The following is a 57,671-nucleotide window of genomic DNA, read 5'->3' as shown; positions in this document are numbered from 1 at the left end:
CTGCGCCAAATCCGTGCTCTTGAAAACAGGCACGCCAGGCGCAAAGTGCATGGTCGTTGTGACCATGTAATAAGCATCGTCGACGCGGACAATCGAGGGGTCCGGGCTATCGACGTACATAATCGGGTTATTGACCGATACTGCAAAGCTATTCACCACGGCAAAGCCAGCGACAACGGCTGCAGCTTTTGCCATCTTACTAAACAATCCCATAATCACTCCTTTTCCAACCTAACTGGATATGATCTACAAGTATAATCTACCCCTTTTACATGGTTTTTACCCGCAATCGTACGCCCTTTTTATGGATTTTTTGTCAATAACACCCCATTACAACCCCGAAAACGTGTCGAAAACCGCGCCTCTTTTGTAAAAATTCCTTTTCGCAATTTTCACAACGCTTTATAATTTTTCACAACACCATTTCGCAACACCTAGGAAACATCCATCTATATTTTGTACAGGTCTAGCGAAGATCGTGGGGGATTTGGTTGGACCGGGTGGATGAATAGAGTTTGGAATGTTTAACTATAAAAAGGAGTCGCTATGACCATGTTTAAATCCATGGCATTCGCAGGAACAGTAGCAGCACTCAGCTCACTGTCTTTCGCTTGGAGTATCGATGGCGTCGTATCATCGAAGGCCGGACAACCTCTTTCCGGTGTAAAAATTTCATCTTTCAACTATGCTGGCTTAGAAGCCGTTTCGGCAGCTGATGGCAAATTCGCCCTCTCCTATGACGACGGTGTCGGTTTGCAGATGCTCAAGTCTGTTCAGGCTCACGTCGGTTTCAACCACAATGTTATTACCATTTCGGGCATCAAGGCCCAGACGCTTACCGTTTCTGTCATGGACGCTCTTGGCAAGGTCGCTTTCTCCAGAACGCTCCACAACGTTTTTGGTCTCGCCACGTTCGACTTGAACAAAACAAATGCTAGAGGCGCCAAATACATCCGCATCAATGCCGATGGTAACCGCAACACTTATCAGCTCGGCAAGAACGTGACCCTCATGAAGGATGGCGACCCGCTGCCGACCCTCATGTTCGCGAAGGAAGGCTACAACAACTTCACCTACACGATGAAAAGCTTTACCGAAAGCAACGTCCAGATTACGATGGATGTCGCTTCCGCTCAGCAGTCCAGCTCCAGCCAGGCAATCGCATCGAGTTCTTCTGCCAAGCCGGAATCTAGCGCAGCCTCTTCCAGCAGCGCGAAAATTGAAGAAGTCATCAACTGCACTGGCAAGACTTACCAGGCTGGCGACCACAAGATGTCCGTGAACGTCGACGGCAAGAATCGTACGTTCATCATGCACGTGCCGAGCGCCTACAAGGGCGACAAGCCGGTACCTCTCGTTGTGGACTACCATCCGGTTATGGGTAGCGGCCAGGGCCAGCTCAGCGGTACCACTTACAAGGCTCAGACAGACCCCGAAGGCGTTATCTCTCTGTACCCCGATGGCACGAAGTCTGCTGACTCCAGAAAGATGGGTCCGGGTTGGAACGTTGGTCCTTGCTGCTCCGACGATGACGACGTGAAGTTCTCTCGCGAAATGATCAAGTCTGTCGAAGAAAAGGTTTGCATCGACAAGAAGCGCGTTTACGCAACCGGTTTCTCGATGGGTGGCGGTATGAGTAACCATGTGGCATGCTTCATGTCTGATGTGTACGCCGCAGTTGCTCCTGCAGGTATGGACTTGAACAAGACCAACAGCGCAACCTGTAATCCGGAACGTCCGATTTCCATCATCATGTTCCGCGGCACAAACGACAACGTCTGCCGTTACCAGGGTGGCGATAGCGGATTTAACGACGGCTTGAACTTCTTGGGTGCCGAAGGCAACTTCCAGTTCTGGGCACAAAAGAACGGTTGCACAGGCTCTCCGTCCAAGAACTCCAACGGCTGTAACGAATACTCCAACTGCAAGGACGGCACGAAGGTTGTGCTCTGCACCAAGCAGGGTGGTGGTCATGAACAGGGCGATGGCAAGGTCGGTTGGCCGTTCCTGAAGTCCTTCACGTTGCCGTAATGAATTTGATTTCATAATTCATCCTATATACACCAAAATCGCTCCGGGCAACCGGAGCGATTCTTTTTTGCTTTGAATGCGCCGGGCAGCCGCCCCTGCACACTGCACAGAAAAAAGCCCCAGCTTTCGCCGGAGCCCTTGTAGGAGTCACACTAATTTTTCCCGTGTATTATTCTCTCATTTTATTTTATTAGCCGTACACAAGCCCAAGAGCAACTGCGACGACAAAGAAGAAAGCTATTTGCTTTACAACTACCAACTCGCTTTTATTCATGAATTACCACCTTTTTCGTAAGAGACTTGCTTCCGCTTTGACGAACAAAGAACACGCCCTTTGCCTGCTTGCGGAGATTTGCGTTGGTCTTCACAAGTTCAATGGCGGCATCCATGCCCTTAGCGGTAAATGAACCAAGTTTAATGCCCTGCATGTCGAACACGTTATAGTTGCTTTCGGCTTCGGTCATGCTATAGCGGATATCCTTGAGTCCGATTTCCGGCTGAGAGCTCACTTCCTTGAATTCAACGTAGTCGATATCAATCCAGTCATTGGTGATTTCGAGCTTGAGTTCGTGTTCGCCCTTGGTGAGCGTTACCTTGCCACCTTCCACTTCGGTAAATGTATCAAAGCCCTTGCCTTCGTTTGCAATTTCCGTACCGACCTTCTTGTCATCGATGTAGAGGACAAAGCTACCGGTTCCGTTTTCGCCAGCGACATTGGCTGTAATTCCGTAGTCGCCATCGGCTTCAACATTCACGGTGTACTTGAGCCATTCAGACTTTTGGCAGTGACCGACGACAATGCCCATGTTCGGCTGGTAAATATCGACATCGTTCTTACGGAGCTTACCGCCTTCGTTGCCCTTGCTCAAATCGTAATAGGCCTTGTCGGCGCCGCCCTTGTTGTAGTTTTCAGCTTCGACCTTGCCAGGGATTTCAATCGGGTCCGTGTACGGGCCATATTCCTCGGGCGGTTCATCCGGAACCGTAGACTGGCTCGGGTCCACAAGGTTTACCGGCGGAGCATCCGGATCAATCGTCTTGTCGATAAGCTTGAGCATTTCGGAGCAGTAGCGCTTGCCAAGTTCAATCACGCCTGCACGGCCAAAGTGGTACGGATCCTTGCCGTTACCCTGCAAGCCCTTGGAAGAGGCAAGTCCGAACTTCTTGAAATTTTGCTTGAGCTGGGCAATGCCGCCGTTTTTGCTAGAGCAGCAGTTCTGGCCTTCCTGGAGGAGTTCGCCCGCCACAAACGGCACTTCGTTTTCGTCCAAGCCAAGCGCATCAATCACATCCTTGTAGGTCTTGTAAACCGTCTTACGCCAGTTGGCATCAGTTCCGTCACTTTCACCCTGATGGAAGATGAAGCCCTTGATGACGCCCACTTCCTTTGCCTTCTTGGCAAGTTCCAGAATGCGTCCCGGAGGGTTGTTGTCGTAATCCTTGGGCCAGCCCCAGTTCATGATGTCCTTGCCATCGCCCCTGAAATAAGCTTCGTACTGGTCCTTGTCGAAGGCGCGGATGCTCACAGCACCGATGGCAACCGGGATAATGCCCACGGTTACGCCCGGCAAGGAATCGGCCATAGCGCGGCCAAAGTAGTCCGCCGGGGAGAGGTTTTCGAACGGATGGAACATCGGAGGAATTGCCGGGTACCATTCGCCCGTCTTGATAGACTGATTCGTCTTGCCACTGCGTTGGCTTGCATTTGCATTGTGCGAGGCAAGCATGATAAAGTTCTTGGGCGGATTTGCCTGGTCCTCGGACGGTACGATATCGCCGTTGCCCGCCATGTTGGACTGCCCGTAAGCAATGTAAATATGGAAGTTCGGGTTCGGAGCCGCATTCGCCCCCACCGCAAACATAGAAAGCCCAGCAGCAACACCTGCATAGGCCAGGATTTTTTTCAATTTTCTTTCCACGCTCATTTTTATATCCCTTAATCCAAAATTTCTATAAAGAATCTACCCAAAAAAAGCCGTTTTGTAGCACAGCAGGGCTCCATATAATATGGACGTTTTGTCAATGAATTGCGAAATTCGCTCAAAAGCACCAATTTCACCGTACAAAAAGAGCCCCAACTTTCGCCAGGACCCTTCATGGAGTCTAGAATTATTCGAAAACGACAACCTTCTTGCTCATGAGCTTTGCGCCTTCCTTGCGCACAAAGAACACGCCCTTTGCCTGCTTGCGGAGCTTGGCATCCGTCTTGACGAGGTTCATCGCGTCGGCCATTCCCTTCGCGGTAAACGTCCCGAGCTTTTGGCCCTGCATGCTGTACACGCTAAAGTTGCTTTCGGCTTCAGTCATGTCAAAACGGACCTTTGCAATCGCGCTCGGCGGGTCTTCCTTCTTGGGCTCGCTGAACTGGATCCAGTCTATATTCACGTAGTTGGCGGTAATTTCGAGCTTGAGCACGTGCTTACCGGCCGTGAGCTTGACACCTTCCTTGACTGTAATCGTCTTATAGGTATCCCAGGAATTGTCAGCAGTCTGCGGCACAGAGACTTCATCGCCAATAGCCTTGTCGTCCATGTAGAGCTTGAATGCAGAGGTGGAATTGCCTGCGGCCACGCTAGCTTCGACGTTGTATTCGCCATCGGTCTTGACTTCGACCGTGTATTCGAGCCATTCGCCGGTCTGCGTGTAGCCAAGAGCAACGCCATCGCCCGCCTTGTACAAGTCTACGCCCGTATCCTTGCGGTAATCGGTATCACCGTGGTTTTCGGAATCTTCGTCACTGTAAGAGGCGTTACTCGTACCGTCTTCGTTCTTGCCGATACCCGGCTTGTCAAAATCTTCGACTTCGACCTTGCCCGGAATAGCAATCGGAGCACCCTTGAACGGTTCCTGCGGGACAGGGTCAACAGGCGCCACGTTGATGAGCTTGAGCATTTGCTGGGCATAACGCTCACCCATGCCGCGGTAGCCTTCTACGGTAAAGTGGAGGCCGTCACCTTTACTGCCGTAGCCCTTGGAGCTTGCCACGCCAAAATTCGCAATGTACTTGGAAAGCCCACGCACACGACTGCTAAAGCCAGCACACGAACCGCCATCCACCATTTCGCCCGCGACAAACGGAGTTTCTTCGGCATTCAGGCCAAGCTGCTTGAGCATGTATTCGTAAGTCTTCTTGACAATCTGTTCCCAGTTGCTCATGCCGCCATCAGTTTCGCCCTGGTGGAAGATGATGCCCTTGATGACGCCCTTTTCCTGAGCCTTCTTGGCAACTTCGATGATACGACCCATAGCATTGCCGTCGTCACCATAAGCCTTGGCTCCGTTTTTCAGCCAGCTTTCTGCAGAGTTGAGGTAATTCTTGTAATCGTCCGGGTCAAACAAGCGGATACTCGTACCGCCCTGTGCGACCGGAATAATGCCAATCGTCACGTCCGGGAGGGAATCCGCCATGTGGCGGCCAAACCAGTCCGCCACAGAAAGCCCCTGATTACACTTGAACATCGGAGGCACCGCAGGGTACATCTCACCTACCGTCGGGCGACCGAGATTCGAACAAGACGTCGTCGCAAACATCTTGACACGGGGATGTTCCTTGCCGTCGATATTCTTGTCGAAGTTCGTAGCGTTACCTTCCATGTTCGACTGCCCATAGGCAATGTAAATATGGAAGTTCGGATCCGGAGCGGCATTAGCACCCGTTACCGCAAACATGGAGAGGCCTGCAGCAACACCTGCAATGCCCATCAGCTTTTTGAAGCTCATTTCCACACTCATATCTATCTCCCTTTTAACAAACTCTTAAAAAAACAGGAGCCAATTGCTCGGCTCCCGTTTTTAGGAATATGAAATTATTTAGCCACAGAAATGCGGTAGGATTTGCCACCCAGCGACTTCACAAAGTAAATGCCGTTCTGACGCACCACGCTCTTGGTCATGCGCTGGACATCGGCCTTGGTCGTAGCGAGGAACTTGCCCACGAGCACGCCGTTCACGTCGAAGACACTGTAATTTTCGGCTTCGGTCGGCAAGCGGAAATTAGCACCGCGCAAACCAATCGTCTTATCGTCCGGATCGGCGGCGTCCTTGCCCTTTGCAAAGTTGAAGTAGTCGATATCGAACCAGGAACCCGTCACCGTCATGCGGAGAATATGTTCGCCAGCCGGGAGCGTTACGTTGGCCTTGACCTTCACAAAGTCATCGAAGCTCGTTCCCGAAAGTGCGACATTTTCTACAAGAGTTTTTCCATCCAAGGAGAGCGAGAAACCAGACGTCGAATTACTCGTAGCGACAGAAGCAAACATCGTGTAGTCGCCAGCTTCCTTCACATTCACGGAGTATTCGAGCCATTCGCCTTCTTCGTTATAGCCGACCACATAGCCAGTAGCCTTCTTGTAAATATCGACACCCGTGCCTTCGCGGTAGTTCGTTTCGCCACGGTCTTCGGAATCGTTTTCGCTATAAGACTTGTTGCCCTTGCCCGTACCCGGAACGTCAAAGTTTTCGGCTTCGATTTTGCCCGGGATTTCAGCGACCTTGCCACCAAACGGTTCGCGAGGTACAGGATCTGCCGGAGTGCCACTGCCCACGAGTGTCACAATGCAGTCCTTGTTGCTTGAATTGCCGGCATCCATGGTAATCGTCACGGAGCCATTCTTGACTTCGACTTCACCTTCGTACTTTGCATTTTTCGCTTCACTTGTCGTGTACACATGGAATGTCTGGACATCGGCACCCTTCACATTGACGGTCACAGTCTTGCTATTCTTGTAGTCGCGGTTCACGAGCACCACGATAACGCTATCGCCATCTTTGCTCTTGTATGCACTTGCAAAGACTTCCTTTTCGGGGTTTGCTGTAGCGCCCACGCGGACAGCACCCGGGCGGACAAAGCGCGCAAACTGGCTCATCACGTAACCGCGCTTAGAAATCTTGCCGATTTCGTTCTGCGGAATCTGGAGCTTGTTGCCAAAGTCCTTTTCCATGATGAGGCCGTAGCAACGACGGATGTACCACCAAGTGTACTGATTGAAATTGCCCACGACCATGGCGCGGTGGATTTCGTAAGCTACGTCCATGGCGTTCACGGTATCGCGCTTGTTGGCGTTCGCCTGGTCACCCGTATTCGTAATCGTGCGCCAGTAGTTACCGCTTCCCTGGCTTTCGGTATAGTGTTCCGTCATCCAGCGTTCGACTTTTTTCTGGTCAGCAAGGCTGTACTGGAAGAAGTTGTCCCCAGTCCTTCGGTCACTCGCGTAAAAATGCGCGCCGAGAATGTCCCAGTTCTTGAGGGCATTGGCATCGTTCAAGACCTTGTTGTAGAGGTTCTTGTCATAACGGAAGGATTCCGTCGAAATCACCTTCGCGCCATTCTTGCGCATCTTGTCGGCATAGCCCTTGGTGAAGTTGTAGATTTCGTCTGCACTCCAGCAGGCCCATTCACCGCACCAGTCCGGTTCGTTACTGATGGAGATGGCGTACAGGGGAACGCCCTGGTTCTTCATGTAATCGTTAAAGTTATTCAGGTGGTCCACATACTTCTGGTAATTCGAAGAAGCCATGTGCTGGTTCGCCCCTGCGTACGGCGATGTCCACGGAGTCGCATAAAGGATAAAGTCATCGCCGGCGTACTTTTTGGCATACTTTGCAGCCTGAACTTCCTTGTTGAAGTCATTGGAATTGGCGTAAACCGGAATACGGAGCGTGTTGAGGCCGATTGTGCCATCGCCCGTACCAAAAGCAAGCTTGGCATCGGCTTCGGAAAGGCCGCCACCGCCCTGCCACTGGTTGTGCACCATGCCACCAAAACCGCGAATCACCTGGTGTTCTTCGGTCACGTCAACGTTGACCGTCGAGGCAAAAGCAGGTATAGCAAAAACCAAACCGTAAGCGGCAGCCTTCAAGACTTCACCCATGCGCTTCATAGTAAATCTCCTAAAAAAGTAATCCCATATTTCTTCGTAATTTAAATTTATACCCCTCGCGCAAACATTTTACACCCCCAGAATAATTTTCCATTGTCAATTTGGTAATGAGGTTTACAATGCCGCAGCCGCAAAATAAACAAATGCGTAGGCCGAGCGTCGCGGATGCACACAGTTGCGTAAGGCGAGTGATGCAGGATTGCTCGCAAGCCTATATCCGAGCCTAGCAACTGGCATTTGCACATAGTGCAAATGCAAACACCTCGGAACGTTCGTCCCGAGGCGTAATGGCACCATTCAGCGCCATTAGGGTGTGTGGTTTAGGAGGACCTTTTGGGGAATCTTGAAAATTACGCTAAAGCAAACCGCTTTAGTCTCTCATTCAACATCCCATAAACTCCCTTGCAAGATTGCAAGACTTTCCACCTTAAAATTTAGGTTTCCCACCACCGAAAAACACATTTTCCCAAATTTTTATCATTGACATTTTGGTAACGAATCGCAACGAAAAAAGAGAAGCACGCGAGCTTCTCTTTTTGTAATGTTTGGATCCTATCGCTACGCTCCAGGATGACAGTGTGTTTAGGCATCAGGATGACAGAGCGTCACGTTCCTAGGTGACAGAGGTTGAATTATCTAGCGACAGAGGTCATGAAGGTCTTGTGACCGTCAACGCTCTTGAGCATGTAAACGCCCTTAGTGAATCCTGCACTCTGGAGGGCTTCGCCAGCCTTCTTTCCGGCGAGATCCACAGTGCCGAGCATTTTGCCGCTCACGCTATACACGCGGTAGACGCGAGAAGCATTAGCCTGGAACTTCACAGCAGGCTTGAGGCCCACTTCGCTCACTTCGCCGAGAGAGAACCAATCGACATTTACGTTGTCGCCCGTAATCACGAGACGAATCACGTGCGTGCCCTTGGTAAGTTTCGCCTTGCCACCTTCGAATTCCTTATAGACGCTCCAGTCCTCGCCAGTCTGCGGAACCGTAATGGTATCGCCAATAGCCTTGCCATCGGCCAAGAAGCAGAAGCTTGCGCTTTCCATACCAGTAGAAGCCGAGGCCTTAATCGCATAATCACCGTCTTCCGGAACTTCGACCGTATATTCGAGCCATTCGCCAGAAGCGGTATAGCCAATCGCCATGCCCGTACCACCTTCGACAATGTCAACGCCCTGGTCTTCGCGGAACTTGGCATCGCCCTGGTTTGCCTTTTCGTTATCGCTGTAAGAATCCACATCGCCACCGCGGCCAACGCCCGGGATGTCGTACTTTTCAGCTTCAATCTTTGCCGGGAGCGTCACAGCCTTTTCGCCATACGGTTTCTGCGGTTCCGGAGGAGTCGTGCCGCTACCTTCAAAGCCCCATGCCTTAATTGCCATGGTGGAGTCCTGAGAGCCCTTGAACACGAGGAAAATTTCATCTACGATGCCCTTGAGACCGGTCACTTCGCAGGAATTTTCTGCAAAAGTGTTCTTGTTGCCGGTATTCTTGAGCGTACAAGTGCCAGCGAGCGTACCTGTAGCAGAGCCCGAATGAATTTCAATCTTGTTGCCATCAGCAGCGCTTGCAGCCTGAACCACAAAGCCCGTTGCCGCCGTACCAAAGTCCACGCCACTCACGCGAATCCAGGATTCCTTCGTGGAAAGCGGGAGCAAGAGGTGTTCTGCGACCTTGCCCGGAGTCCAGTTCGAACGGCTGCGGATGCCTTTCTGCTTGGAACTCGTCAAAGCTGGATACCAGTCATACGGATCGAAGTTTTCAATCTGCTTCGGGCCTTCCTTCGTGAAGGTCAGTTCCTTCATGGTACCGTCACCGTTGTAGAAAAACTCGTCAACACTCACGCTGCGGTGGAATGCCGGCACCGGATTCGGGCGACCATCATCGGCCGGGATTTTTTCCAAGCCTTCGTAACCATTTGCAATGCGGCGGTCATGGTAAGCCACGTACCAGTGGCCCTTGAATTCGGCAATGCCATGGTGGTTATTGTTGTTGGCGTTGATGTTCTGACCGCCAATGTTCGGGTTCCCCATGAAGATACCCTTATATTCGTAAGGGCCCATCGGGTTCTTGGACATACCGTAGGCAATGCGCAAATCCGCCGTACTGTAAGAGAGATAGTAATTACCCTTATACTTGTGGATGTAAGAGGCTTCCATCGCCTTCGGGCCACCAATCTTCAATTGGGTCTTGGAGCCGACATCGAAGCCCTTCATATCCTTGTTCAACTTGTAGATATTGAAGATATTGTTGTTATTGTTGGCTGCCGGGCGGCTATTGCTTTCACCACCGCCAAACGTGAAATAGCCTTGGCCATCGTCATCGAAGAAGATTGCCGGGTCAAAACACCAGCCAATGCCGTCGCAGTCGGCAAGACCGCCACCCCAGTTGTTGATGAGTTTCTTGTTGCCAGAGACCGGGTTTGTCCACGGGCCTGCAATGCTATCGGCACCGATAAGGCCGATACCGCCGCCACCGCCATCCGGGAACACAATGTAAAGTCTGTGGTCATTCGGGTTCACCGCAATGCCAGACGCCCAGATATCGCCAATGCCATCGACCTTGCGGGCATCGTAAATGATACCGAAGTCGGTCCAGTTCTTCATATCCTTCGTGCGGAAACCGTAAAGGGCCTTGATATTATAGCCATTGGCATTCGATGCAGCAGGGTCATCCGAGTCGGTTATGACATAGAAATAAGTATCATCGGCAGCGGCACCCGGGTCGGCCAAGTAATGGTAAGCCGAAATCGGGTTATCGGCAAGTGCGCCAACACCAAAACCGGCGAGCAAGCCTGCCATCGTTAAACGTTTCAGTAATCTCATTGTTCACTCCTTGGGATCGACCAAACACACCGCCATCCCGTTTTTTATAAAACTACCCTCAGAAACGCCAAAAGACCCACGAAAAATCGTAGGTCTCATGGATAAAAAATCCAAAACTGTCATTCCCGCCTCCGAGCGGGAATCACCCTCTTGAAAGGAGATGCCCGATCAAGTCGGGCATGACATCCTTAGCGAGTGGTGCGGACTCTTGCCACCGCGCCGTTTTGACGGTTACGGATGATGCAAACGCCCTGCACATTCCTGGACTGCGGATTTTCGCGCCAGAGCTTCTTGGCTTCGTGAATATTGCGGGCCGTGAAGCTAGAAACCTTCTTGCCGGTCAAATCGAACACGTCGAAGTTTGCGACTGCATCGGCACCAAGCACCCTGAAGCCCTTGAGAGCAATCGTTTCTTCGTCCGGGTCCTTGGCATCCTTCCCTTTAGCAAACGTCATATAGTCGATATCGAACCAGTCACCCGTAATGGCAAAACGGAGGATATGTTCACCGGCCGGGAGCGTCACGTTAGCCTTGACCTTGATAAAGTCATCCCAGCTATCGCCAGCAACCGGAACTTCAGCAACAGACTTGCCATCAATGGAAAGCGTAAAGCTAGCCGTAGAATTATCCGTTGCCACAGAAGCAAACATCGTGTAGTCGCCATCATCCTTGACATTCACGGTATATTCGAGCCATTCACCAGACTGGTTATAGCCCACGACGTAGCCCGTAGCCTTCTTGTAGATATCGACGCCAGTGTCTTCGCGGTAGCTCTTGCCACCATTTTCAACGCCATGGTCTTCGGAATCGTTTTCGCTGTAAGACTTGATTTCGCTACCGCGGCCAGAGCCCGGAATGTCGAAGTCTTCCATTTCAATCTTGCCCGGAATATCCCAAGCCTTGCCGCTAAACGGCTTCTGCGGTTCCGGCGGAGTCGTGCCACTGCCTTCGAAACCCCAAGCCTTGATAGCCATGGTAGAGTCCCTGTCGCCCTTGAACACGAGGAACAACTGCTTTACAATGCCCTTGAGGCCTTCAACTTCGCACTTGTTTTCGGCATAGGTATTCTTGTTGCCAGTATTCTTGAGCGTGCAAGTACCAGCGAGCGTACCCGTTGCAGAACCAGTGCGGATTTCAATCTTGTTGTTATCGGCAGCGCTTGCAGCTTCGACTGTGAAGCCCGTTGCAGCCGTACCAAAATCAACACCCGAAACGCGGAGCCAGGATTCCTTAGAGGAAAGCGGGAGCAACACGTGTTCGGCAGCCTTGCCCTGCACAAAGTTAGAGCGGCTGCGGATGCCCTTCTGCTTGGAGCTCGTGAGTGCCGGATACCAATCGTACGGGTCAAAGTTTTCAATCTGTGCCGGACCTTCATCCGTCACCTTCACCGTCTGAATGGTGCCGTCAGCATTGTAGAACATTTCGTCTACGGAAACGCTACGGTGATAGCCTTCGTTCGGTTTCGGCTGACCGTCATCGGCCGGAATAATTTCCAGGCCGTTATGGCCCTTGGCAATACGGCGGTCATGATAGACAACATAAGAGTGGCCCTTGAATTCGGCAATACCATGGTGGTTATTGTTGCCGTTGATGCTACGACCGTTCATGCTCGGGTCACCGAGAATCGTGCCCTTCCAGGTGTAAGGACCCATTACGTTGTTAGATGTGCCATAGTCAATCGTCGGAGCGCCCTGCTGCCAGCCAGTACTGTAAGAGAAGTAGTAAGTACCCTTGTGCTTGTGGATGTAAGAAGCTTCGAGCATTTTGCGGGTCGGCAAGTTGTTCACCTTCACATGGGAACCGTTGCCCACCGGGGCGTTCTTGGCATCGTTCAACTTGACAATGTCGAAGTTATCAGTGTTTGGACGGCTAGTGCTTTCGCCGCCGCCCCATGTCACGTAGGTGGTTCCGTCGTCATCGATAAAGATACCCGGGTCAAAGCACCAGGAAACGCCATCGCAACCGATAATGCCACGGCCACCAACAAGCTTATCCTTGCCCTGGCCCACAGCATTTGTCCAAGGACCTTCAATAGCAGGCGCCTTGATGTAGCCAATGCCGCCGCCACCGCCATCCGGGAACACGATGTAGAATGTACCGTTGTGGACTGCAATGCCAGAAGCCCAGATGTCGTTAATGCCACTTACCTTGCGGGCATCGTAAATAATGCCGTAGTCGGTCCAGTTCTGCATATCCCTACTGCGGAATGCATAAAGGGCGTAAATCTTGTAACCGTTAGAATTGTACGGAGCCGGGTCATCGGAGTCCGTGATGATGTAGAAGTAATCATCGTCAGCAGCAGCACCCGGGTCAGCCAGGTAATGGTAAGTAGAAATTGGGTTATCGGCAAGCGCGCTTACTCCAAAGCCCGCCAGCAAACCAAACATCGTTGCTTTCTTAAGTAGTTTCATAACACTCCTTAGGATCGACCATACACCGTCAATCCATCCAATCTAAAAGTACCTCCAAAAAAACAAAACAGCCCTGAACACGCTAAAAGATTTATGGACAAAACGTCAACGAGTCCGTAAAAATTTGGATGCAAAAAAGGCCCCTCTTGCGAGAAGCCCTTTTATACGGATGTATGTTTCTTAAAGATTCTAGCGCGTCATGCGGACCTTAGCCATCATGCCGGTACCACGGTTGCGGATGAGGCACACGCCCTGCACCTTAGTCTGGGAACCATCACGCAGAATGTTCTTCGCTTCGGTCATGTTGCGAGCCGTAAAGCTTGCCACCTTCTTGCCCGTCAAGTCGAACACGTCGTAAGTTGCAGCAGCAATCGCATTCATACGAACCATCTGACGGATACCCACTTCGCCACCTTCATCCGGGTCCTTGGCATCCTTGCCAGACGCAAACTGAATGTAGTCGATGTCCATCCAGTCGCCCGTCACCGTAAAGCGGAGGATATGCTTCCCTGCCGGGAGCTTCACATTCGCCTTCACCTTGCTGTAGTCGTCATAGTTTTCTTCGCCATCATTCTTCGGCACGGCAATCGATTCCGTAATATCGTCGCCATCGATGGAGAGCTTGAAGCTAGAAGTTGCATTGGCAGAAGCCACAGCAGCAAACATCGTGTAGTCGCCTTCAGCAGCCACATCCACGGTGTATTCCAGCCATTCATCGGCCTGGTTGTAACCGACGACATAGCCCGTAGCCTTCTTGTAGATATCTACGCCAGTGCCTTCGCGGTAGCTCTTGCCACCATTGCTTTCGGCACCGTGATCATCAGAATCGTTATCAGCGTAAGAATCGTTACCTGCGCCATAACCCGGTTCATCGAAGTTTTCCATTTCAATCTTGCCCGGGATTGCCCAAGCCTTGCCGCCAAACGGCTGCTGCGGCTCCGGTTCGCGCTTCGTGCCCTGAAATTCCCATTCGAGAACGCCCATGGTAGAGTCCTTGCCATTGTTCTTGAACACGAAGAACACCTGGTCAACAACGCCGGTGAGGCCCTTCATTGCGCAATCGTTATCCACGAAGGTCTTGTTATTAGCGGTCTTAGCAAGTTCGCAAGTACCGGCGAGCGTACCGCTTGCGCTACCCGTATGGATTTCAATCTTGTTGCCTTCGCCCACGTTTGCGGCCTTGATGCGGAGGTTTTCAGCACCCTTACCGAAGTCCACGCCAGAAACACGAATCCAAGATTCGCTACGGCTCGTGAGTGGCAAGAGCACATGCACAACGGGCTTGCCCTGAGTCCAGTCCGTACGGCTACGGATGTTCATCTGCTTGGAGCTCGTCGTTGCCTTGTAGGTCTTGTACGGGTCAAAGTTCTTGATCTGCTTCGGTCCTTCACGGGTGAAGGTGAGCTTGTTCATCTTGTCGCCATTCCAGGTGAGTTCGTCGATAGACACGCTTCTGTGGTTTTCATAGTTCGGATTTTCGGAACGCACGCCAGCCTGAGTCGTTGCAGCCGGGTGGTTGTCAGAAGTCACCAAGCGACGGTCGTGGTAAACGGCATACCACTTGTCCTTGAACGGAGCAAAGCCCTGGTGGTTGTTGCCGCCTTCGCCGTGAGCGTCGGGCACAGAGCCAATGCCCGGAATAACCGTACCCACAAAGGTATACGGGCCCCAAATATTGTTGGACATACCATAGTCAATCACCTGGCTACGGTTGTTGAAGCTCAAGTAATAGGTGCTACCCTTCTTATGCAAGTAAGGAGCTTCGAAGGAGTTTGGCAAAGAAACCTTCTTCAAGGAGTTCTTGTCGAAAGTAATCTTGCCGTTGCTTTCGGTAAAACTGATAATGTCGAAGTTGTTGCCGTAGGGGCGCTGGCCGCTTTCGCCACCACCGAAAATCACGTAACCCTTGCCGTCGTCATCAATCAAGATGCCCGGGTCAAAGCAATGCGCGATGCCATCGCAGCCACCGATAAGGCTACCGCCACCTGCAATTCTATTGACGCCATGAGTTTCCTTAACAGGGTCGGTATAGGGGCCGTCGATAGCCGGGGCCGTAATCATGCCCACGCCGCTTGCACCATCAGGGTAAACAATGTAAACCTTGCCGTTTTTCACGGCAATGCCCGAAGCCCAGGTGTTGTTCGGATAGTTCCCGAATTCACGCCTGGAACGGAAAATCATGCCGTGATCAGTCCAGTTCTTCATGTCTTCAGACGTGAAGGCGTAAAGGCCGACAATATCGTAGTTCCAGTTCGTCTGGTTGTTATAGTCATCCACATCGGTCAAGATGTAGAACGTATCACCGTCAGAGGCGCAGGAAGGGTCCGCCAGATAGTGATAGCTAGAAATAGGGTTGTCAGCAAGCGCACTTACACCAAAGCCAGCAAATAAGCCCAGTGCAGCCAAACGTTTCATGTTCATACACACTCCTTCGGACCAGCCATACACCGCCAATCCATCCATTATTAATCTACCTCCAAACAACAAAAAAAGACCTGCAAAGCAATGCAGGTCCATTGATAAAATGTCAATAGTGGATAAATCTACTCTTCTTTCCGGACAACGCTCTTCTTCACAACCGGGGCGTACGGGTCAAAGATACCGTAGCCAAAGACTTCGACATCGTCCACCCAGACTTCCGTATCCATAGCGCCGAAGATGCCAATCTTTGTGACACTGTCCTTCACCGCTTCCCAACCGTAGTTACCGCCATTGCTGTCAGCCGTATCCAGTTCCGCCGGAATCACGGTAAACTGCGTCCAGACCGTATCCGCATCGAAATGGCGCCAAGACTTGATATTATCGGAACTCGTCACGGAATCGTCATTCACGAACCTGTCGAACGAGAACGAAATTCTCGACGGAGTCGAGACGCGGACCCAGAAGCGGATAGAATCCAAATCGCTCATGTTGACATAGCCACCCAGTTCACGACCGATAAGAGCCCAGTCCCACTGAGCCGCAGAATCGCGTTTGCAGATAAAGTGTGCCGCCTTGCCTTCGCGACCAAGACCTGCCGATTCAATATTAAAGGTGACCTCCGCATTGAGCGATGCCGCAGCTTCCCACGCACCGGCGCCATTTTCAAAGTCTTCGAATACAAAGTACGTCTTGACGTAAGCGGAGTCGCCGAGGTAAAGGGCGTTTTCACTGGAGTCAGAACCGACGTCCGCTTCAATTCGGCCATATTCCGTAACCGAGTCAACGCCAGCTTCGTTCACGAATGCGACGATCTCGACATTGCCGTTCGGGAGCGATTCAAATTCAAAGTAGCCCGTGGAATCCATCGAGACCTGGTAGTCCAAGCCCTGCACAGAGACCGTAGCGGAACTGCGCACCAGCTGCGGAAGACCGACTCGACCGGAGACCTTGGTCGGTTCCGAAACTTCGACCGTCAACGGAGTCGTCGAATCCGATTCAACGTATGCAATCTTTTCAAAGCCCTTCAAGTTCAGGGAATCGCTACGAGCTTCAATCACGTAAGAGCCCGACGGAACGCTAGACAGGACAACGCGTCCCTGTTCGTCGGTTTCAAAGTGCAACTGGTAGAGGGAGTCCGATCCAAGTTCGGATGCACCGGACAAATAAGATTCAGGGCGGACAATAACGTCCATACGTGCAGCAGGCGTGCCATCGGCCAATTGAACAAGCACCGCGATGGAATTCTCAGTTTCCATCGACGATCCCGCGGTACGACCGCTATCGCAGGCGACATTGAACAGAGCCAACGTCGCCAACCCATATGTCCACGCCCGTTTAATCATTTTTTATCTCCTGCACCTTCCCCTACTATTATAGTATTTTCCGACGCCCCTCCTTTACGGGCAACCGGGTAAAATGCCATAGAAAGCTGCATAACACGATCAGGATTCTTGGCTCCGTCTACTCTTTTCTGAACCAGACGGCGGAATTCCCTCAACATGTCGCCCAAATCCTCGAAGCAGGACTGGTCCACAGAAAGGGTCAGTGTAGAAATATTGCGTTCATTGACGGGGACGTTTTCGAGCGCGTCGCTCGCAAGGCTCAACACCTGGCGCTGGAAATTGCGCACAGCCTTTGCCTTTTCGGGGCCCCCTACTGTCAAATGAGCTTCGGTAAGTGCGAGCTTGCCCGATGCAAGCTTCTTCACGAGACCGACGCTCTTCAAAGTTTCAATGGCTTCGAGAGCCTGTTCCTCAGTGATCGGCGGGCAGATGTCCTTAGCAATCTGCTTGACGTTTACAACGCCACCGTTCAATTCCAGGTAGGCGCGTACCGCAGGAATCCACCAGTTTTCGAGGAGTTTAAGTTCAGCAGCCTGCAAAGAATGGCGTTCCACGTCGCGGAGCGAGAGTGCCTTCGCCATGAGTTCTTCGCGCTTAGTCTTATCCTTGCTGACAGCAGCAGAATAAAGGAGGTCGAAGTATTCGGCCTCGCGACCACTCAGCGCAAGGATTTCCTTTGCCGCAGGTAATGCATGAGCAGGCAAGTGCTGCTTCTTTTGCAATACGCGATAGAGATAGCTGGAGTCTAGCCCGAGCTTATCACCCATCATGCGGTAGCTGTAGAAGGGCATCTCGACCTTGCGCCTGTCGTAGAATTCCTTCAAGAAGTCGCGGTAATCCGCTATGTCAGAAAAAGTAACCATCAATATCTAAAATATTTAAAACTTACCGCCGATGCCCTACTCTGTAAACATTTGGTATGGATATTTTGTCAATGGGGAACAGGTAGTAGGTTTTAAGGGTTAGGGAACGTGTCATCCTGAACGGAGTCCGTAAGGGCGATGTCGAAGGATCTAGTCATTGGTTAATAGTTATTAGTGGATAATTAAAGATAATAAATGCGCAGAAAGGATGTAGAATGGCGTTTTTGGGGAAAACGGCGAAATTTACGTGAATTAAACCTCCCTCAAAACTAAAACCCTAGCCCATCCTCCCCACATCCATGTTTCTCAGCTTCTTTCGCAGCATCGTACAGAGCGAGTTCATCGAGCGTGGCGTAAATGAGATTTTCATCCGCGCTGTCAATTAAAAAATCCGCCTGAATCGAGATGGCATCGCTATCTAGGTTGCAAATGACATCGCAGACTCGCCGTCTCTGCTCAAGAGAAAGGCAATTAAAGGAAACCCCAATAGATGACGAAGTATCACCGCTAAAGCGGGTAAAATTCACCCCCATGCTGTTGCAAATTGCAGTGCGTAGTTCTTCGCGCATCTCCGCCAGCCGTTTCAGGGTTGTTGTCCAGCTCATCTTGGGAAACTGCGATACATATCGATCCAAGTGTTCCCTGACGTAAGGCACGCTCCATTCTGCAAGACCATCCTTCCCTACATAAAATGTTTCTACGGGGTACCCCTCCCGCATGTAATCGATATCCACACTGACGACATCTCGCCGATAAGGGTCCACAAACATCTTGCCCTCGTTATCGCGGAACGGGAAATCCACCGTTCTATCATTGACTTTGATTTTGACACGAATGTCGTACGCCGGGTGGAGCGCCAAAAACATTTGTTCCACCTCTTCGCATATCCAGCGTTTTTTTCCGAAAAGCATAGGTTCTCCTTTTTACCGATACAAGTTACGGCAATGGCCTCATATTACTGTAATACGTAGTCATATTCGTCGCCATCGCGCGAATTCACAAAGGTCTCGAGTTTCTGAAAATGGTAGTCATCGACATTTAAGAGTTTCACAGGAACCTCTGCAAGAATGAACATTTATGTATCGGTTGCGAAAATTCGCAATGTAAACTCGACTGAAATTTTTTTTAATGAAGAACATAAGCTCTTTTTAAATCTACAGCCGACAGCTGACGATTTTTTTCTTTTTCCGTTTTACATTCACAAGTTTCAATAACGATATAATAGTGAACACTTTTTTAAGGAGGTCCCTATGGGATACGCAGTTATCAAAAACAAGCAGACATCCACCCCTACGCCAAAGCAGATCCAATACGCCACAGTCGAGCGTTTTGTAGAGTTCGCAGAAACATTGGTCAGCGACGATTATAAGAACCTTGAAGAATTCCTAGCCGATGCCAAGAAACAGTGGGCAGAATTTGTCGAATTCGAAGAAGGCAAACTGACCGATGAAATCGTAGCGGCAGCGGCATCCCAGCTGGAACATTTTTTCAAGAATGAGAACGTTTAATTTTTAAAGGAGACAACCATGTCACAACCCAAAGTCTACACAACAAAAAACGGCACAAAAATTGTCAGCTACACCAAAGAAAAGAAGGTTATCCACGACAAAAATAACCGAACCTGGGCAACCAAGGGCTGTAAGTAAAAAGCTCTTTAGTAACCTCCTGGTTGAAGAAAAGCCCGGTGACCTTTAGGTCATCGGGTTTAGTGTTTTCAGCAAAAAGAAAACGCAAAAAAAAGGGAACGCTTTTGCGTTCCCTTTCTTTTCACCAACATCAAAACCACTTAGGCAAATGTTGTCTGAGCGGACTTTTCACAAAAATTCCACAAACATCCGTCATTTTTGAGACTCGCCACTGATTGACATCTCCATTGAACTTGGAATCACGAAACATATAGCACATATAGTTTACAGAAGATACATCCCACAAGCTAATATTCCCCGTGAACTCAGAACCGCTAAACATTTCAGACATGTTCGTCACATTAGACACATCCCATCGACTAATATCGCCATTAAATTCAGACATCATAAACAACCCACTCATATTTTTCACATTTGACACATCCCATTGGCTGATATCACCTGTAAAGACGGACTCAGCAAACATTTGAGACATACTTGTCACGTTAGAAACGTCCCATTGACTGATATCGCCATTAAATTCAGATGCAAAAAACATTAGATCCATCGAAAACACATTCGACACGTTCCAGCGACTGATATCGCCATTGAACGCAGACAAAGCAAACATTCCGCTCATGTCAGCCACATTCGACACATTCCAATGGCTGATATCGCCATCAAAAGCAGAATTATAAAACATCTTGCGCATATCAACCACGTTCGACACATTCCAGCAACTGATATCGCCAGCAAAGCTCGAACTAAAAAACATTTCATGCATATCTGTTACGCTGGATACGTCCCAATGGCTAAGATCACCATTAAAGGCTGCGCCATAAAACATTCGGCTCATGTCAGCCACATTCGACACATTCCATTGACTCACGTCACCATTAAAGGCCGACTCAAAGAACATTTCGCTCATATCAGTTACGCTTGAAACATCCCAGCGACTGATATCACCGTTAAATGCAGAACTTAGGAACATATACCTCATATCAGTCACATGCGACACATTCCATTGACTGATATCGCCCACAAACCGGGTATTGGCAAACAACCCCTTCATCATGGTCACTTTCGACACATCAATAAAATTGAGGTCGCAATCCGGACCATATTCCTTAATCGCCTCGTTCACCAAATCTCTAATGGTTTCATTCGTGGCAACAACCTTTTCTTGCATACTACGCCTCCTTCTCGGCACTGAAAGAAAAATTTTCCAACTCATCAATCGTCTCCCTTGTCAGACGATCGTACATCAGGTCACACATCGGAGCGATGACATTCGCAATCTCTTTGATTCGGAGTTTTTTGTCCTTACTCTCATCGCAAGCATTTTTCAATATATGCGAAGCACGGTTCATAGCCATTATAACAATGGCCGCTTTACCAATATCGGAATGATTTTGTAAAACTTCGCAGAACGACAAATACTCCTCTTCCGTTATCCGATAAAAATCGACAAGAGCCCTTTTCAAAGCTTCAGGTTTATCTTTGTAGTATTTGTAACGGGCATCAATATTGTCTCTCATAAAGACCTCCAGAAGAACGATTACATATTCATTTCGTTCTGAAGATGAGACATTGTCAAATATATTTTTAAAGGCTCCTTAAAAAAGGAGCCCTGTCGCAATAAGCGATAGAAGTTTTTTATTTCGAAAAAGGAAAAATATAATCCTGCGGAGGCGTAAACATATTTGCCACAGATGGATGGTCAACTTTAAATTTTTATTCATTAGATTCTTGTTCAGTCATTAGATTACCTTGAAAAACACGAATAATACAAAAAGTTATTTCTATTCAATACTTCCGTTTATTAGATTCTATGGAATTAAGTTTTTATCACACAAGGGATACCATTTGGGAGGATTATTCTCAAGCGGAGAATAATTAAACATACATTTCATATTTTCCACATTAGATACATTCCAGCAGCTTATATCTCCATCGAATTTAGAGTCTTTAAACATTTCAGACATATCCGTTACGTTAGACACATCCCAGTGACTTATATCCCCATTGAATTTCGAGCCCCAAAACATACTTGACATATTTTTTACATTCGAAACATCCCAATGGCTTATATCTCCATTGAATTTTGAGCAAGAAAACATACCTTGCATATTCATCACATTTGAGACATTCCAATCACTGATATCACCAGTAAATTCTGAACCAAAAAACATATCTTGCATATCCATTACATTGGATACATCCCAGTGACTAAGATTTCCAGTAAACTTCGAGCAATAAAACATGCCCGACATATCTTTTACATTCGAAACGTTCCATTGATCAATATCACCGGTAAAATTTGAATTACCAAACATATTTGACATATCCATTACATTGGATACATTCCAATAGCTAAGAGAACCATCGAATTTCGTCGCCCAAAACATAAAAGACATATTTTTTACGTTTGAAACGTTCCATCGACCAACATCACCAGTAAAATTTGAATTACTAAACATACTTGACATATCAACCACATTCGAAACATTCCATTGACTAATATCGCCATTGAATTGGGAATCATAAAACATTTCATTCATATTTTCTACATTGGACACATTCCACGCACTGATATCTCCGGTAAATTTTGATTTCGCAAACATTTCCCGCATATTCGTCACTTTTGAAACATTCCAGCGACTTATATCACCGGTAAATTCCGAATACGAGAACATTCCTCGCATATTCATCACATTTGAGACATTCCAATCACTTATATCACCGGTAAATCTTGATTTCGCAAACATTTCCCGCATATTCGTCACTTTTGAAACATTCCAGCGACTTATATCACCGGTAAATTCTGAATACGAGAACATTCCTCGCATATTCATCACATTTGAGACATTCCAATCACTTATATCACCGGTAAATCTTGATTTCGCAAACATTCTTTTCATATTTTTTACTTTTGAAACATTCCAACGACTAATGTCACCATTAAATTCAGATTCCGCAAACAACTCATACATATCTGTAATTTCAGAGACATCTATAAAATTCAAATCACAACAAGGCCCATTTCGATAAATAGCAATATCAATTAAAGCCTTGAGATGTTCACGCCCTCTAGCTACGATTCTTTTATTTTCACCATTCATCCTATCTAATTGATTTTGACATTTTTTTTCTAACCACAATTTCGACTTCCCGTTTTTTTCAAATAAAGACCACTTAAACATATCAGCTATATCACACGAATCCGAAACATTCCATTCATCTATATTTTCATTAAATCTCGATCCTTGAAACATTCGCTGCATATAGGCCACATTTGAAACATTCCATCGATCTATATCACCAGTAAATTTCGAACGTCGAAACATTGCGTACATATTAAACACATTTGAAACATTCCATTGACTAATATTCCCCTTAAACATAGAACAACAAAACATTCTTGACATACTTTCTACATTAGACACATTCCATTGACTGATATCGCCAATAAAACGAGTCCTTTCGAACATTCCGTTCATACATTTCACATTTGACACATCCCATTGGCTAACATCGCCATCGAATTGCGAACCACAAAACAATCTTTCCATATTTTTTACGTTTGATACATTCCAGTTGCTGATATCACCATTAAACAGCGATTTCTCAAACATATTTCCCATATTCACTACATTGGATACATTCCATCTGCTGATATCGTCATTAAAATGCGAATTCATGAACATTGAAGACATGTCTATCACGCTAGACACATCCCACGCACTTATGTCACCATTGAATCGCGAGTACTCAAACATGCTACACATTTGTTTTACTTTGGAAACATCCCATAAATTGATATTTCCACTAAATTGTGAGAAAGCAAACATGCCATACATACTTTCCACATTAGCCACATTCCATTGACTGATATCGCCATTAAAGATTGAGTCCGAAAACATAAACGACATGTCCGTCACACTAGAGACATTCCAACAACTAATGTCATTATTAAAAACAGACCCATTAAACATTGAAGACATATTCGTCACATTAGATACATCCCACGCACCAATATCACCATTGAATTGCGAGAAATCAAACATTTCCCGCATGTCAGTCACATTCGACACATTCCAATGGCTGATATCACCGTTAAATTTGGAACACCTAAACATTGAAGACATATCAGTCACATTAGATACATTCCATTGACTGATATCACCGTTAAACTTGGAGTATGCCAACATCCCACACATTTGCTTCACTTTAGAAACGTTCCACAATTTGATATTTCCACTAAATTGTGAGAAAGCAAACATTTCGTTCATGCTTTCGACATTAGACACATCCCATTGGCTGATATCACCATTGAATTCTGAATTAGAAAACATGCCGCTCATATCCGTCACACTAGAAACATCCCAACAGCTGATATCATTATTAAAAACAGACCCATTAAACATTGAAGACATATTCGTCACGCTGGACACATTCCATTGACTTATGTCGCAGTTGAATTTTGAATTGCAAAACATTCTCGACATATTAACTACATTGGATACATCCCATAGACTGACATCAGCATCAAAAGAAGAAGATTCAAACATCAAAGACATGTCCTTAACATTGGATACATTCCATTGACCTATATAACCGTTGAAACCTGAATCAGCAAACATTCTATACATATTTGCAACTTTTGAAACATCCCAAAGACCAATATCGCCATCAAACGATGAATTTTCAAACATCTGAGACATATTCGTCACATTAGATACATTCCATTGACTGACATCACCGTTAAACTTAGAGCCGTAAAACAAATAACTCATATCCGTCACTTTCGAGACATCAATAAAATTTAAATTGCAATGATTTCCATTTTGTTCTATAGCATCATGAACCAATTTCCAAACATTATCATTTGTTGCAACAACTTTTTTTTGCATATTCAGCCCTTTTCCTTCATCAAAAAAACTATTCTTCTATTATAGAGCGGCAGGAAAAATCACCATATCTTGATTTAATCACAGCCATAAGATTTTCCCTTGCAGAAATACAATCTTCCTGTGTTATCTTTTTATTGTATTTTAGATAAGCCCCTACATGAATATAATTTCGCATTTCACGAATAGCATCAGCCCTTTCCTTCGCGTCCCATGTTTTTAAAATACTCGCAATATGGCAAATTGCATCGTTTAAAGACAATTTCCACTCATACATTTTCCCATCAACATTTGACCTCCGATAAGGTTCGCTAAAATAATCTTTACGATCTAATTCGCCCGCCCAATCAATAAGAATAGACTCCAAAACGGAGCCAATCAACGCTATTGCAGAAAGATACGATTCATTACGAATATCCACATCAATTTCTTTCATATTTTCATGCGCATACTTGCTAAGGCTCTGTGCATGCGGACTTTTAAAATAAACAAATAACGTATTTTCACCAACGGCATCCGATGCACCATCATATCCCTGTATAAGCGTATAATAGTTCTGCCCTTTACGTAATAAATCGGGGCGATATATAGCGTTGAACCAATCTCGATACCATTGTGACAATTCCTTATTCAAAAGCATCGGCCCATCAGTATTTGGAATAGGGACCGGAATTGACCATATAACACCCCAATCTTTGCCATTGTAAACATCAGACAGAATTGGAGCAGACAAAATCTTAGCAATATCGCTTTTCAAGTACCAAAACAAATACTCTGCTGTTATCAAAGTTGAATTCAATCGCAAAACAGCATTATCCCCTGGAGATACCACTATATTGGTATCTTCATTAAACAAATAAACATCGCCAAAGTATTTATCTGCATGTACAAGAATATCACCTTTCTTTAGAGGAAGATATCCATGTCTAATAGGCAATTCATTCACCTTTAATGAATGATGTTGCAGTTTTTCAAACGATCCTTCAATCTGTCTAGATACCTTTGATTTTTCATAAATCTTTTTAGGATCAAAAATTTCAACCAATTCGCCCAATGGAATAATTTTTTCTTTACGTTTCTTTAAATCTTTTAAGCATGACAAATACTCTTTCGAATAATATTTTACATTAAATTCTTCCTTTCGGTAATTCGCATACAGGATTTCATTAGTTAAAGATTTTAAATTTTCAGAAACTTCTGACGAATTGATAAATTTTTCCAAATCCGTGTAATAAGTTTTGTAATCTAATTCCTTCTGAATTTCTCCATTTTCTTTATTTCTTGGAATTGCACAAATTTTTATACGTTTGGGTTTTATCCTTGAGAAGGTTACCAAAGAGCATTCCCTAAAATATTCATCCAATCCATAAGAATGAATACTTGAATATAGATCATATGAATATGGTTTTATTTCACCTAATTCAAAAATTCCCGTCACAAAGAATTTCTTTAAAAAAGGATAAGCACATCCATAATTGAAATTTTTTTTAATCCTTTTTATTTCATTTGGGTTTAAAACAATTGCAAATTCACTTTCTTCTTTTGCAATAGCATCATTAATCATTTCATCGGAGATTGAATCTTCACATAAAACCCATTCACAATTCAATCTTTTTTTTATCAATTCTTCAATATCTATTTTCATTGTTTTTCCCACAAGCAATTAGAAGTACATTTTTATAAGATTATCCCATATCAAAATCGCAGTATCTTGACCTTATAACAGAATTCAAATTCTTTTGCACAGTCTCACATTCCCGTTTCGTAATTTTCTTATTTTGCTCCAAGAAAACTCTTGCATGAACGCGGTTGCGCAATTCTCGAATGGCAATCGCTTTTTCTTTCTCATTCCATTTTTTCATAATTTTTGCAATTTTAACAATTGCATCATTTAACGACAGATAACGAGGCTGATTCCGGCCATTTTCATTTACAATTCGGAAAGGTTCTTTAAAATAATTTTTTCCTTCCATTTCGCTGAGCCAGTCTGTAAGAACCGCTTCTAATATTGAGCCCGTTACCACAATTGCAGTATTATACGCTTGGCCGGACACACAGACATTCATTTCTCTCAGATTTTCATTAATATAATTAAGGAGCTCTTGCTTATGTGCATTTTTTAATCCTTCCAAATATTCGTCCAACACAGCATCTTCACGCACTACCTTTTTATTCGGCCTTTGAACATTGGCGAAATACTCCGCTTTCTTTACTAAATAGGGTCGATATTTTTCATTAAACAAGTCTATATATTTTTGGGAGAGCACCTTGTTCTCCTCCAAAGGTATTTCTGTATTGGGCAACAGAACCGGGATTTCACCTAACAAGTCCCTATTTACATTACAGTGTCCATACATTACAGGTAATGATAATGTTTTATATATTTCACTTTGCATATACAAACTAAGATATTCCGGAGTTACTAAACCTGTTTTTAGTCGCAAAACTACCGATAAACTGGGTGGTATCAATTTTTCTTTTGGATCATCAGCAATTAAGTATGTTTTTGTCATATAAGAATAGTTACAGACAATGATGTCACCTTTCTTTAAGAAAATACCGTGCGCATACCTTAAAGGTAAGCTTTCTTCATTGAGCGGATAAGAAAAGAACGATGGCAAAACCGCCTTAGCCTCTTTATAAGAGTTTATTTCAGAAAATAACAGATCCACCAAATTCTTAAGCAATACTATTTTTTGCCGTTTTATAGACTTAATCATCGCTAAATATTTTTTTGAATATAAAGAGACATTAAAGTCATCTTTTCGAATTTCATTATACGCAATTTCGTTAACTAGCAAATTTAGCTTTTCACTACATTTCGATTCATTTATGAACATTTCTAATTTTTTATAATATTCACTCAAATCATCTTTCAAAGCATATACGCTATTACCATTTATATTTTTTTTAGGGACTGAACATATTTTAACTTTTTTCGGCTTTTTTCTTGAAAAGGTAAATAATACGAACATCATAGAATGATAAAACTTACTATGATCTAAGCAGCCCAACTCATAAATTCCGGTCACATAATATTTTTTCAAATCAGGATATTTACCATTTTTTTGAAAATCTTCCATAAGCCCATTAGGCTGTATTATTGCAAATTCATCTTTACCTTCTTCAATATGTTTTTCCAACAATTCATCAAAAGCCTTTATACCACCATTCATTGCGAAGTTCAAGCGTTCTGCGATAAGTTCCTTAATATCAAGTTTCATAAAGGCCTCATTTTTCTAATATTCAAGCATCTCTTTCTTCGGCATCTGACGTAAGCATCTCTTTTATCTTGGCACGCACCGCATTTTCTTTCTGATTATTTTCTGAACAAATACTCTTCATAAGCAATTCAGTCGCCTTCTCAATTTCCAAAGCATTCGTCAAGAAAGCCCTTTCCCTGCAAAAATCGTCCACACATCTTTGTATATAGGGATAAATCATATCAAATGTAATATTCATTGTCTTATCAGATTCAGACTTTTGCGTCTGAACATTTTTTTGAATAGCTTTTACCGCATTATCTATTGTTGCAGTGTATTTATCACACATTTTAATCAACTTCACTATCATTTCTGCATCATGGAATAACCATTTAGGCGGATTGCTTTCTAAAGGACTTTTATCAAAGGTAGACACAAAACTTCTTAAATTCCGTGGTTTCCAGTCCTCGATGTTCCCGTGAAAGCTGGATTGACGGAACATATACGACATATTAACCACTTTAGACACATCCCATTGGCTAATATCTCCGTTGAATATAGAATGGCTAAACATTCCAGACATGTCTGTCACATTCGACACATTCCAATTGTCAATATTTCCATTAAAACGAGATACACTAAACATGAATGACATGTTTGTAACATTAGAAACATTCCAACGGCTGATGTCTCCGTTAAAATCAGACATGCGGAACATCTTTGACATATCCGTCACATTGCCTACATTCCATTTGCTAATATCTCCATTGAATGTAGATCTTTTGCTATCACGGGAAAGAATTGTGTTGCAACCAAACATGTCTCTCATACTGGTCACATTAGATACGTTCCACAGGCTAATATCACCATTAAAATCAGACTCACAAAACATAGCAGACATGTCAGTTACATTAGAAACATCCCATCGACTTATATCTCCATTGAATACTGAATTACGGAACATTTCAGACATGTCTGTCACTTTTGAGACATTCCAATAAGCTATATCCCCCATAAATTTCGTTCCACAAAACATGCCGGACATATTAGTTACGTTAGAAACATTCCATTGACTTATGTTCCCATTGAACGGAGATTCATAAAATATTGCAGACATGTCAATCACATTTGAAACATCCCATTGACTTATATCTCCATTGAAGTTTGATGCACAAAAAATTCTTGACATGTTCTTTACATTAGATACGTTCCATTGGCTCAAATTTCCATTAAACGGAGAATTATCAAACATCAATGACATATCGGTCACATTAGAGACATTCCATTTACTAATGTCCCCACAAAAATGCGAGTCAGAAAACATCCTATATGTATTGATTACGTGGGATGTATTCCATTTGCTAACATCACCATTAAATAACGAATTTGCGAACATTCTTGACATGTCCGTTACATTAGACACATCCCAAAGACTAATATCACCATTAAACTTCGACATTTCAAACATTTGACTCATATTTATTACATTAGAGACGTCCCATTGACTGATATCTCCTGAGAAATCTGAGCCAAAAAACAACAAGCTCATGTTGGTTACATTTGAAACATCAATAAAATTTAGATTGCAATTTGGTCCTTTTTCTTTTATGCAGTCATGGACTATATTCCAAATATTTTCATCTGTTGCAAAGACTCTTTCTTCCATGATTTCCTCTTCAATCAAATACAAAATATTTTAATAAAAATTTAAGATAGATTCACTGCTTCATTCATGAGAGATGCTAATGAAGTATGACCGTATCCAGATCTTGATCGAATAATTTTTTCTAATTTATCAAAAGCTTTTTCACATTCTTGCTTTGTTATTCTTTTATTTTGTCCCACAAAAACTCTAGCATGGATATTGTTTCTCATTTCACGAATTTCGTCAGCTTCGTTCCTTGCGGTCCATTTTTTTTCGTTTTTTTGCTATATAACATATCGCATCATTTAATGTTAAAAATTTCGGATCATCCTTTTTTTTTCGATACGCTTCATGAATAAAATCTTTTCCAGCAATTGTGCTAGCCCAATCTGTAAGAAAAGCCTCTAAAATAGAGCCAATTAGTATAATTGATGCGAAATACGCACCATTAGGAAATGTTATGTCGTATTCTTTTTTATTCGCACAGATACAATTAAGGATATTGTTTCTTATTCGTTGTTTATCCCTATCCCTAAATTCGTCTCCGAGAGCGTCGTTTTTCACAATGTTTTTGGATAATTTCTGAGAGTCTTTGTAATCATCCGGAGCATCCTTCAACAAATATGGCCTATATTCCTTGTCGAAACGGTATTTGTAATATTGAGCAAGTTTCTCATTTAAGGCAAGCGGCGTTTCTGTGTCTGGCAAATAGACGGGGACTTCATTCAATTCGCTCCAATTGGGATGAACTCCAGGATTAAGCGATAGCATTGGAGCGGAAAGAGCAATGATATTCTTAAAAATTCCACTATTTAAATAAAGAAACAAATATTCCGCAGTTACCAGAACCGATTTCAACCGCAACACAGCATAACAGCTCGCTGGAGATACAACCACTTGACTATTTTCTTCAAATAAATAGAAATACCCCAAACGTGTATCGGCAGAAACAAGGATGTCACCCTTTTTTAACGGAAAATAACCATATTCAAAAGATAGTTTTTTGACATCTAAAGGGTAAGATAATGTAGAAAGAGAGATTATTTGTCTAGTTTTTTTTGACATATCACGTTTGTTTTCTATGTCAATAATTTCTACAACATCTTTTAGTAAAACTGTTTTTTGCTTTTTCAGCGAATTCAGCGTTCCTAAATATTTCCTTGAATAAAATCTTACGTCAAATTCATTTCTGCGAAAATCTTTATATGGAATTGTATTGAATAAACCCTTTAAAGAATCGGGAACTTTAGCGGTTTTTACGAACATTTCTAAATCTTTGTAATATAACATAAGACGATCGATGTCGTCTACAAGTTCTCCCGAACATCCATTCTCTAGTTGTTTTCTTGGCAGAACGCAAATTTTGATTTTTTTAGTTTTTTCTTTCGAAAAAGTAATCAAAGAATATTCTGTAAAACTATAATCGGTCCAAAGTTTCGCAAGACTTTTGTCCATCGTTTCTGAGAAAGAAAGAAAGGAACAATCGTATCCATGCGCCCACAGAAAGGATGGACCTAATTCAAAAATACCTGTTACATAAAAGTTTGCTAAATCTGGATAACTACATTTGAAAGCTCTCATTAAATTTGGACTCAAAATAAGCGCAAATTCATTTTTCTCTTTCGCCAAAGCCAAATTTAACATTTCATCATTAATTGATTCTTTATCAACAACGCATTTTGAATTCACTCTTTCTTTTACAACTTCGTTAAAGTCAACCTTCATACACCATTCCCCTACGCATAATTAAAGGGCAACATCATCGCTGTTTCCCAGATGTCAAAGTTACCATCATGCAAGTCAAAAGTCTTTTTATCAGCCATATAGGCAACAAAATACTTCGATTCAAGGCTATTTTCTAACAGATATCTATATTGCGATTCCCTCTTACCTTCTTTTTCGAAACCCGCCAATTTATATCTCATTTTCAAAACCGGCAAAGCAAGAGTTTTTATTGTATAACTATCACCTGATTTCAAACTTTCATAAGACTTTTTCAAAGCCAATTCAGCACGAGAATCCTTCTTAAGATACAAGCAGACTCCCGCCCATTTTTGTACAAGGCCATAGGGATAATTTCCTTTAAATTTAATTCTCTTTGGATCAGGATATTTAGGCAACGTTTTATTCAATCGCAAGCCTAGTGCATACAACCTTAAATAATTCAATACCACCCACATATTCGAAGAACTATCAAAAGATTCACCAAACTGTTCAACGTTCATCCCTGCCTGTTTTTCAAACCACTCGCAAGCTTTATCCCAATTTTCTTGTCTATGATACACTACAAATATATAGCTAGCAATCTGACTTTTCCACCGTTCCGATGAACATTCATAATCCTTAAAAAAATACTCAAGCGCTTTATCATATTCACCTCTAAACGCAGCCGCCTGTCCCAATGTTCCAAGAATTGCCGCATAATTATCATCAACAAACTTTTCGCCAACACCAATTCTTTCATTCAATAATCTGGCAACACTCTTTTGCGTTTCCAAAAGCGGTTCCAAAAAATCAGCATTAAAATTATATCCGTTAAAGAACGACTGGGCTTTAAACAATTGCAATTCTAAATAGCTATTCCATCTATCGCAAGGCAATCCAAATTCATTTGACGTAATTATAGCCCGTTCCATACGGTCAAATTCATCCAATTTCACAACACCGCTATGTGCATACAACGCTCCCAAAACATTGAAATACTTCGGCTGCAATTTAGGGGGAAGTCCGTGAGACTCAATTTCATCCGCCAAAACACCGTTCAAATACAAAACACGTTTTACAACATTCCCATCGGAACCACGACGTGCAAGCATTTTCGTGCAAGCGTCTATAAAGAGCGTCCAAACAGAGTTCTTTAAGTCATCATCTGCTTTCTTGTTTACGGCATCAAAAATGCGATTCGCAACATTCAATAGTGATTCTTGTTGTTTTACAAAATAACCTTCAAGGAACACATTAGCAGCCCCAAAAACATCTCCTGTTTGTAAAAGAGTCGGGAGCTGATCATTTGGCAAAAAACTTAGGCAAAGAACCCCTTCCAACACTCCTGAAGGAAGTTCATCTTTAAACGAAGAATTCGCCATGTTCACCGCTTGATCAGCCAACGTCGCCAAGGCACTCACCGATGCAGCATGACAATTCACGGAAACTTTTATTGGGCTAATTGTTTTCAGCCATTCCTTAATTTCCCGTTCTAGAAAATCATGGTATTTTCTGTGCAAATCCAAATATTCTTGCTTATTTGTTTTTTTTGCATTTTGTACGGTAGCAGGAGTATAAAATCCAACAAATTCCAAAGATCGAGTCGCTATAGTAATATTAACGCAATCATCTTGAGCAAAAATTCCAGAATTCAATATATGGAGCAACAACGACTGCACCCCCATCAGCCACCATTGTTGTGCATTAGAAACAACATACGGACGGCTTTCGGTCATATAGATTTTTTTTACCAAATTCGGATAGTCCTTCCAGATTTCATGTAGAAGGAGATTCCTTATATTTTCTTTTTGCTTATATCCGTGAAACGCTTCATATATATCTTCTTTTTCTAAAAAATCCTGACCCAGGGCATTTCTATAAACAGTTTTCAAAGCCGAATAAACATCTTCAGTAGATGATTGCGTAACCACAGCACACACGAACGAATCATTTTCAAGTTCAGCCGGGTTAAAATTTCCATGCTCATCAATTCCGATATACCACTGAGCCATAAGAGTTTCCTTGGTGAATGTTTTTATTTCATTACTTATTAGCAAATAATAATATATATCTTTATCCCAAAAGAGGTTAAAATGAAGATATCTATTGAAAACTGCAACAACATCAACAAGGGCGAAATTGAAATCATTCCTAACACTTTAAACATTAAATACGCTAGTAACGGAACCGGCAAATCCACCATCGCAAAAGCAATTAGCACATTCACAACGCAAGACGAAAAAAAGAAAAAAGAATGGCTTGACGAACTTATCCCCTACAAATATGCAGATTTGTCCAAAAAAGAAAAAGAAAAGAACAAACCAATAGTATCAGGTTTAGAAGATATTCATCATGTTGAAATATTCAACGACGAATACGTGAATCAATTCCTATTCGTAAAAGACAAGACTTCAAAAAAAGAGGTTTTGATTAATGATTCTTTCTCTATTTTCGTCAAAACTCCGGAATATGACGAAAATATGAAAAAAATTTCAAGTCAATTACAAAAAATCACACAAAATATTCAAAACAACAAAAAACTAGAATCAATAATAAATTTATTTGAAAAATTTAGAGACAAAGGTGGAAAGGGAAAAGAAATTGGAGAAAAAGCAAAGTTATACAAGGCTTTCAATACAGGGAACATGCTCGCCAACATCGCCCCACAATTTAAGGAATATGAAAATTTCTTACAAGACCGAAATGACTACAAGAACGTAAAATGGGTTAAATGGGCTTCAGACGGGAAATCTTTTTTTTCAGATGACCATTCCTGTCCACTTTGTCGTTCAAAAGACAAACCGCAAAATCTTAAAATCGTAGAAGACATATCCTCAAATTTTCCACAAGACACATTAGAAGAATTGACCGAAATTTTGAACATCTTTGAAGAAATCAAAGATTATCTTGATGAAAATTCACAGATTTATTTAAAACGACTTGCAACAGAAGCCAATGCGTTAAGCAAAGAAATCCTTACCAAATTATCAAGCATCAGAAACGACGTTATAGAAGGGTTAGAATCATTAACAAAAGTTAAATCACTAACGCCATCATCTATAGATGATATAGACAATCTCATAAGCGATGTCAAATCCAAAAGAATCAATTTTGCAGGAACAGCCTTAAACGGCAACTTGATGAATGAACTCGTTGAAGAAATAAATTCTCAATTGGACGAAGTTTACAACAATGCAATATCGATAAAAGAAAATATTGACCAACAAAAGCAATTAATTCAAAACACGGTAGAAACAAACAAAAATAACATTAACGCCTTTTTAAGAAATGCCGGCTATAATTATCAAGTAGAAATTGAACAAAGCAATGGGAATGCAAACATTTACCTTAAATCATTGAGCAATACAACCGTTAAAACCGCACGTGACCATTTAAGTTATGGCGAACGCAATGCTTTTGCAATGGTTTTGTTTATGTATTCCGCAATCAGGAACAACCCCGACCTCATCATCCTTGATGACCCAATCTCTTCTTTCGATGGGAACAAGAAATTCGCTCTACTCAACATGATGTTTTTGTCAAGTCAAAAGAACGACCCTGGTGCAGGACTTCAATTACAACACGCACCATTAGAAAACAAAACCGTTCTTTTGCTCACTCACGATTTCACAACCGTATTGGATATCATCCACACACTACATCGACCTTTCAGCAAAGCAAAAGCTCATTTCCTTGCAAACAGGAAAGGAATTCTTGAAGAAAAGAGAATCACAAAAGAAGATTTTACATCTGGTCTTACAATCATTGACAATAGAATCGAAGATTCCAAAGATTCTAGCATAATTCAAGCAATTTATCTGCGTCGTAGATTTGATTTTATCGGAGACAAAAGCGAAGCGTACAATATGCTATCAAGCCTTTTGCACAAAAGAGAAAAACCAACTATTCGACTAAAAGACAAAGAAAAAATCGGAAATCGAGCCCCGATTCAAGAAAATCTATACGAAATGAATTCAAACGAAATCAACAATGCCGAAAAATCTATTCAAGATTTCATACAAAATTTCAACTACCAAACTGAATTGTCTTTTATAAGCAACGATGAAAATTTACGTAATGCATACCCCAAAGCATGCAACTACGAGAAAGTTCTCATTTTCCGCATTTTCATGCAAGGGAAAGCGTTGAATTCCAGCAACGTTTTGGAAAAATACATTAATGAAATTTTCCATATCGAAAACGACTCTATCTATCAACTTGATCCAATCAAATTCGACACAGTTCCCCAATACATCATTGACGAATGCGATAGGATTATGTCGGGCTCCTAGAACCTAAAATTTCCTCGTGATTGGAGAATTTCGTCCAACCATCGGCAAACATTTGAACAATCCCGAGGACCAATATCAATTTTTTGACGCATGTAAACTGCGGGATGAATGCTATTCCGCAGCTTCATTATTTTTTCGGCCAAATTCTTCTCTTTCCATGTTAGATTCAATTTTTTTGAATTATATGATACTAAATAATTGATAGCCTCATTTAGACGCATTTGCGTTCCGTCGCTATTATACTTCTCCTTAAAAAGATCTTTTCCTTCTATAGCACTCACCCAGTCTATAAGGAACGTTTCCAAAATCGACCCCGCCAAAACAACTGAAGCCTTGTACGCTTTATTGTCTTTTGTAATATTCAGTTCCTTTTTATTTTCTTTGATATAATAAGAAACATCATCATTCTGAAGTTTTTGAACTTTTTCCCGATACTCATCACGTAAAATATCATACCATTCCTCTCGAGAGCCCGCTCCCCGTACTAAAGCATACCTGTCTATTTCGCCCTTTTCACTCTCGGTTCCATACAAAGCGTCAAATAGTTTCTTATAAACTTCAATCTGTTTTCCATCATCACACATAGGAATATCTGACTTTGGCAAAAGGACAGGAATATTTGCAATCGTTTGATACATATCCAAACGTTCGCCCCAATTTCTGAATAATGCTAGAGTCATTTGCACCATATCACTTCTAAAATAAAGATATAGATACTCCAACGTCACAAGATTCGACTTCAATCGCATACCAAGAACATGTTCACCTAAATACAGCTTTTCTTTCAAAGGTCCCTTAACAACAAAGAAGTATCTTTTTGTTATATGAGACTTCATTAACGCTGTATTGAGCAAAAAATCACCTTCGCGAATTTCAACTAGATTTGTCGAGTAAAAAGAATATTTTGACAAAGATACATTTTGGGCATCAAAATCATCTTTACAATTACCAGCATGAACCAATCGAACAGGCTCGCCAGGGTTTTGTGAATTTACTTCATTCTTTGCGCCTACATAAAATTCAACCAAATCCTTCAAACGCACCACATTCTGCTTTTTAAAAGACTCCCTTATGCTTACATACTCCCGCGTGTAGTACAGTGGCAGCATAAAGTTTAGATTCATTTCCGAATAAGAGACTTCATTCACACAGTTTGCAATCAGAGCATCCTTTTTAGAAAAATTAATCCATTTTTCTATTGCTTGATACATTTCCTTTTGATTGCACTTACCATCTATAGCAGGATAGCACAAGCTTTGTTCTTTCGCATTTAACACATCTAATTTTTCAGAACTGAACACCTTAATCGTTTTAGGGCGATTTAAGCTCAGTGTATACAAGACATAAGATACAACGTAATTCTTTCCTTTCAGCTTAGGAGCCCCAAGTAATACATCCAGCGAGTATTTTTCACAAACTCCCAGATCATATATCCCCGTTATGTAATAATCCTGAACTTTTTTCTTGTCTTTCCGTAGTTTTTGAAATGGATATGTACTATCTATATTTAGGATTATAGCGATCTCCGCAGGTTCTTTTTCTAGAGCTTGATCGAGTTCTTCAAGCCTTTTTTCCTTGCCAATATGTCTGGCATGTTCAATCATTTCCTTCAAATCAACTTTCATAATCATCCCCCTTACGAATAATTGAACGGCAACAGCGTGGCGGCTTCCCAAAGCGAAAGGTCGCCCGTTTTAGCTTTAGTGAATTCAGAATGTTCGCTGATATACTTTTTAAAGGAATATACTTGTTCCGAGCATTCCTTTAAAAGTGTTTCATACTCGCTCCGCCTTTTTTCAAGCTCTGCAGCATCATTTTCTTCCTTGGCAACAACAATGAGCATAGCAATAACCGACAGAGCCAAGGTGCGTATAGTAAAACCTTGTGACGAAACTAGTTTTTTGCGCGAAGTCTCCAAACTTGTTTTCGCCTTGTCAAGTCCCTTTTTACATTCAATAAAAGCCTTCCATTTCAAAAGCAACGGCCATGGATAGTCTCCGTCCTTATGCCAAGATTGAACATTTTCCAGTAGGCTCTCACCATCCCATTTTCCACCTAATTCCAAGGCTAGAGCTTCCACTCTTAATTTATCAAGAACTAACCATTGATCATTTTTATTATACTTGTGTCCATCTTCTATGTTCAGCCATTTTTGGGCATTCGTGAAATCTTTTTTCCTATGATAATTGACGACCAAGAAACTTGCGACCATCGCTTTATAATAATCATTAGTTGCACAATCAAAATCCTTCTCGAAATATGCAATAGATTCATCGATGTGATTTTGGAACGCAGTCTGTAGCCCCAATATTCCGTAAATCTGAGAACCAATATCATCAGCACGATTGTCTAAAAAATCAAGTGATGGATACGACATATTAATTCTTTTTTGTTTTTCAACAAGACTCGCGATATCTGGAAAGACAAAGTCATAGGCATTAAATTTTACCCCGGCTTCAGCGGCTAACAAGTCAACATAAAAATGCCATTTTTCATACTTTGAAATAAATAAGTCCGTTTTTTCATTCAGTAACTCTTTGATTTCCACAAAGGTATTATCTTCTGCCCGACCAGCATCACCTACGAAATTACAATAGGCCTTAAAGAATCGAATCAACAATGACGAATCGGGAATGTTTTTCTTGTTATTCAACAAAATCGGCATTATCTTAGCAATGTGATTTACCGCATTGCCATCAGCACCTCTATTAAGCAAAGTTGTCTCGACAGACCTCATAATCAAGGCCCATACCTTTACATCCGCATTCTGCAAGATGTTCTCTAATTTTTCAACATTCTCGTAATTTCCACTAAAAACATTGGACAAAAGAATTTCCGCAGCACCAAGCCAGTTTTCATTCTCTATGCAGATGTCAACATCCCGACCATTACCCAGAGACAGATTTTTGGGTTTTACTATTTCAAAATCATTGAACATAGCGAGCCTGACCATTGTCGCCACCTGATCTGCCAAAGCAGGCGGTGCTTTATACTCAGCAGAGCAAATATCTACACTGATTTTATAACGGCGGTATGTCCTTTTCAATTCTTTTTCAATATTCGACTTAAGCAATTCATTGTATTTTTTCCAACCGCCATCTGAACGGCCTCCACCAAGCAATCCCAGACACTTGGCATCACGATTGGCAATGCTAAATTTTACCTCGTCATTCACATTAAACAAGCATGGATTTGTCTTGTTTTTTTTCGAAAACAATTCATCTATCGTCCCCATAATAGAAGACATCCACCATTGCTGCGGATTTACCGTAACAGAAGGCATTCCACGACATACAACTACTCGGGGAAAAAGCTTATCTTTCTTTTCTAGCAGCGTATTCAGAATTTTCTTACGATTCTCGCCTTGTCCCTGCTTACATCCATGGAAAAGCTTTATAATTTTGTGTTCAGGAGTTGCATCCGTAACTCGGCACAATTTTAATCCGCGACAAATATCCTTGAATACTTTCATAATGTCGCCATGACTCATTTGAGTCACGACCGCACAAACAAAGGATTTATCATCTGAATTTAAATGATCAAAACTTCCAGATTCATCAATACCAATATACCAAGTCGCCATGTTGCCACCTTTTTTATTGGTATATAAAAAAATATGGGTGCAGGGTCAACAAGACTCCTGCACCGCGATGTTCCTTACAGAATTTCCAACACCTCTTTGGCGAGATCTTCGGGTACAGAGTCCCGGATTTGCTTCAAGATGTTGTACACCTGCTGGCGAGAACATCCGAGCCTTGACGCAGCATACTGCACAGGCGATTCCTTACCCTTCGTGTAAGCCAACCTTAGGAAGCCCAAACAAGCACGGTGTTTTGGTTTTGTTACCAAAGAAGACACCAGCTCGAAGACTTCCGCCAACTCGGCCTCACGATTTTTGAGGTTCTGTCTTTCAGAGATAACCTGATACAATTCGTCGTGTCCAGTACCATAACGCGACGTACCGTCATCATCCTCTTCGTACTCTTCACCATAAGGCACATTACGTCCTGCATGAATTTTGCCCTGACGATCCAGTTCCAAGAAATGGTACTTTACCTTGTTCCCAAGAAACGTCTTGAGCGAGGCACCCTTGCTGGCGTTATAGAGAGGCAGAGCCTTCCAAGCCGCCACGTAGGCTTCGCTCAAAGCATCATCCATCGCAAGGTCTGTCTCCACCTTGCTACAGGCATACTTCGCCGCCTTGCTAATCGCATGGTTAGTGCGACACCAAAGTTCGTCTGCTAGACGGGAGTTCACGTTGTCAGCCGTAAGGCTGCGAGCGAGTTCCTCATCGGAGAGGGCGGCTACATTAACAGAGGAAGGGACGATGCTTTGATTTCTCATAACGACTCCTAGCGTCCTAAAAGGCACGGCACCACGCCGTACCAATCCCGGATAAATCCGGGCACGCTAACATTCTGCAGCCGAAGCTTCAACAGAACGCTCTGCATCGACGAGGCTCAGCAGAGAAGGAATCCCTTTCCAATGTCAATATCGGTAATATACTCTGCTATGTCAAAAATTTCTTGACATATTTACGTAAAACTAAATTTACAAAACATACTAGAAAAGCTTTATAAAAAATGGGGCGCAAGGTCAAAGACCTTACGCCACGCAACGTTTACAGGATGTTCTTCACCTCTGCAGCAAGGGAACCAGGCACTTGGCTCTTGACTTGCCTAAGAATGTTATACACCTGCTGACGAGAGCATCCGAGTCCGTCGGCCACGTACTGCACCGGTTTCCTCTCACCCAAGGAATACGCCTCCATGAGCAAGTCCAAGCACTCACGGTGTTTTGCAACCGTAACCAGCGACCGAACCTGCGAATAGGCATCAACCAATTCACGTTCACGGTACTTGTGGTCGTACTTCTTGGACACGACCTTGCAGACATCGCCGTAACTTGCACCATAGCACGGCCTGCCGTCATCATCCTCTTCGCACTCTTCGCCATAGGGCTTTGTGCGCACCTTTTGGATAGCACCCTTGCGCCCCATTTCCAAGAAGTGGTACCCAATCTTGGTCCTGAGATACGTCTTGAGCGAAGCGCCCTTGCTAGCGTCGTAGAGAGGAAGGGCCTTCCACGCCGCAACATAAGCTTCGCTAAGGGCATCATCCATCGCAAGGCCGAGCTCTTCCTTGCGAGAGGCCACCTTCGCCGCCTTTGCAATCGCAGTGTTAGTGCGATTCCAAAGCTCGTCTACCAAACGAGAGTCCTTGACATTTGTGACGATGCCGCGGACGAGTTCCTCGTCAGAGAGGGTGGTTACTTCAACACGGGAGAACATAGCAGCGTTATTCACCATAACGACTCCTATCGAATCGGCGGTATCCTGCAGTTCGTCCATCGAACCGTCTGTACCACCGCCCTCAGTAGCCTTGCGGGCCCTTCGGTAACGTCTCGCTCCACCGGGTTTCGCGAAACGCCCTCCCTCCTCTATGTTGTTATCGACAAAAATAACCTCTTTTGTAAATAGAAATATTTAATCTTTTAATTTTTTTCTTGATAGAAGTGACATTTCGTGATTTTTATCACAAAGCTGTTTGTTATTCCACACGCATTAGCCTAAGCAGTCCCTAAAAGGCTCCAAAAAAGGGACAACAATGAGCGAAAATGATACTTTAAAAAATTTTATTCCTTGATCAACCTTACAGAGAATAAATCGGTCTTGATTCGTGGAAGCATTTTAAAGTCATCGTGATAATGATCAAGTGTCCAATAGCAGCCTTGGGAATCTTGCTGGTCGGTTGTCCAGAATTGAGCACATACATCCAACAAGATAAAACTGTAACGTTTAAGAACATCCATATCAGAACATATCTGGCTTTCAGATTTTCGAGACCGTCTAAGAAAGCGGGTTTCTCCCGTTCCTGTCGGCACTGCATAAAAACCAAATTCATCTGTACCTGCTCCAGAATACCATAGATTCTTTGATTTCAACGCTTTACCCACAGCCGTCTGCGTATGCGATTGGACATAATCGTAGAGTTTTTGAAAGTCTTCGTTGTTCGGCAATCTCCAACCCGGCGGAGCCACCCTGTTTGCGGCATCCCATGTATATAAAAGGCCTCTTTCTTTAACGAGAGTCGCCTCGTTAACGCCATACTCCTGATAAGCATAGGCGCCATCAGTCCTGTACCTGAGATTTTCTCTCATCCAAATTTGGTCGCCAATTTGAACAGATCTATAAACTTGACCATCTCTACGATCTCGATAGATGTTTTTGGGCAAATGCATAGCGTACTTACTATGACCACGCCAGCACACCAATTTAAATTCATATGGAGCGCCATCTTTTAAAGCATGCAGATACTCTTGCGTGCGGGAATGGATTTTTACGCAAATTTCGTCTATGCGGTCTTTAACGTTCTCACACAAGCGCAAATAGCTTTCCCTATTAAGAGAGTCTTCACCCCCAGCAAGGAAACTGCGAATATCATTGGTAAAATAAATTTCTGCCGCCTCGAGAATACGGCCATACCCCTCCAATTCGTCGTAATTAGGGAGCAAGTCAGCCTCAAAAACAACCTGCACTGCAGAAAGCAATCCGCCATTTCCACAATTTACAATAGGCCAACCACTTGCAAGGGCATAGTCGTAAAAAAGTTCTTCTTCATCCTCTTTTTCTGCAATGATCTGCGGAATAAGCGAAGTGAAAAAGCACGCCACAGAAAAACAGTGCTCATGGAAAACGGAGTCACTATACTTTGCCGGCCTTTGGGGAGTGACTGTATCCTGTGCATGCAAAACAAAATTGACTGGTTTACCGGCAAAACCACGCCCGACCTTAAACCAACGCCTAAAATCCCTCGAGAACCGCTCGTTATGGTACTGTATAAAACCCATTTTTACTTGATCTACCGTCTTAGACGATAATAAAATTTTTTCTAGCATTTTCGTCTCCCTTCTGCTCTAAATATAATCACAATCAAGCCACTGTAAAAGTTCCTGAAAAAAAACAACCACGTCCCTATAAACTAATTATCAAGCAAGGTGTTCCTTCATTTTTCGAGAAAGTCTAAGATATTGACGCGTTCCCTTCAATGGTTTATATTATGGCAAGCAAAATACGAGGAGCATACGATCAATGACGGCTGACGAAATCAAGAGGGGCGAATCCGAAGTTCTAGAATTCAAAGGGAACGAGCTGTCGGAAGACCCAAAGAAATGGCTAAAGACCGCCATCGCCTTTGCTAACGGCAAGGGAGGTTCTATTGTTTTCGGTGTCGAAGACGTTACGCTCAAAATTACAGGCGTTCCATCGGTGAATGTATTCAAGTTCATGGACTCAATTACAAACGAAATCAGCGACAGTTGCTCTCCGCAAATTTTTCCTCACTTGCATCTTGAAACCATAGAAGACAAGACTATTGTCGTGATGGAAATTTTCAAAGGCGATCGCCCACCCTACTTTTTCAAGCCCGAAGGCGAACGTCATGGAGTATACATCCGCGTCGGAGCAACAACACGCAAGGCAGAACCTGAAAAGATTCGCGAGATGATGCTTTACAGCGCCCATAAATCCTACGACGAAATTGTAGAAAGGGGCGTCAAGCCCGCGACCAAGAAGCAGATTAATGAATTGAGACGCGTCATCGCAGAACGCTCTACAAGCCACAAGAAAGTTTCTGTTGAAAACCTTGTCAGCTGGGGTTTGCTCAAGGAACAAGACGGCAGTCTGCTCCCAAGTATTGCATTTAGGCTTCTTGCCGCCAACGACCTATATTTCGCCAAAATCCAATGTGCTAGGTTCAAAGGTTTAACACGTTCCGTATTCCTCGACCGCAAAGAATTTGACGGACCAATTTACCAACAAATTGAAGATGCGTTCGAATTTATCTACAGGCACACCAACGTTGGAGCCCAAATCAAGGGGCTCTACCGCAAAGATGTGTATGACTACCCACCTGAAGCAGTCCGCGAACTTTTGGCAAACGCCGTTATGCACCGCAACTACATGGACAGTTCTTGTATTCAAATTTCGGTATTTGATGACCGCATTGAATTTCAGAATCCAGGAGGAATTTTCGGAGATTTGTCACTCGAAAAAGTCCTTGCAGGCTATTCAAGCGTCCGTAACACGCAAATTGCAGATATTTTCCAAAAGATGAACATCGTCGAAAAATGGGGAACAGGTCTTTTAAGGATTGCCGACATCTGCAAAGAAGCTGGTTCAAGTCCTGTGCAATACCAAGCAGGTTCCGGCTACTTTATGGCAACACTGTTACGAAAAGGGAATGCAACGAGCAGAAATGATACTATAAATTTTTCAAATGATACCATAAACACAGAAAATGATACCATAAATGATACCATAAATGAAGAAAATGATACCATAAACGAATTATCCGACAAAGAACGACAAATTTTTGATTCCATAAAACAAGAAAACAGTATTACAGCTCAAAAAATCGCCACACAGCTCAATATATCCATCATAACAGTCAAACGTGCAATAAACACGCTCAAAACAAAAGGTCTCATCGTCCGCGTCGGCAGCAACAAAACCGGTTTCTGGAGCGTTAAAGAAAAATAGTCCGCACGGAGGCGGACTTTTCAAACTTATTCTTCCCCGAGGTATTCCACAGCGAAGATGAGCGTTGCACCACCCGGAATCGGGCCTGCGCCGCGGCTACCATAGCCAAGGCCTGGCGGCACCACGAGGATTCTCTTTTCGCCCGGGAGCATGCCCTGCACGCCGAGTTCCCAGCCGCGGATCACGTTACCCGCACCGAGTTCAAATGCAAACGGCTGTCCACGATCGCGGGAGCTGTCGAACTTGTAGCCGTTCACCATCCAGCCCGTGTAATGCACAATCGCGCGGTGCCCAGAACGAGCCGGTTCACCCTCGCCCTGCTTCACAATAGCATAGCGGAGTCCTTCCGGACCGTTTTCATACTTGAGGAGCGTCGTATCCGGGAAGAAGTCCATATGCTTTGCCAGTTCCGGATCCACATCGCTAGAGACCATCTCGACACGGAACAAAAGCGTGGAGTTCGGCGGGATCATCGAGAATGCCGTAGCGCCATAGCCCATTGCCGGCGACACGCGCAACCAGCGGACGCCACCTTCGCGCATACCTTCAAGACCTGTTTCCCAGCCCTTGATCATCTTGCCGGCGCCCATCACAGCTTCGAGCGGCTTGCCCAAATCCTTGGAGCTACCGAACTTGCGGCCAGAGAGGAGCCAGCCCGTGTAATGAACCTTAATTACGTTACCTGCAGCGTTCAGCTTGCCGCTGCCCGCCTTTTCGTCATAGACCTTGAGGCCGCGGCCCATATCACGCCATTTTAATTTATCTACATCAGCAGGGAATTTATCTGCTTCGAGTGGCTTTTCGGCATGGACAAGTTCAACAACGAACATCAAGTCGCTATTAGGCGGAATGCCTTCGAGAGAGTTGTCGCCATAAGCCATTACCGCAGGAACCGAGAGCTTGCGGACTTCTCCAATCTTCATGCCGACAAGGCCCTTGTCCCAGCCTTCAATCACCTGACCCACGCCAACCGTGAATTCCAGGGGCTGTTCGCTATAGTAGGAATTTGCAAAATAAGGAGCTTCGACCGTGGAATCCGTCGCCGCCTTGTTCACTGTAGCGCTATCGACAGCCAAGTAACCTTTATAATGAACCTTAATCAACTGACCTGCTCGAATAGTCTCTCCTGCGCCCTCCTTGAGCGTTTCAACCTTAAACGGGACGGCCCAAGCAGCACTACAAGCAAGCAACACAAGAAAAAACTTTAATTTTGACATAATATCTCCTGCCTTATAAAATAGAAAATGCTAGTTTTTCAGAGTAAGGATTTATCGTAAACGGATTTAAATATGCTATCAATCATCATCGTCATTGCGATTGTGCTATTGTCCATCGTCCTCGCCGGGATTGGAATTTATGTGGGCATGCACAATTCCGACGAAAAAGAAACGACAAAACCCATTATCGATGTATCGGGGCAATATGCCGCCATCGGCCGCCCTGCCCGCGAGACGCTCACCGCCGTGAAACCGTCCGAAGCATCTATCAGGGCTTGGCTTGAAACCCAGAATTTAACTCCAGAACAAAGGTTAGCCTACATCGAACAGTGGAACCGCACTCTGGAAGAAACAATTAAGACCATTGACGAAGGGGATAAGCAAGGAGTCGCAACTTACAGAATTGTGATTGGTCCCAAAGGCAAGAATTATTGTAAATTCGTCAGTGAGGAAAATTTCATCACCCGCGAACAGATTCGCAATCACGCGGAAATTTTACCACCCTACGTATTGGGCTGCGACTGTAAGCTTTTACCGAAGCAACCCTGGGAAAACCCGAGCAAATCCGGATGGAAGGCTGTGATCCCGACACACGGAAACACTTACAACGTCCCGGATTGGAGGCAACTTGCGTAAGTCATTATTATCTGCTATTCTCTTGGCTCCAGCCATGGCACTAGCCACAGGCTCAGCCATCATCACCCTCCAGATGCCTGTTGGCGCACGCCAGCTAGGTATGGGCGAAGTCGGAGCTGCACTTGCCGATGACGCAACCGCCATGTACTACAACCCGGCAGGTCTCGCTTTCGGACCGCTCGCCGACGAATGGCGCAGCTCCTACAGTGCAGACGCCAAAAAGACACCGTTCTTCACGCACATGGCATCCCGCTCCAAGAACGGGTTCTTCGACAAGAGCGAACTCTGGGCAGGCACCACGCAGGGCATCCTCAAGTTCGACGGCGAACAGTGGGTCAACTACTATTCCGTCACCTTGCAAGGCACCGCCAAGATTAAGGACGCCGTCCGCACTTACGTGGGCTCCGAACGTGGACTCGATGAATACACCCGAGTCGTGAAAGCATTCAATGACGTCAAGAACGCCGACGACGAATCGCACGTGGTCGAAGTCAAGATGCCCTGGGACCTCGTCGTCAAGGACACAATCACGGCCATTCTCTACGAAAGCCTCACCGAAAAGCTCTGGGTCGGTACACCCAAGGGCCTTTACCGCTTTGACGGCAAAAGCTGGAAGTCCTTCGAAACGGAACTCGGCGAACGCCGCGTGACCGCACTCGCCAAGCAAGGCGCCTCCCTCTGGATTGGTACGGACAACGGGCTCTTCGTCTACCGCAACGGCGCCTTCGAACAGAAGGGCAAGGTTCTCCCGAGCCAAAAGATTAACGCACTCGTCTGGGCAGAAAACCGCAAGGAACTTTACGTGGCAGTCGACGGTGCTGGTGTTGCACGCCTCACCCCGAAAAAGAGCGCGAACGACAAGGACCGCTGGAGCCTGTTCAACCAGGAAGACGGCATCATGGACTTGAACCCGACCGCACTTGCCGTCGATAGTTCGGGTCACGTTTGGGCTACCCACAAGGGCGGTCTCTCGCACTTCACGCTCCGCAAGTGGGAACAGGTACAGTTCGCGAACAACACTGTAAATGACGTTTCCGTGGACCGCAAGGGCGCTATCTGGATTGCAACCGACCTCGGCGTCTGGCGCCACATGCCGGATTACGCTACCGCTAGCGGACGTAAGGCAGAACTCGAACGCGGCTCCAAGGAAGACCCGACCGTGACCAAGCGCGACGACGAATGGACGCACTACCACCAGGGCAACGGACTTTCAACCAACAAGGTTTGGGCTGTTCTCCCCGAAGGTAACGACGTTTGGTTCAGCACCGCAAACGGCATGGAACAGTACAAGGACGCCGACTACCAGCTTACCGCCTTCTACGAAAAACTTTTGCCGGTCCTCAACATTCCGGATCTTTACCACCTCTACGGCGGCATGACCATTCCGCTGAACGACTGGGGAACGCTCGGAGTTTCCGTGAACTTCGTCTCGTTCGGTTCTACAGTTGTTTCTGGCGACCTCGACGCCGATGACCTCGTGGCATACAACAGCTCCGAAATCGTCGGTGGCATCAGCTACGGCACACGCTTCCCGAACGACTGGGGCCTCGGTCTCTCCATCAAGTTCTTCTACTCTGACTTGAGCTCCGGCGCAGCCGCAGGCGAAGAAGAAGCCACCACGTTCGGTTACGCATTCGACATCGGCGTTTTGAAAAAGAACTTCATCGTCCCGAAACTCAACATCGCACTCGTGCTTGCCAACATCGGTCCGAGCGTGTACTATGTGGACAAAACCATCGAAGACCCGATTCCGTTGACCTGGCGCCTCGGACTTTCTTACGAAATTCTTAGCATGGCAGATTACAAGTGGACCGTCGCATTCGACTACAACCGCGAAGTCGTGAAGGATGACGACAAGGGCGATCCGGAACCGTTCTACATCGCTTGCTGGAAGTCCATCGTTGACCCTGATGGCGACACGAACTCCTTCCTTCAGGGCGTATTCAACTTCGGTACAGAATTCATTTATTCTAATACGATTGCACTCCGCCTCGGTTACTTGTACGACCGCGTGGGCAAGCGTAACGAAGTTGACTTCGGTGTTGGCGTGATGCTCTCCGACGTGCTGCAGTTCGACTGGGCAACCATCAAGAACGTGGGCCGAGCAGACGGCGTACGCGATGGCCAGATGCGCTTCGGCATGCTGTTCAAGTTCTAAGTTGCTAGTTATCAGTTATTAGTCACTGGTCATTAGTTAAAACTTGGCGGCTTCGCCGCATTACAACGAACGAAAAAAGTCAGGTGATGAGCCTGGCTTTTTTATTGCATAAAAATTTGCCTTTTCCGGTTTACATCTGTAATTCTCAAGTCGATACATTCAGAGCTAGGGTCGAGAGCTTTCGCAATGAGGCTCCCGAAGCCCGAAGTATGCACTAGCTCTGCCGTTGTAAGGTCGGGCATTTTAGGGGATAGAATTCAGTATGGAAAACCAAACACAAGCCACCCAGAACACCACCCACTTCGTCACGTACGCCTACTCCAAGGATTTCCACGGCAAGAAGCCTGACTACGCCGTCGATCACGGCGAAGGCATCGGCTACGACCTCCAGCTAGAATGCATGTTTTACACCACGAGCTTGGAAGAGGCCGAGCACGACATTCTCGAATACGCCAAGAATTACCCCAACAAGGAAAAACCGCTCTTTGGTTTCCACGTATTCGAACGCCCTGGCAACGCCTACATTATCACGACTCAGGAAGGTGCAATCGAACGGACGTCTGAACGTTGGTATGGTCCTGACGGCACGCTTGTAGCAAAGAGCGACACATCTACCGTGGCAAGCGATCCCGAAGAAAAACGAATGTTCAAAGGCTGGGAAAGTACTAATTTTAAAAAAGGCGATATCGTCGAATTCTACACGCCAAAGCGCCATTACGTTGCTCTAGGAATCGTGATTAGCGATGTTTGTCCGCCAGATGTAGCAGAGATGCTACACGACAGACACGGCAACAGATGCGGATATGACGCAGACAAAGTCCTTATCGTCACGCCGAATTACAACGAGCAAGGCACATTCGGCATTGGCACGTCTCTCAAGTATTCAAGAATCAGCGTCCACACCGTCAACGTGTTTAAGCCGAGCTTGCCCTTCGCTAAGACGGACGAAATCATGCTGCGATTCGTCGAAGAAACCGAACGCAGGAGAGTCGAAGCGCTAGAACAAGTCAGTCAAGAATTATTGAAAGAAAAGCAACAGAAAGAAGCGGAAGAAAAAACTACTCCACGCGTTCAAGAATAATCAGCGCGCGGTCCTGAGTGCTGTTCGGGATAGTGTAGAAATGCTTTCCGATAAACTTGTAGCCGAAATCTTCAGGGTAGAACGTCTTGAGTTCATCGGCTACTGCAGGGCCTTTCATGAAGAACACGCGGCCGCCGACCTTGAGTGAATTTGCGATACGCGGGAGCGTCTTTTCCATGAGTTCAAATGCACGGCTAATCACGCCATCGACCGGGATGGTCATGCTGCGACTCGTGACTTTATGACCGAACACGTCAATTCCCTTGAGACCCATCTTTTCGATGACCATGTTGAGGAAGTTGATACGGTTCGGACGCGGTTCGCACAACGTAAGGCGAATCGACGGATTCACAATCTTAAGCGGGATACCCGGGAAACCGGCACCGCTACCGACGTCAATCATACGGGCAGGCCACTTTGGCACGTAAGCATTGATAAGCGTGCAGTCGGCATAATGGCGTTCCACCATCGTCTCAAATGCATTGAGGCGAGTCAAATCCTGGTCATCGTTGTTCGCACGGAGCAGCTGATGGAATTCCCAAATCTGCTTGAGCGTTGGCTCCTGGAGTTCCACACCGTAGTAATGCAATAGCTTGTCGAGCCCGGCAAGCGAAGGCGTCACACGCTTTCCGTTGAAAAGCGGAAACTCCGTACGCGGAGCTTTCATGTGCGGGATAAAATCCTTGCCAAGCGCACTAGCGCCACTGCGAGGTTTGGAATTTTTGGACCAAGATGAATTTGCCATATTCCAAATTTAAAAAAGTTTTTTCAATAAAAACTGAAACAAAAATGCCTCTCATGCGTGTATATATAGCGGAGGTTCCTTTTGTTCAGAATACTTTTAGCTTTCGCGCTCACATTTTTTACGGTCATTCATGCACAGGCGCCATTTGACGCTGCCCAGGTTTTCGAATGGTGGGACGATGGCATCATCACGCCCGAAGAAGCCGAAGAAATTTTTTCGAGACTCGAAGAAGAAAACTACGACGAAGCGTGCCTGCTCGCTGAAGTATACGCGCAAGAGCCATGCCCAAAGCCCGCGCAGCCCAAAGCAAAACCTTCGCAAAATGCGCAGAAAACGCCAACTATAGTTCCGCACGGCTACGTTTCGTGGAAAGGCAGGTACAATTCCGACGGGCACTTGAAAAAACACCGCGAAGAATTGCAGCTTCAATTCTACTATTTCAAATTGAGGCTTGGTTCGCAAGAACTTTTGTCTTACCACCGAGACAATTTCGAAGCGCATTTCGGACAAGTTTCCACAACGGAACTTCACAGTCACATTCCGCTAGACACGTTATGGGGTGCCGCACTCCTCTACCCCATTGGCAAATTCCGGTTCGGAGCATTCATTGACTCCAGCAAGACGTTCAACGCCAGCGTCACCTTCAAGCCCAACCGCGAGAACGAACTTGACGCCACATTCTGGAAATTTCCAAACGCCACCGCGCTTGCGCTACAGGCCCGCACGACCCTCGGGCAAATCTCTGCATGGTACCAGTTCGGGCAAGACCGCCCACTCGTCAAAGTCCAACTGCAAAGCAGCAAGAACTGGATTTCATGGAAGACCACCGCATACCTCCACGGCGACAGTATTCCGCAAGGACTCAACTTGAGCAAAGGCATCGCCGAAAACTGGCTTTGGGCATCACAAACCGTTTCCGCAAAATGGCCCGAAGCATTGAACACAGCGTTTTCCATCAAGGCACGCATCTTAAGTCCCATTGCATCAGACTCCATAAAAAAAGACTCCGTGAGCGCCCGTTTTAAAGCAACATTTACCTCCGGTCCTAAACGATTCCGACCAAGCTTAAGCGCGACTTGCCTCGAAGCAAGCGACAACTGCCGAACAACCGAATGGAAAGGCTCAATCGAATCTGCATGGGAGCAGTTTGCATTCAAAGCAGGTGCAAATTTGCGCTACAACCGCACCAACAGCACCAAACTCCCCAAAATCGAGCTCGGCGCCACCTACCACGCCAATTCCGCCACCGCCAAATTGACCGTTGCATTCCCCGAATCCACCCCTGTAAACGGCATTTCCGTCCAAAACGAGGTCAAATTCAACGCCGAACCACTCGGCTGCGACTTCGTGTTTGCATTCAAAAAGACCAAAACCAAGCCGTTCAAGCCAAATTTCGCCCACATCCAGGCCATCCTCAAATTTTGAGACATTTTACCCCAAAACACCCCTTGTATACAAGCGTGGACACAATTGTAACCACAAATTTTTGGAATATTCTAATCTATTTCCAATAAGAAATCTATTATTAATAATACCCAAACACTCTCAGACTCCTTTAGGTTACCTCCTTTGCCTGAAGGAGTCCTTTTTTTTATCTTAGGGATATGTTTTACATCGCTGCAATTATCGGATCTATTGTCTTTTTGCCCTCCATCGCACTGAATATCGCCCTTGCGCTCGGGGCGCCGCTTGGCATGTACGCCATGAACGGCCGCCACAAGGTCGTGCCGCAGGAGGTCCGCAAGGCATTCATATTGCCGATTATCATGCAATTTGTGGCGCTTTTCACGATTCTCAGTGCCGGGCACGTGCTTCCGGAGACTATTCCGTTCGGGATTGTGCGCATCCTCGCCTTTTTCTACGCTGTTTACTTGACGTTTTACACCGCAACGGTATTCTTTAGCCTGAGTGCTCAGGAACGCCACATCATGGGACCGCTCGCCATCGCCTCGACCATCTGCTTCTGGATTGTCGCAGTAGGAACGATTCAGTAGGAAGTAGACGAGAGACTAGAGAAAAATGGATAGCGAAAAACAACAGCCAAAGCACAATTATCAGGTCGACCTGGACCGAATCATCCGCAGATTAGAGCACACAGGCGAAGTACCGACGCTCTTGTTGCATGCGTGCTGTGCGCCGTGCAGTAGCTACACAATTGAATACCTTTCACAGTATTTCAAGATTACGCTTTTCTATTACAACCCGAACATCGCGCCCGCCGAAGAATACCAGCATCGCGTGAACGAAATCAAACGCTTTGTCGCCGAATTTAAGACAAAGTATCCTGTTACGCTTGTCGAAGGCGAATACGACCCGAAAAAATTTTACGATGTCGCCCGCGGTCTCGAAAAAGAACCCGAAGGGGGCAAGCGCTGCCGCAAATGCTTTGAGCTCCGGCTAGCCGAATCGGCGAAACTCGCCAAAGAACTGAACTGCGACTACTTCACCACGACGCTCACCATCAGTCCGATGAAGGACGCCCAGGTGCTCAACGATGTCGTGCAGGAACAATGCGACATCTACGGCATCAAGCGACTCCCGAGCGACTTCAAGAAAAAGGGCGGTTACAAGCGTTCCATCCAGCTCTCGCACGAATACAACCTTTACCGCCAAAATTTCTGCGGGTGTGTCTACTCCATGCGCGAAGCGGAGGAACGCGAAGCGAAAAAAGAGCGTGACATTTAGAGCGTTATTATTTATACTTTTATAGAATGCACAGAATATGGATATACGCAATAGTCGTCTTAGGGGCTATCGTCGCTAGCGCATGCAGTGACGATGTTACCGAAGCACACGACGAAATCGCTGATACCCATGACGACCCGCCTTCTGACGCCATCGAAATTATTGAAGTTAACGACAGCACGTCTAACAAAAGTTCTTCCAGCATTTACCGCACCACAAAAGCGAACCTTTATTTTTCAAATAAAGTCGAAATAAAAAGTTCATCAAGCGAACCATCGTCATCGAGCGAGGAAGCCGAATCTTCGAGTAGCTCCAAGCCCGCGCCAAAGTCATCCAGTTCGCAACCAAAGTCCTCAAGCTCGGAGCCGCCCGCCAGTTCGGGCAGTGAAGAAAGTTCTAGTTCCGAGACGCCCAAGTCCAGCGCAGCGCTCCGCTTTTACGATTGCGACCAATACGACTGCGTCACCATGGAATACCTGAATCCAGATATTTCTTACGGCGAAATGCTAGACAAGCGCGACAACCAGGTTTACCGCACCCTCGTCATCAGTAACCATGTGTGGACCGCGCAAAACATGAACTATGAAATCGAGAGCGAAGAGAACGAAGATGTAACCAGCTGGTGTTACGACAACGAACCTGAAAACTGCAAAAAATTTGGTAGGCTCTACACATGGGAAGCCGCTAAAAAAGCTTGTCCTGAAGGTTGGCATTTACCCACCGAAGATGAATGGCAGGAGCTCATTGCAGAGCACTCCTGCGATATTGTGATAAAAGACGGAAATCCACCCGTATATCGTTGCGCAGGGACAACACTGAAAGCAATTGACAGCTGGGGAGACGGCCTCGAAAACACCAACGAATACGGATTTTCCATCGTTGCCGCAGGGATCGTAAACTCAGGGGCCTTCATAAACAAGGGTATAACGGGCTACCTGTGGGCCTCAACAACACAATATGAATCTGAATCACTCGCAACCCTAGTCATATTTGAATATAACGAAGATTACACAAGATTCGTATTGACAAAACCAAACTCCGGGCTATCCGTCCGTTGCGTCAAAGGGGCCGCCGAGTAAGACGAAAATAAATTTCGCCCGCACGTGCGTTTTCTATCTTTAATCTTATAAACTTTTTAACCCCATAAGTTCCATTATGTACGATCCTCGATTTTTACCCATTTGCAAAGAAGACCTGGACGAACTCGGTTGGGATTACGTTGACGTGATCATCATCAGCGCCGACGCTTACGTGGACCACCCTTGCTTTGGGCATGCGGTTGTCGGGCGACTTTTGGAACATGAGGGTTTGCGCGTAGCGATTTTGCCGCAGCCGAACTGGCGCGATGACTTGCGCGATTTTAAGAAGCTTGGCACTCCGAGACTTTTCTTTGCAATTTCGAGCGGCATGGATTCCATGGTGAACCACTACACCGCCGCCAAGCGCCTCCGCAGCGACGACGCCTTTACGCCGGGGAACAAGGCCGGATTCCGCCCCGATTATGCGACTTACACTTACGCAAAAATTTTGAAGAAGCTCTACCCCGATGTGCCATTGCTCATTGGCGGTCTCGAATCAAGCCTTCGCCGCGTGACGCATTACGACTACTGGAGCAACAAACTCAAGCCGAGCATTCTGTTCGATACGCAGGCAGATATTCTTGTTTACGGCATGGGCGAAAAGCCGCTGAAAGAAATCGTTCGCTTGCTCAAAAAAGGTGTCCCGTTCTCGAGCCTGAATTCCGTTCCGCAAACCGCCTACTTGGCGCCCAAGGGAAATGTCCCGAAGAACAGCAAGTGGGAAGACTTGCGACTGTACAGCTACGAAGAATGTCTAGAAAGCAAGAGGAATCAAATTGAGAACTGCCGCAGAGTGGACATCGAATGTAACAAGTGGTTCCAGCACCGCATTCTGCAAGATGTCGCCGAACAGACCGTGGTGATCAACCCCGCGTACCCGCCGATGGAATACGGCGAACTCGACGAAAGCTTTGAATATCCCTACGCCCGCGAACCGCACCCGCGCTACAAGAAACGCGGCAACATTCCGGCGTTCGACATGATCAAGTTCAGCATCAACACGCACCGTGGCTGTTTTGGCGGTTGCAGTTTCTGCGCCATCAACGCACACCAGGGCAAGTTTATCGCAAGCCGTAGCCGCGAAAGCATTCTGCGCGAAGTCGAAATCGTGACGAATATGGAAGGCTTTGCCGGAACAATCACAGACCTCGGCGGCCCCAGCGCGAACATGTACAACATGCGTGGCCGCGATCCGAGCCGTTGCCAAAAGTGCGCCCGTGCAAGTTGCCTCACGCCCAAAATTTGCGACAACATGGACACGCACCACGCCGAAATCTTGAGCCTTTACCGCGAAGTGCGCAACCATCCTAAAGTGAAACACCTGTTCATCGGAAGTGGTGTGCGTTACGACATGCTCTTACAAGAAACGGATGATGAAGAACTCCGCAAGGACCACGAAGAATACGCCCGCGAGCTCATCGACTACCATGTAAGCGGCCGTTTGAAGGTTGCACCGGAACACACAAGCGATGCCGTTTTGAAATTGATGCGCAAGCCGAGCTTTACGCTATTCCACAAGTTCAAGGAATTCTTTGACGACGAATGTAAGCGCATCGGCAAAAAGCAGCAGCTGATTCCGTACTTTATCAGTAGCCATCCAGGATGCACCGAAGCCGACATGGCTGAACTTGCACTCGAAACAAAGCAATTGGGTTTCCAGTTGGAACAAGTGCAAGACTTTACGCCAACGCCGATGACCATCGCGACCGAGATGTTCTACGCCGAAATGACGCCGGACGGAAAACCGCTCTTTGTCGCAAAAACGCCCGAAGAAAAAGCAAACCAGAAGCAATTTTTCTTCTGGTACATCCCGGCAAACCGCCCGCACTTGCGAGAAGTCTTGGAACGCCTCAAGATGGGTAAGGTCAGCCGCTTGCTGCTGAGCCGTACGGCAATGGCCGAGGGCAAGGAATACTTCCCGAGCAAGGAACGCGAGCAGAACGAAGACTTCCGCAATCGCGAAATGCAAAAGCGCGACGAACGCACAAACGCATTACGCCCGAAAAAAGAGAAAGTCAAGAATCGTTGGCGCGATGACGGGTACGAGCCGCGTGACAACCGCTTTAGCGAAAATCGCGACCGCTTTAACCGCGAGGGGGAACGCCAAGAACGCCGCGGATTCCACAGCGAGCGCCGATTTGATGACCGCCGAGATTTCGATCGTAACGAGAATCGCCGCGACTTTGACCGCCGCGGAAATCAGCAAAACGCGCCGTTCCGCGAGCACCGCAATGTGGAAGACAAGAACCGCTTCAACAGCGGCGAGATAAACCTCGCCAGCCGCCGCTCACACGGAAAAGGCTTCAAGAAGCCGACATTTAAAAAGTAGTTTTAGGAGCGTGCAAGCACACTCCACCATTGCAATCTCACTTCGTGTGATTGCCAAACGCCGAGGCTCGGTCATGCCCAAGCTACGCTTGGTCGCGACTCTCGCCTTATGCGTTTGTCGCCAGAACGCTCCACCACTCGCCTTTGGTGCGTTCGACGGAAACCTTGAAACCAGCTTCATCGAACCACTTGAGGATGTAATCCTTTTCGACTTCGAGCTGTCCGCTGATGATCAGTTCGCCGCCTTCGGCGAGCAAGTCTTCGATGTCGTCGCGAAGCGGCCAAAGTTCGCTGCGGATCATGTTGCAGAGAATCACATCGAACTTCGTTCCTTCCTTGAACGCATCCAGGAATCCGAGCACGCAGTCACTTTCACCAAAACCATTGCGTTCAAAGTTTTCCGCAATGCAGGGAATCGTGAGCGGGTCAATTTCAGTCCCCACAGCAAGGCTTGCGCCCTTGCGACGAGCAAACATCGCCAAGATGCCCGTGCCCGTACCGATGTCGAGAACAGTCTTGCCCTTGAAATCAATATTTTCCATGAGCGCAGCACAGCTACTCGTTGTCTCATGCTCGCCCGTTCCAAATGCAGTCTTTGCTTCAAGTTCCAAGACAACCGCTTCAGGATCTTCCGGCGTGAACTCCACCCAAGGTGGACGCACCCAAAGGTGCTCGCTCACAGCCACCGGCTGCGCACGATCACGCCACCACTTGTCCCAATCCTTTGCAGGCTCTTCGGTGACCTTGAAATTGTACTGCGGAAATTCCGCAACGATGCGGTCGCGTTCCGCCTTGTCGCCCGTGTAAAAACAGAACTCCGTGCGACCAGCGGTCACCGGGTCGAGTTCTTCGAGCGTCGCAACACCCGCTTCGAAAAGCAGGTAGCTTGCAATTTCATATTCTTCATCGGGGCAATTGCCCTCAGCCTTGTACCAAGTTTCAATTTTCTGCATAGTTTAAATTTATCAAATTCAACGGAGCATTGAAACGCGCGCGCCAAATAACGCCGGAAAAAGAAATATATTTGAGAAAAGACCATGCTTTACATCCACCAATTTCCAGACTGGACGCGGTTCCGCTTCGATTCTCCCAAGGTGCTCCAAGCGCTTGGGCAGACACGCCTTGAAGAAGGCAAGCTCATTGGAATCATGCAAATCTGCGGATTGAAGGACATCGAAGCCAAGCTCCTCGCCGAAGACATCGTTGCCAACTACGCCATCGACGGCTACATACTTGACCCCGCGAACACCCTCGCCGAAGTGGAACTCAAAAGCAAAGGTTCGCAAAACTACATCAAGAACTATCTAGGCGCCATACAGAACGCCTCGCAGCCCCTCACCGAAGAACGCCTTTTCAACTGGCATTCCGCGATGGGTCAGAACAAAGTCTTAAAGTTTCGCGAAGTCCCGAACGAAGTGCAAACGACCATCGACGAAAAGCAACTCCATTTTGTAGGCCCGAATCCGGAACGCCTCCAAAGCGAAATGGAAAACTTTTTATCGTGGTTCGAGAGCGCAAATATAGATGGGGTGATCAAAGCCGCAATTGCACATTTCTGGTTCATCACAATCCGCCCCTTCGCCGACGCAAACGGCAGACTCGCCCGCGCCATCACAGCGATGCAACTCGCCCGCACCGAGAACACAACGCATTGCCAATACGCACTAAACAAACAAATTAACACTCACAAAAGCGAATACTTCAAGATTCTCGCACGCACGCAGGCCGCAAGCGGTGACCTCACCGAATGGATTTTATGGTTCCTGCAAATGATGCGGGACGCCATCAAGGATAGCGAAGAACTTTTCGCTCCTGAAATCAGCCGCATCCAGTTCCGCAGCGCCCACGCAAACGACACGTTCAGCGCCCGCGAACAGCAGCTCATCGACGAAATCATGGCAGGCAGTCTCGCGCAACCATTCACCGCAAAAGAAGCCGCCGCCCTCTTCAACGCAAGCCACGACACCGCCCTCCGCGAAATACAGAGCCTCATGGACAAAGGAATCCTCGAGACGAACAAAAAAGGCGGTCGCAGCATGCGATACCGCCTC

General features: G+C 45.6%; 40 protein-coding genes (2 of these 40 running past the window's edge). 13 read left to right on the top strand and 27 right to left on the bottom strand.

What is annotated here, in order from left to right:
* Window positions 1-213, bottom strand: partial view of a beta-xylosidase family glycoside hydrolase gene (locus BUC30_RS10775; RefSeq protein ID WP_073424862.1) — the beginning only. Its footprint begins 2,124 nt before the window's first position; the window shows 213 of its 2,337 coding nt (coding positions 1-213); it begins with the start codon at window positions 211-213; the stop codon falls past the left edge of the window.
* A 333-nt stretch (window positions 214-546) separates the two neighbouring features.
* Between BUC30_RS10775 and BUC30_RS10770 the strand changes: the two genes are divergently transcribed.
* Entirely contained in the window at window positions 547-2,031 is a 1,485-nt protein-coding gene (locus tag BUC30_RS10770; RefSeq protein WP_073424861.1) for a CE1 family esterase, read from the top strand.
* 266 nt (window positions 2,032-2,297) lie between these two features.
* Here BUC30_RS10770 and BUC30_RS10765 read toward each other — a convergent pair whose 3' ends face one another.
* From BUC30_RS10765 to BUC30_RS10725, 9 genes are all read right to left on the bottom strand, one after another.
* Window positions 2,298-3,938, bottom strand: coding sequence for a sialate O-acetylesterase (locus tag BUC30_RS10765; protein WP_244536592.1), 1,641 nt, complete (start codon window positions 3,936-3,938; stop codon window positions 2,298-2,300).
* Window positions 3,939-4,140: 202 nt separating this feature from the next.
* Window positions 4,141-5,763, bottom strand: coding sequence for a sialate O-acetylesterase (locus BUC30_RS10760; protein WP_073424859.1), 1,623 nt, complete (start codon window positions 5,761-5,763; stop codon window positions 4,141-4,143).
* Between the two features lie 74 nt (window positions 5,764-5,837).
* Window positions 5,838-7,910: a carbohydrate-binding protein gene (locus BUC30_RS10755; protein WP_073424858.1), complete on the bottom strand. Its 2,073-nt coding sequence runs from the start codon at window positions 7,908-7,910 to the stop codon at window positions 5,838-5,840.
* A 632-nt stretch (window positions 7,911-8,542) separates the two neighbouring features.
* Window positions 8,543-10,735: a carbohydrate-binding protein gene (locus BUC30_RS10750; protein ID WP_073424857.1), complete on the bottom strand. Its 2,193-nt coding sequence runs from the start codon at window positions 10,733-10,735 to the stop codon at window positions 8,543-8,545.
* Between the two features lie 188 nt (window positions 10,736-10,923).
* Window positions 10,924-13,146, bottom strand: coding sequence for a carbohydrate-binding protein (locus BUC30_RS10745; protein WP_073424856.1), 2,223 nt, complete (start codon window positions 13,144-13,146; stop codon window positions 10,924-10,926).
* Window positions 13,147-13,335: 189 nt separating this feature from the next.
* Complete coding sequence (locus tag BUC30_RS10740) at window positions 13,336-15,567, bottom strand: carbohydrate-binding protein (RefSeq protein WP_073424855.1); 2,232 nt, start codon at window positions 15,565-15,567, stop codon at window positions 13,336-13,338.
* A gap of 122 nt (window positions 15,568-15,689) precedes the next feature.
* Window positions 15,690-16,910 (bottom strand): hypothetical protein, encoded by a 1,221-nt coding sequence (locus BUC30_RS10735; protein WP_073424854.1) that lies wholly within the window; start codon window positions 16,908-16,910, stop codon window positions 15,690-15,692.
* Complete coding sequence (locus BUC30_RS10730; RefSeq protein ID WP_073424853.1) at window positions 16,907-17,773, bottom strand: DUF4423 domain-containing protein; 867 nt, start codon at window positions 17,771-17,773, stop codon at window positions 16,907-16,909. Before BUC30_RS10730 ends, BUC30_RS10735 begins: the two co-directional genes overlap by 4 nt.
* A gap of 269 nt (window positions 17,774-18,042) precedes the next feature.
* Complete coding sequence (locus BUC30_RS10725) at window positions 18,043-18,684, bottom strand: hypothetical protein (RefSeq protein ID WP_073424852.1); 642 nt, start codon at window positions 18,682-18,684, stop codon at window positions 18,043-18,045.
* 339 nt (window positions 18,685-19,023) lie between these two features.
* On the opposite strand from BUC30_RS10725, the gene BUC30_RS10720 reads away from it, so the two are divergent.
* Window positions 19,024-19,281: a hypothetical protein gene (locus BUC30_RS10720; RefSeq protein ID WP_073424851.1), complete on the top strand. Its 258-nt coding sequence runs from the start codon at window positions 19,024-19,026 to the stop codon at window positions 19,279-19,281.
* Between the two features lie 268 nt (window positions 19,282-19,549).
* Here the strand turns inward: BUC30_RS10720 and BUC30_RS10715 are convergent, their stop codons facing one another.
* The 9 genes from BUC30_RS10715 to BUC30_RS10680 form a co-directional block, all read right to left on the bottom strand.
* Window positions 19,550-20,587, bottom strand: coding sequence for a BspA family leucine-rich repeat surface protein (locus tag BUC30_RS10715; RefSeq protein ID WP_073424850.1), 1,038 nt, complete (start codon window positions 20,585-20,587; stop codon window positions 19,550-19,552).
* Between the two features lies 1 nt (window position 20,588).
* Window positions 20,589-20,936, bottom strand: a complete 348-nt coding sequence (locus BUC30_RS10710) for a hypothetical protein (RefSeq protein ID WP_073424849.1) — start codon at window positions 20,934-20,936, stop codon at window positions 20,589-20,591.
* A 291-nt stretch (window positions 20,937-21,227) separates the two neighbouring features.
* Window positions 21,228-24,311, bottom strand: a complete 3,084-nt coding sequence (locus BUC30_RS16120) for a BspA family leucine-rich repeat surface protein (RefSeq protein WP_073424848.1) — start codon at window positions 24,309-24,311, stop codon at window positions 21,228-21,230.
* 28 nt (window positions 24,312-24,339) lie between these two features.
* Window positions 24,340-25,953: a restriction endonuclease subunit S domain-containing protein gene (locus tag BUC30_RS10700; protein WP_073424847.1), complete on the bottom strand. Its 1,614-nt coding sequence runs from the start codon at window positions 25,951-25,953 to the stop codon at window positions 24,340-24,342.
* Between the two features lie 40 nt (window positions 25,954-25,993).
* Complete coding sequence (locus tag BUC30_RS10695) at window positions 25,994-27,532, bottom strand: restriction endonuclease subunit S domain-containing protein (RefSeq protein ID WP_073424846.1); 1,539 nt, start codon at window positions 27,530-27,532, stop codon at window positions 25,994-25,996.
* Between the two features lie 22 nt (window positions 27,533-27,554).
* The gene (locus BUC30_RS10690) at window positions 27,555-29,177 is read right to left on the bottom strand and encodes a BspA family leucine-rich repeat surface protein (protein WP_073424845.1); all 1,623 of its coding nucleotides are present in this window, start codon (window positions 29,175-29,177) and stop codon (window positions 27,555-27,557) included.
* 41 nt (window positions 29,178-29,218) lie between these two features.
* Entirely contained in the window at window positions 29,219-29,386 is a 168-nt protein-coding gene (locus tag BUC30_RS16115; RefSeq protein WP_170861534.1) for a hypothetical protein, read from the bottom strand.
* Window positions 29,387-29,399: 13 nt separating this feature from the next.
* A complete protein-coding gene (locus tag BUC30_RS10685; protein ID WP_073424844.1) occupies window positions 29,400-30,881 on the bottom strand; it encodes a restriction endonuclease subunit S domain-containing protein in 1,482 nt (493 codons plus the stop codon).
* Between the two features lie 11 nt (window positions 30,882-30,892).
* The gene (locus BUC30_RS10680) at window positions 30,893-32,872 is read right to left on the bottom strand and encodes a hypothetical protein (protein WP_073424843.1); all 1,980 of its coding nucleotides are present in this window, start codon (window positions 32,870-32,872) and stop codon (window positions 30,893-30,895) included.
* 81 nt (window positions 32,873-32,953) lie between these two features.
* Here BUC30_RS10680 and BUC30_RS10675 point away from each other — a divergent pair, with 81 nt between their 5' ends.
* Window positions 32,954-35,152 (top strand): AAA family ATPase, encoded by a 2,199-nt coding sequence (locus tag BUC30_RS10675; protein WP_073424842.1) that lies wholly within the window; start codon window positions 32,954-32,956, stop codon window positions 35,150-35,152.
* Here BUC30_RS10675 and BUC30_RS10670 read toward each other — a convergent pair.
* From BUC30_RS10670 to BUC30_RS10650, 5 genes are all read right to left on the bottom strand, one after another.
* A complete protein-coding gene (locus BUC30_RS10670) occupies window positions 35,149-36,777 on the bottom strand; it encodes a hypothetical protein (protein ID WP_073424841.1) in 1,629 nt (542 codons plus the stop codon). The two genes, BUC30_RS10675 and BUC30_RS10670, sit on opposite strands and share 4 nt — an antisense overlap.
* An 11-nt stretch (window positions 36,778-36,788) precedes the next feature.
* Window positions 36,789-38,735 carry a hypothetical protein gene (locus BUC30_RS10665; RefSeq protein ID WP_073424840.1) on the bottom strand — a complete coding sequence of 649 codons (1,947 nt, stop codon included), beginning with the start codon at window positions 38,733-38,735 and terminating at the stop codon, window positions 36,789-36,791.
* A gap of 74 nt (window positions 38,736-38,809) precedes the next feature.
* On the bottom strand, window positions 38,810-39,523 hold the full coding sequence (locus BUC30_RS10660; protein WP_139260829.1) for a sigma-70 RNA polymerase sigma factor region 4 domain-containing protein: 714 nt from the start codon (window positions 39,521-39,523) through the stop codon (window positions 38,810-38,812).
* Window positions 39,524-39,773: 250 nt separating this feature from the next.
* Entirely contained in the window at window positions 39,774-40,502 is a 729-nt protein-coding gene (locus BUC30_RS10655; protein WP_083555759.1) for a sigma factor, read from the bottom strand.
* Between the two features lie 284 nt (window positions 40,503-40,786).
* On the bottom strand, window positions 40,787-42,049 hold the full coding sequence (locus tag BUC30_RS10650) for an FISUMP domain-containing protein (RefSeq protein WP_073424837.1): 1,263 nt from the start codon (window positions 42,047-42,049) through the stop codon (window positions 40,787-40,789).
* 193 nt (window positions 42,050-42,242) lie between these two features.
* Here BUC30_RS10650 and BUC30_RS10645 point away from each other — a divergent pair, with 193 nt between their 5' ends.
* Window positions 42,243-43,691 (top strand): AlbA family DNA-binding domain-containing protein, encoded by a 1,449-nt coding sequence (locus BUC30_RS10645; protein WP_073424836.1) that lies wholly within the window; start codon window positions 42,243-42,245, stop codon window positions 43,689-43,691.
* A gap of 26 nt (window positions 43,692-43,717) precedes the next feature.
* On the opposite strand, the gene BUC30_RS10640 is transcribed toward BUC30_RS10645, so the two are convergent.
* The gene (locus BUC30_RS10640; protein ID WP_073424835.1) at window positions 43,718-44,908 is read right to left on the bottom strand and encodes an FKBP-type peptidyl-prolyl cis-trans isomerase; all 1,191 of its coding nucleotides are present in this window, start codon (window positions 44,906-44,908) and stop codon (window positions 43,718-43,720) included.
* Between the two features lie 72 nt (window positions 44,909-44,980).
* Between BUC30_RS10640 and BUC30_RS10635 the strand changes: the two genes are divergently transcribed.
* The 3 genes from BUC30_RS10635 (at window position 44,981) to BUC30_RS10625 (ending at window position 48,783) form a co-directional block, all read left to right on the top strand.
* Window positions 44,981-45,544, top strand: coding sequence for a hypothetical protein (locus BUC30_RS10635; RefSeq protein ID WP_073424834.1), 564 nt, complete (start codon window positions 44,981-44,983; stop codon window positions 45,542-45,544).
* Window positions 45,537-47,702, top strand: coding sequence for a PorV/PorQ family protein (locus tag BUC30_RS10630; RefSeq protein ID WP_073424833.1), 2,166 nt, complete (start codon window positions 45,537-45,539; stop codon window positions 47,700-47,702). Before BUC30_RS10635 ends, BUC30_RS10630 begins: the two co-directional genes overlap by 8 nt.
* Window positions 47,703-47,964: 262 nt before the next feature.
* The gene (locus tag BUC30_RS10625) at window positions 47,965-48,783 is read left to right on the top strand and encodes a hypothetical protein (protein ID WP_073424832.1); all 819 of its coding nucleotides are present in this window, start codon (window positions 47,965-47,967) and stop codon (window positions 48,781-48,783) included.
* Here the strand turns inward: BUC30_RS10625 and rsmG are convergent.
* Entirely contained in the window at window positions 48,761-49,528 is a 768-nt protein-coding gene (gene rsmG, locus BUC30_RS10620) for a 16S rRNA (guanine(527)-N(7))-methyltransferase RsmG (protein WP_073424831.1), read from the bottom strand. The genes BUC30_RS10625 and rsmG overlap by 23 nt on opposite strands.
* An 81-nt stretch (window positions 49,529-49,609) precedes the next feature.
* Between rsmG and BUC30_RS10615 the strand changes: the two genes are divergently transcribed.
* The 5 genes from BUC30_RS10615 (at window position 49,610) to BUC30_RS10595 (ending at window position 55,621) form a co-directional block, all read left to right on the top strand.
* Window positions 49,610-50,953, top strand: coding sequence for a hypothetical protein (locus BUC30_RS10615; RefSeq protein ID WP_073424830.1), 1,344 nt, complete (start codon window positions 49,610-49,612; stop codon window positions 50,951-50,953).
* A 179-nt stretch (window positions 50,954-51,132) separates the two neighbouring features.
* The gene (locus BUC30_RS10610) at window positions 51,133-51,522 is read left to right on the top strand and encodes a hypothetical protein (protein ID WP_073424829.1); all 390 of its coding nucleotides are present in this window, start codon (window positions 51,133-51,135) and stop codon (window positions 51,520-51,522) included.
* A gap of 25 nt (window positions 51,523-51,547) precedes the next feature.
* Window positions 51,548-52,213, top strand: a complete 666-nt coding sequence (locus BUC30_RS10605; RefSeq protein WP_073424828.1) for an epoxyqueuosine reductase QueH — start codon at window positions 51,548-51,550, stop codon at window positions 52,211-52,213.
* A gap of 26 nt (window positions 52,214-52,239) precedes the next feature.
* On the top strand, window positions 52,240-53,292 hold the full coding sequence (locus BUC30_RS10600; protein ID WP_073424827.1) for a fibrobacter succinogenes major paralogous domain-containing protein: 1,053 nt from the start codon (window positions 52,240-52,242) through the stop codon (window positions 53,290-53,292).
* Between the two features lie 76 nt (window positions 53,293-53,368).
* Window positions 53,369-55,621 (top strand): YgiQ family radical SAM protein, encoded by a 2,253-nt coding sequence (locus BUC30_RS10595; protein ID WP_073424826.1) that lies wholly within the window; start codon window positions 53,369-53,371, stop codon window positions 55,619-55,621.
* Window positions 55,622-55,727: 106 nt separating this feature from the next.
* Here BUC30_RS10595 and BUC30_RS10590 read toward each other — a convergent pair whose 3' ends face one another.
* A complete protein-coding gene (locus BUC30_RS10590; RefSeq protein WP_073424825.1) occupies window positions 55,728-56,573 on the bottom strand; it encodes a 50S ribosomal protein L11 methyltransferase in 846 nt (281 codons plus the stop codon).
* Window positions 56,574-56,657: 84 nt separating this feature from the next.
* On the opposite strand from BUC30_RS10590, the gene BUC30_RS10585 reads away from it, so the two are divergent.
* Window positions 56,658-57,671, top strand: partial view of a Fic family protein gene (locus tag BUC30_RS10585; RefSeq protein ID WP_073424824.1) — the 5' portion only. 12 nt of this gene lie beyond the right edge of the window; the window shows 1,014 of its 1,026 coding nt (coding positions 1-1,014); the start codon lies at window positions 56,658-56,660; its stop codon lies beyond the right edge, outside the window.

Source organism: Fibrobacter sp. UWB7 (genome assembly GCF_900142945.1).
Taxonomy (GTDB): Bacteria; Fibrobacterota; Fibrobacteria; order Fibrobacterales; family Fibrobacteraceae; genus Fibrobacter.
This window is presented reverse-complemented; position numbering and strand designations above follow the sequence as displayed.

Bases quoted from the DNA above. Each gene is read 5' to 3' on its own strand.
- BUC30_RS10770 (WP_073424861.1), top strand. From the start codon at position 547: ATGACCATGTTTAAATCCATGGCATTCGCAGGAACAGTAGCAGCACTC.
- BUC30_RS10760 (WP_073424859.1), bottom strand. From the start codon at position 5,763: ATGAGTGTGGAAATGAGCTTCAAAAAGCTGATGGGCATTGCAGGTGTT.
- BUC30_RS10755 (WP_073424858.1), bottom strand. From the start codon at position 7,910: ATGAAGCGCATGGGTGAAGTCTTGAAGGCTGCCGCTTACGGTTTGGTT.
- BUC30_RS10750 (WP_073424857.1), bottom strand. From the start codon at position 10,735: ATGAGATTACTGAAACGTTTAACGATGGCAGGCTTGCTCGCCGGTTTT.
- BUC30_RS10745 (WP_073424856.1), bottom strand. From the start codon at position 13,146: ATGAAACTACTTAAGAAAGCAACGATGTTTGGTTTGCTGGCGGGCTTT.
- BUC30_RS10740 (WP_073424855.1), bottom strand. From the start codon at position 15,567: ATGAACATGAAACGTTTGGCTGCACTGGGCTTATTTGCTGGCTTTGGT.
- BUC30_RS10735 (WP_073424854.1), bottom strand. From the start codon at position 16,910: ATGATTAAACGGGCGTGGACATATGGGTTGGCGACGTTGGCTCTGTTC.
- BUC30_RS10730 (WP_073424853.1), bottom strand. From the start codon at position 17,773: ATGGTTACTTTTTCTGACATAGCGGATTACCGCGACTTCTTGAAGGAA.
- BUC30_RS10725 (WP_073424852.1), bottom strand. From the start codon at position 18,684: ATGCTTTTCGGAAAAAAACGCTGGATATGCGAAGAGGTGGAACAAATG.
- BUC30_RS10720 (WP_073424851.1), top strand. From the start codon at position 19,024: ATGGGATACGCAGTTATCAAAAACAAGCAGACATCCACCCCTACGCCA.
- BUC30_RS10715 (WP_073424850.1), bottom strand. From the start codon at position 20,587: ATGCAAGAAAAGGTTGTTGCCACGAATGAAACCATTAGAGATTTGGTG.
- BUC30_RS10710 (WP_073424849.1), bottom strand. From the start codon at position 20,936: ATGAGAGACAATATTGATGCCCGTTACAAATACTACAAAGATAAACCT.
- BUC30_RS16120 (WP_073424848.1), bottom strand. From the start codon at position 24,311: ATGCAAAAAAAAGTTGTTGCAACAAATGATAATGTTTGGAAATTGGTT.
- BUC30_RS10700 (WP_073424847.1), bottom strand. From the start codon at position 25,953: ATGAAAATAGATATTGAAGAATTGATAAAAAAAAGATTGAATTGTGAA.
- BUC30_RS10695 (WP_073424846.1), bottom strand. From the start codon at position 27,532: ATGAAACTTGATATTAAGGAACTTATCGCAGAACGCTTGAACTTCGCA.
- BUC30_RS10690 (WP_073424845.1), bottom strand. From the start codon at position 29,177: ATGGAAGAAAGAGTCTTTGCAACAGATGAAAATATTTGGAATATAGTC.
- BUC30_RS16115 (WP_170861534.1), bottom strand. From the start codon at position 29,386: ATGAGAAACAATATCCATGCTAGAGTTTTTGTGGGACAAAATAAAAGA.
- BUC30_RS10685 (WP_073424844.1), bottom strand. From the start codon at position 30,881: ATGAAGGTTGACTTTAACGAAGTTGTAAAAGAAAGAGTGAATTCAAAA.
- BUC30_RS10680 (WP_073424843.1), bottom strand. From the start codon at position 32,872: ATGGCTCAGTGGTATATCGGAATTGATGAGCATGGAAATTTTAACCCG.
- BUC30_RS10675 (WP_073424842.1), top strand. From the start codon at position 32,954: ATGAAGATATCTATTGAAAACTGCAACAACATCAACAAGGGCGAAATT.
- BUC30_RS10670 (WP_073424841.1), bottom strand. From the start codon at position 36,777: ATGAAAGTTGATTTGAAGGAAATGATTGAACATGCCAGACATATTGGC.
- BUC30_RS10665 (WP_073424840.1), bottom strand. From the start codon at position 38,735: ATGGCGACTTGGTATATTGGTATTGATGAATCTGGAAGTTTTGATCAT.
- BUC30_RS10655 (WP_083555759.1), bottom strand. From the start codon at position 40,502: ATGGACGAACTGCAGGATACCGCCGATTCGATAGGAGTCGTTATGGTG.
- BUC30_RS10650 (WP_073424837.1), bottom strand. From the start codon at position 42,049: ATGCTAGAAAAAATTTTATTATCGTCTAAGACGGTAGATCAAGTAAAA.
- BUC30_RS10645 (WP_073424836.1), top strand. From the start codon at position 42,243: ATGACGGCTGACGAAATCAAGAGGGGCGAATCCGAAGTTCTAGAATTC.
- BUC30_RS10640 (WP_073424835.1), bottom strand. From the start codon at position 44,908: ATGTCAAAATTAAAGTTTTTTCTTGTGTTGCTTGCTTGTAGTGCTGCT.
- BUC30_RS10635 (WP_073424834.1), top strand. From the start codon at position 44,981: ATGCTATCAATCATCATCGTCATTGCGATTGTGCTATTGTCCATCGTC.
- BUC30_RS10625 (WP_073424832.1), top strand. From the start codon at position 47,965: ATGGAAAACCAAACACAAGCCACCCAGAACACCACCCACTTCGTCACG.
- rsmG (WP_073424831.1), bottom strand. From the start codon at position 49,528: ATGGCAAATTCATCTTGGTCCAAAAATTCCAAACCTCGCAGTGGCGCT.
- BUC30_RS10610 (WP_073424829.1), top strand. From the start codon at position 51,133: ATGTTTTACATCGCTGCAATTATCGGATCTATTGTCTTTTTGCCCTCC.
- BUC30_RS10605 (WP_073424828.1), top strand. From the start codon at position 51,548: ATGGATAGCGAAAAACAACAGCCAAAGCACAATTATCAGGTCGACCTG.
- BUC30_RS10600 (WP_073424827.1), top strand. From the start codon at position 52,240: ATGCACAGAATATGGATATACGCAATAGTCGTCTTAGGGGCTATCGTC.
- BUC30_RS10595 (WP_073424826.1), top strand. From the start codon at position 53,369: ATGTACGATCCTCGATTTTTACCCATTTGCAAAGAAGACCTGGACGAA.
- BUC30_RS10590 (WP_073424825.1), bottom strand. From the start codon at position 56,573: ATGCAGAAAATTGAAACTTGGTACAAGGCTGAGGGCAATTGCCCCGAT.